The organism is Pseudomonas sp. GW823-FHT02C02 (assembly GCF_058797635.1).
In genome coordinates this window covers 56,033-113,703 of record NZ_JBXAJV010000012.1, presented here as the reverse complement: position 1 = coordinate 113,703, position 57,671 = coordinate 56,033, and the positions used below count along the sequence as shown (strand labels likewise).

At 60.5% G+C, this 57,671-nt stretch carries 45 protein-coding genes (2 of these 45 running past the window's edge); 10 read left to right on the top strand and 35 right to left on the bottom strand.

All coding sequences use genetic code 11. The features are described from left to right. Positions 1 to 1,187 carry the 3' end of an NEL-type E3 ubiquitin ligase domain-containing protein gene (locus tag AC1ROI_RS21250; protein ID WP_102594495.1) on the top strand. It extends 4,099 nt beyond the left edge of the window, so the window shows 1,187 of its 5,286 coding nt (coding positions 4,100-5,286); its start codon lies off the left edge, out of view; it ends in the stop codon at positions 1,185 to 1,187. Between the two features lie 64 nt (positions 1,188 to 1,251). Here the strand turns inward: AC1ROI_RS21250 and ureC are convergent, their stop codons facing one another. The 11 genes from ureC to urtA all read right to left on the bottom strand — a co-directional run bounded on the left by ureC (position 1,252) and on the right by urtA (position 11,492). Continuing rightward, on the bottom strand, positions 1,252 to 2,952 hold the full coding sequence (gene ureC, locus AC1ROI_RS21245; RefSeq protein WP_102594496.1) for an urease subunit alpha: 1,701 nt from the start codon (positions 2,950 to 2,952) through the stop codon (positions 1,252 to 1,254). Between the two features lie 139 nt (positions 2,953 to 3,091). Continuing rightward, positions 3,092 to 3,397 (bottom strand): urease subunit beta, encoded by a 306-nt coding sequence (locus tag AC1ROI_RS21240; protein WP_008146494.1) that lies wholly within the window; start codon positions 3,395 to 3,397, stop codon positions 3,092 to 3,094. Further along, complete coding sequence (locus tag AC1ROI_RS21235) at positions 3,397 to 3,930, bottom strand: GNAT family N-acetyltransferase (protein ID WP_010464097.1); 534 nt, start codon at positions 3,928 to 3,930, stop codon at positions 3,397 to 3,399. Before AC1ROI_RS21235 ends, AC1ROI_RS21240 begins: the two co-directional genes overlap by 1 nt. Positions 3,931 to 3,936: 6 nt before the next feature. Then, positions 3,937 to 4,470 carry a GNAT family N-acetyltransferase gene (locus tag AC1ROI_RS21230; RefSeq protein WP_010464096.1) on the bottom strand — a complete coding sequence of 178 codons (534 nt, stop codon included), beginning with the start codon at positions 4,468 to 4,470 and terminating at the stop codon, positions 3,937 to 3,939. A 9-nt stretch (positions 4,471 to 4,479) separates the two neighbouring features. Next, positions 4,480 to 4,782, bottom strand: coding sequence for an urease subunit gamma (gene ureA, locus AC1ROI_RS21225; protein WP_007907366.1), 303 nt, complete (start codon positions 4,780 to 4,782; stop codon positions 4,480 to 4,482). Positions 4,783 to 4,940: 158 nt separating this feature from the next. Further along, positions 4,941 to 5,780: an urease accessory protein UreD gene (locus AC1ROI_RS21220; protein ID WP_010464093.1), complete on the bottom strand. Its 840-nt coding sequence runs from the start codon at positions 5,778 to 5,780 to the stop codon at positions 4,941 to 4,943. Between the two features lie 30 nt (positions 5,781 to 5,810). Next, entirely contained in the window at positions 5,811 to 6,509 is a 699-nt protein-coding gene (gene urtE, locus AC1ROI_RS21215; RefSeq protein ID WP_077748951.1) for an urea ABC transporter ATP-binding subunit UrtE, read from the bottom strand. A 106-nt stretch (positions 6,510 to 6,615) separates the two neighbouring features. Continuing rightward, positions 6,616 to 7,485 (bottom strand): urea ABC transporter ATP-binding protein UrtD, encoded by an 870-nt coding sequence (gene urtD, locus AC1ROI_RS21210; RefSeq protein WP_010464089.1) that lies wholly within the window; start codon positions 7,483 to 7,485, stop codon positions 6,616 to 6,618. Beyond that, positions 7,482 to 8,561, bottom strand: coding sequence for an urea ABC transporter permease subunit UrtC (gene urtC, locus AC1ROI_RS21205; protein WP_010464088.1), 1,080 nt, complete (start codon positions 8,559 to 8,561; stop codon positions 7,482 to 7,484). The genes urtD and urtC overlap by 4 nt, the downstream gene beginning before the upstream one ends. Further along, positions 8,561 to 10,063 carry an urea ABC transporter permease subunit UrtB gene (gene urtB, locus AC1ROI_RS21200; protein WP_102594498.1) on the bottom strand — a complete coding sequence of 501 codons (1,503 nt, stop codon included), beginning with the start codon at positions 10,061 to 10,063 and terminating at the stop codon, positions 8,561 to 8,563. The genes urtC and urtB overlap by 1 nt, the downstream gene beginning before the upstream one ends. A gap of 163 nt (positions 10,064 to 10,226) precedes the next feature. Then, on the bottom strand, positions 10,227 to 11,492 hold the full coding sequence (gene urtA, locus AC1ROI_RS21195; RefSeq protein ID WP_010463931.1) for an urea ABC transporter substrate-binding protein: 1,266 nt from the start codon (positions 11,490 to 11,492) through the stop codon (positions 10,227 to 10,229). Positions 11,493 to 11,784: 292 nt separating this feature from the next. Between urtA and AC1ROI_RS21190 the strand changes: the two genes are divergently transcribed. Then, positions 11,785 to 16,332 (top strand): DUF4329 domain-containing protein, encoded by a 4,548-nt coding sequence (locus AC1ROI_RS21190; RefSeq protein ID WP_172962162.1) that lies wholly within the window; start codon positions 11,785 to 11,787, stop codon positions 16,330 to 16,332. A 60-nt stretch (positions 16,333 to 16,392) separates the two neighbouring features. On the opposite strand, the gene AC1ROI_RS21185 is transcribed toward AC1ROI_RS21190, so the two are convergent. The 11 genes from AC1ROI_RS21185 to cbiE form a co-directional block, all read right to left on the bottom strand. Beyond that, positions 16,393 to 17,403, bottom strand: coding sequence for a FecCD family ABC transporter permease (locus AC1ROI_RS21185; protein ID WP_102594500.1), 1,011 nt, complete (start codon positions 17,401 to 17,403; stop codon positions 16,393 to 16,395). Beyond that, a complete protein-coding gene (locus AC1ROI_RS21180; protein ID WP_102594501.1) occupies positions 17,400 to 18,347 on the bottom strand; it encodes an ABC transporter substrate-binding protein in 948 nt (315 codons plus the stop codon). Before AC1ROI_RS21180 ends, AC1ROI_RS21185 begins: the two co-directional genes overlap by 4 nt. Continuing rightward, on the bottom strand, positions 18,344 to 19,132 hold the full coding sequence (locus AC1ROI_RS21175) for an ABC transporter ATP-binding protein (RefSeq protein WP_102594502.1): 789 nt from the start codon (positions 19,130 to 19,132) through the stop codon (positions 18,344 to 18,346). The genes AC1ROI_RS21180 and AC1ROI_RS21175 overlap by 4 nt, the downstream gene beginning before the upstream one ends. A 196-nt stretch (positions 19,133 to 19,328) precedes the next feature. Beyond that, the gene (locus AC1ROI_RS21170; RefSeq protein ID WP_102599743.1) at positions 19,329 to 20,708 is read right to left on the bottom strand and encodes a PepSY-associated TM helix domain-containing protein; all 1,380 of its coding nucleotides are present in this window, start codon (positions 20,706 to 20,708) and stop codon (positions 19,329 to 19,331) included. A gap of 130 nt (positions 20,709 to 20,838) precedes the next feature. After that, the gene (locus tag AC1ROI_RS21165; protein WP_102594504.1) at positions 20,839 to 22,956 is read right to left on the bottom strand and encodes a TonB-dependent copper receptor; all 2,118 of its coding nucleotides are present in this window, start codon (positions 22,954 to 22,956) and stop codon (positions 20,839 to 20,841) included. 84 nt (positions 22,957 to 23,040) lie between these two features. Then, positions 23,041 to 23,478, bottom strand: coding sequence for a DUF2946 domain-containing protein (locus tag AC1ROI_RS21160; RefSeq protein ID WP_102594505.1), 438 nt, complete (start codon positions 23,476 to 23,478; stop codon positions 23,041 to 23,043). Between the two features lie 21 nt (positions 23,479 to 23,499). Further along, a complete protein-coding gene (locus AC1ROI_RS21155; protein WP_010463921.1) occupies positions 23,500 to 23,979 on the bottom strand; it encodes a copper chaperone PCu(A)C in 480 nt (159 codons plus the stop codon). A gap of 48 nt (positions 23,980 to 24,027) precedes the next feature. Continuing rightward, positions 24,028 to 24,426 carry a DUF2946 domain-containing protein gene (locus tag AC1ROI_RS21150; protein ID WP_010463920.1) on the bottom strand — a complete coding sequence of 133 codons (399 nt, stop codon included), beginning with the start codon at positions 24,424 to 24,426 and terminating at the stop codon, positions 24,028 to 24,030. Between the two features lie 196 nt (positions 24,427 to 24,622). Beyond that, a complete protein-coding gene (locus AC1ROI_RS21145; protein ID WP_102594506.1) occupies positions 24,623 to 25,357 on the bottom strand; it encodes a cobalt-precorrin-6A reductase in 735 nt (244 codons plus the stop codon). After that, positions 25,354 to 26,451 (bottom strand): cobalt-precorrin-5B (C(1))-methyltransferase, encoded by a 1,098-nt coding sequence (locus AC1ROI_RS21140; RefSeq protein ID WP_102594507.1) that lies wholly within the window; start codon positions 26,449 to 26,451, stop codon positions 25,354 to 25,356. The genes AC1ROI_RS21145 and AC1ROI_RS21140 overlap by 4 nt, the downstream gene beginning before the upstream one ends. Then, positions 26,444 to 27,655 (bottom strand): precorrin-6y C5,15-methyltransferase (decarboxylating) subunit CbiE, encoded by a 1,212-nt coding sequence (cbiE, locus tag AC1ROI_RS21135; RefSeq protein WP_102594508.1) that lies wholly within the window; start codon positions 27,653 to 27,655, stop codon positions 26,444 to 26,446. Before cbiE ends, AC1ROI_RS21140 begins: the two co-directional genes overlap by 8 nt. Positions 27,656 to 27,896: 241 nt before the next feature. On the opposite strand from cbiE, the gene AC1ROI_RS21130 reads away from it, so the two are divergent. The 6 genes from AC1ROI_RS21130 (at position 27,897) to AC1ROI_RS21105 (ending at position 40,641) form a co-directional block, all read left to right on the top strand. After that, a complete protein-coding gene (locus tag AC1ROI_RS21130) occupies positions 27,897 to 28,568 on the top strand; it encodes a hypothetical protein (RefSeq protein WP_010463916.1) in 672 nt (223 codons plus the stop codon). A 163-nt stretch (positions 28,569 to 28,731) separates the two neighbouring features. After that, positions 28,732 to 30,039: a precorrin-3B synthase gene (gene cobG / locus AC1ROI_RS21125; protein WP_102594509.1), complete on the top strand. Its 1,308-nt coding sequence runs from the start codon at positions 28,732 to 28,734 to the stop codon at positions 30,037 to 30,039. Beyond that, positions 30,032 to 30,658 (top strand): precorrin-8X methylmutase, encoded by a 627-nt coding sequence (locus AC1ROI_RS21120; RefSeq protein WP_010463912.1) that lies wholly within the window; start codon positions 30,032 to 30,034, stop codon positions 30,656 to 30,658. Before cobG ends, AC1ROI_RS21120 begins: the two co-directional genes overlap by 8 nt. Next, positions 30,658 to 31,389, top strand: coding sequence for a precorrin-2 C(20)-methyltransferase (locus tag AC1ROI_RS21115; protein WP_010463910.1), 732 nt, complete (start codon positions 30,658 to 30,660; stop codon positions 31,387 to 31,389). Before AC1ROI_RS21120 ends, AC1ROI_RS21115 begins: the two co-directional genes overlap by 1 nt. Next, positions 31,389 to 33,092: a precorrin-3B C(17)-methyltransferase gene (gene cobJ / locus AC1ROI_RS21110; protein WP_102594510.1), complete on the top strand. Its 1,704-nt coding sequence runs from the start codon at positions 31,389 to 31,391 to the stop codon at positions 33,090 to 33,092. The genes AC1ROI_RS21115 and cobJ overlap by 1 nt, the downstream gene beginning before the upstream one ends. Before the next feature lie 508 nt (positions 33,093 to 33,600). Next, positions 33,601 to 40,641, top strand: coding sequence for a TcdA/TcdB pore-forming domain-containing protein (locus tag AC1ROI_RS21105; protein ID WP_158243828.1), 7,041 nt, complete (start codon positions 33,601 to 33,603; stop codon positions 40,639 to 40,641). A 75-nt stretch (positions 40,642 to 40,716) separates the two neighbouring features. Here the strand turns inward: AC1ROI_RS21105 and AC1ROI_RS21100 are convergent, their stop codons facing one another. Beyond that, on the bottom strand, positions 40,717 to 41,313 hold the full coding sequence (locus tag AC1ROI_RS21100) for a MarC family protein (protein WP_010463905.1): 597 nt from the start codon (positions 41,311 to 41,313) through the stop codon (positions 40,717 to 40,719). A 258-nt stretch (positions 41,314 to 41,571) separates the two neighbouring features. On the opposite strand from AC1ROI_RS21100, the gene AC1ROI_RS21095 reads away from it, so the two are divergent. Together AC1ROI_RS21095 and AC1ROI_RS21090 are read left to right on the top strand one after the other, a co-directional pair. Then, on the top strand, positions 41,572 to 42,363 hold the full coding sequence (locus tag AC1ROI_RS21095; RefSeq protein WP_010463903.1) for a hypothetical protein: 792 nt from the start codon (positions 41,572 to 41,574) through the stop codon (positions 42,361 to 42,363). A 57-nt stretch (positions 42,364 to 42,420) separates the two neighbouring features. Next, a complete protein-coding gene (locus AC1ROI_RS21090; protein WP_102594512.1) occupies positions 42,421 to 43,143 on the top strand; it encodes a hypothetical protein in 723 nt (240 codons plus the stop codon). 21 nt (positions 43,144 to 43,164) lie between these two features. Here AC1ROI_RS21090 and AC1ROI_RS21085 read toward each other — a convergent pair whose 3' ends face one another. The 12 genes from AC1ROI_RS21085 to AC1ROI_RS21030 all read right to left on the bottom strand — a co-directional run. Then, the gene (locus tag AC1ROI_RS21085) at positions 43,165 to 45,951 is read right to left on the bottom strand and encodes a hybrid sensor histidine kinase/response regulator (protein ID WP_102594513.1); all 2,787 of its coding nucleotides are present in this window, start codon (positions 45,949 to 45,951) and stop codon (positions 43,165 to 43,167) included. A 99-nt stretch (positions 45,952 to 46,050) separates the two neighbouring features. Continuing rightward, complete coding sequence (purD, locus tag AC1ROI_RS21080) at positions 46,051 to 47,346, bottom strand: phosphoribosylamine--glycine ligase (protein WP_077748970.1); 1,296 nt, start codon at positions 47,344 to 47,346, stop codon at positions 46,051 to 46,053. A 185-nt stretch (positions 47,347 to 47,531) separates the two neighbouring features. After that, positions 47,532 to 49,139 (bottom strand): bifunctional phosphoribosylaminoimidazolecarboxamide formyltransferase/IMP cyclohydrolase, encoded by a 1,608-nt coding sequence (gene purH / locus AC1ROI_RS21075; RefSeq protein WP_102595314.1) that lies wholly within the window; start codon positions 49,137 to 49,139, stop codon positions 47,532 to 47,534. An 80-nt stretch (positions 49,140 to 49,219) separates the two neighbouring features. Further along, the gene (fis, locus tag AC1ROI_RS21070) at positions 49,220 to 49,540 is read right to left on the bottom strand and encodes a DNA-binding transcriptional regulator Fis (RefSeq protein WP_007907419.1); all 321 of its coding nucleotides are present in this window, start codon (positions 49,538 to 49,540) and stop codon (positions 49,220 to 49,222) included. Beyond that, positions 49,537 to 50,547, bottom strand: coding sequence for a tRNA dihydrouridine synthase DusB (gene dusB / locus AC1ROI_RS21065; RefSeq protein WP_010463890.1), 1,011 nt, complete (start codon positions 50,545 to 50,547; stop codon positions 49,537 to 49,539). Before dusB ends, fis begins: the two co-directional genes overlap by 4 nt. Positions 50,548 to 50,732: 185 nt before the next feature. Then, complete coding sequence (locus AC1ROI_RS21060) at positions 50,733 to 51,950, bottom strand: DUF3426 domain-containing protein (RefSeq protein WP_102595313.1); 1,218 nt, start codon at positions 51,948 to 51,950, stop codon at positions 50,733 to 50,735. A 30-nt stretch (positions 51,951 to 51,980) separates the two neighbouring features. Next, the gene (gene prmA, locus AC1ROI_RS21055; protein WP_010463886.1) at positions 51,981 to 52,859 is read right to left on the bottom strand and encodes a 50S ribosomal protein L11 methyltransferase; all 879 of its coding nucleotides are present in this window, start codon (positions 52,857 to 52,859) and stop codon (positions 51,981 to 51,983) included. 262 nt (positions 52,860 to 53,121) lie between these two features. After that, on the bottom strand, positions 53,122 to 54,480 hold the full coding sequence (gene accC / locus AC1ROI_RS21050; RefSeq protein ID WP_010463885.1) for an acetyl-CoA carboxylase biotin carboxylase subunit: 1,359 nt from the start codon (positions 54,478 to 54,480) through the stop codon (positions 53,122 to 53,124). Positions 54,481 to 54,497: 17 nt separating this feature from the next. Further along, the gene (gene accB / locus AC1ROI_RS21045; protein WP_010463882.1) at positions 54,498 to 54,959 is read right to left on the bottom strand and encodes an acetyl-CoA carboxylase biotin carboxyl carrier protein; all 462 of its coding nucleotides are present in this window, start codon (positions 54,957 to 54,959) and stop codon (positions 54,498 to 54,500) included. 24 nt (positions 54,960 to 54,983) lie between these two features. Then, positions 54,984 to 55,439: a type II 3-dehydroquinate dehydratase gene (gene aroQ / locus AC1ROI_RS21040; protein WP_010463880.1), complete on the bottom strand. Its 456-nt coding sequence runs from the start codon at positions 55,437 to 55,439 to the stop codon at positions 54,984 to 54,986. Positions 55,440 to 55,570: 131 nt separating this feature from the next. Further along, positions 55,571 to 57,322, bottom strand: coding sequence for a protein-disulfide reductase DsbD (locus AC1ROI_RS21035; protein ID WP_010463878.1), 1,752 nt, complete (start codon positions 57,320 to 57,322; stop codon positions 55,571 to 55,573). 168 nt (positions 57,323 to 57,490) lie between these two features. After that, positions 57,491 to 57,671, bottom strand: the 3' portion of a protein-coding gene (locus AC1ROI_RS21030) for a methyl-accepting chemotaxis protein (protein WP_370655148.1). Its footprint extends 863 nt past the window's final position; 181 of the gene's 1,044 nt are visible here — the last part of the coding sequence; the start codon falls outside the window, past its right edge; its stop codon occupies positions 57,491 to 57,493.

Sequence of the window (57,671 nt, the reverse complement as noted above, 5' to 3'; positions counted from 1 at the left end):
CTGGCTCCGCTCAGGCGGAATTGCTGGCGCGCACCTTGCTGAGCCGAGAGCCGCAGTGGTTGGCCGAGGCCAATCTGCAAACGCTCAGGGACTACATCGAGTCCATCGGCATGGACCCCGATCGACCTTATCCTCCCCGTGGTGTGCGTGACAGTCTCGACTGGGAGGAGGGCATGACACGGCCGGAATGGGTGGCGAAGCAAGCGGTCTGGAACAGTGTCGAGGATGAGCGCGGATCGGTCGGTTTTTTCAACGAAATCCGCAAACTCACCGAGTCGGGGCACTTCAAGCACGACCTCGGGTTTCGGGTCGATATGACCGCCAAGGTCTGGCGCATGCTCGAGGCGATGTCGAAAAATACCGAGCTTCGGCAAAAACTCTTCACCATGAGTACGGTGCCCACAACGTGCGTCGATGCGGGCGCGCAGCTGTTCAATGCCATGGGCCTGGAGGTGCTGATTCATGAAGCCTATGAGTTGGCCAATCCTTCGCTCGTGGAGGGTGAACTGGTCACGCTGGCGCGAGGCAAGTCACGTCTGGATGAACTGAGCAGGATTGCCCGCAAAACCATTTCCGAACGCGAGGCGATGGGCGAGGAGTTCAGGCGTGTCAATGCCATGGGGGAGGTGATGGGCACGATCGATGAGGTGGAAGTTCACCTGGCGTTCATGACCGATCTTGCCGAACGGCTGGACTTGCCCTGGCAGTCTCGAAACATGCAGTTCCGAGGGATCGCGGGTGTCACCTCGGCGATGACCGACAATGCTTACCTGCGTGTGCTCGACCTTGAGGAAGGTGAGCTGCTCGGTGATTTGCTTGTCGAGCAGCCGTTCTGGTCATCCTATGTCGAGGGTGTCAACCGACGGGCTTTCAAAGTGTTCAGGCGCCGGATCGATGCCACGACAGACTTCTATATGGCCTTGGACCAGCGTGCGAACGACACAACGCTGACCCTTGAGCAAAAGGCTCGGCTGAAGGAAGCGCTCAGGGTGCTCGGCGCGGAACTGAACAAGCCGGAAAGCGACTTTGCACCGGGACGCATCATGACCGATGCGCAATACGCTGCTGAGTTGAAGACGATCGATGAAGAGCAAAAGGCGTTGCTCAAAACCTTCACCCAACAGGCGATCGACCGGGCAAAACTGCAAAGGGTAGAACTGCCCTTTGTCGTGCAGCCGGACAGTTGATTGCACCTGTTTTCCCCGGGGGCTGGTACGCCAGGCCCCCGGGATTGTCAGGCAGACAGAACGATCAGAACAGGAAATATCGCTGGGCCATCGGCAGCACATCGGCGGGCTCGCACCACAGCAGGACACCGTCAGCCTTGACTTGATAGGTCTGCGGGTCGACATCGATGGTCGGCAGGTAGTCGTTGTGGATCAAGTCGGTTTTCTGCACCTCGCGGCACGCTTTGACCACTGCGATTTTCTTCTTCAAACCCAAGGCCTCGGGAAGGCCTGCTTCTTGGGCTGCCTGGCTGATGAAGGTCAGGCTGGTGGCGTGCAACGAGCCGCCGTAGCTGGCAAACATCGGACGGTAATGCACCGGTTGCGGCGTCGGAATGGAAGCATTGGCATCGCCCATCAGGCTGGCCGCAATGGCCCCGCCCTTGAGGATCAAGGTCGGCTTGACGCCAAAAAACGCCGGACGCCAGAGCACCAGATCCGCCCATTTACCCACTTCCACCGAGCCCACCTCATGGCTGATGCCATGGGTGATCGCCGGGTTGATCGTGTACTTGGCGATGTAGCGTTTGGCGCGGAAGTTGTCGTTGCCTTCGCCATCCCCGGGAAGCGGGCCGCGCTGCTTTTTCATCTTGTCGGCGGTCTGCCAGGTGCGCGTGATGACTTCACCGACGCGGCCCATGGCCTGGCTGTCGGAGCTGATCATCGAGAACGCGCCGAGGTCATGCAGGATGTCTTCGGCGGCGATGGTTTCGCGGCGGATGCGGCTTTCGGCGAAGGCCACGTCTTCGGCAATGCTCGGGTCCAGGTGGTGGCAGACCATCAGCATGTCGAGGTGTTCGTCAATGGTGTTGCGGGTGAACGGCCGGGTCGGGTTGGTCGAGCTCGGCAGCACGTTGGCAAAGCCGCAGGCCTTGATGATGTCCGGGGCATGACCGCCCCCCGCGCCTTCGGTGTGATAGGTGTGGATGGTGCGACCCTTGAAGGCGGCGAGGGTGGTTTCGACAAAGCCCGACTCGTTGAGGGTGTCGGTGTGGATCGCCACCTGCACATCGTACTGGTCGGCGACGTTCAGGCAGTTGTCGATGCTCGCCGGGGTGGTGCCCCAGTCTTCGTGCAGCTTGAGGCCGATGGCGCCGGCCTTGACCTGCTCGATCAACGGCTCCGGCAGGCTTGCGTTGCCCTTGCCGGTAAAGCCAATGTTCATCGGGAATGCATCGGCAGCCTGGAGCATACGCGCCAGGTGCCACGGCCCGGACGTGCAGGTGGTGGCGTTGGTGCCGGTGGCCGGGCCGGTGCCGCCGCCGATCATGGTGGTGACGCCGCTCATCAATGCTTCTTCGATCTGTTGCGGGCAGATGAAATGGATGTGTGTGTCGATGCCGCCAGCGGTGAGGATCATGCCTTCACCGGCAATGACTTCGGTGCTGGCGCCGACCGCGATGGTCACGTCCGGCTGGATGTCCGGGTTGCCGGCCTTGCCGATGGCGGCGATGCGGCCGTCTTTGAGGCCGACGTCGGCTTTGACGATGCCCCAGTGGTCGATGATCAGCGCGTTGGTGATCAAGGTGTCGACCACTTCGGCGGCCAGTAATTGACTCTGCCCCTGGCCATCACGGATGACTTTGCCGCCACCGAATTTCACTTCTTCGCCGTAGGTGGTGAAGTCTTTTTCCACTTCGATCCACAGCTCGGTATCGGCCAGACGGACCTTGTCACCGACGGTGGGGCCGAACATGTCGGCGTAGGCCTGACGGGAAATCTTCATTCGTTCGCCTTGAGATTCAATTGAATTTGAAATCGTTCGCTGCGCTCACTCTCGCGAGCAGGCTCGCTCCCACAGGGGAGTGCGATCAACTGTGGGAGCGAGCCTGCTCGCGATGGGGTCGGTGCAGACACCGCATTCCTTAGAGGTCACCCATGATCCTGCCGGCAAACCCGAACACCCGGCGATGCCCGGCCAGGTCCACCAGCTCGACCTCGCGACTCTGCCCCGGCTCGAAGCGCACGGCGGTGCCGGCGGGGATGTTCAGGCGCATGCCGCGACTGGCGGCGCGGTCGAAGGTCAAGGCGTCGTTGGTTTCGAAGAAGTGGTAGTGCGAGCCGACCTGGATCGGCCGGTCGCCACTGTTGGCCACTTTCAGGCTGACAGTGCGACGGCCAACGTTGAGTTCGATGTCGCCGGGCTGGATCTGGTATTCACCGGGAATCATCAGTGGGCTCCCTGAAGAATCTTGTAGTAGAGGGCGGTCGGTTTGTACTGGCCGCTCGGGTCGCAGGCGTAATCAGGGATTTGACCTGCCTTGGTGTAACCCAGGGCCTTGTAGAAGTCTTCGGCGGGGGAGCCGGCTTCGGTGTCGAGGTAAAGCATGCCGCGTTTGTGCTGGAGCGCGGCCTGTTCCAGCGCGCTCATCAATTGTTGGCCCAGACCACGGCGGCGCGCATGTTCGCGCACCAGCAGTTTCTGCACTTCGGCACGGTTAAGGCCGTTGGCTTTCTGGCACAGGGTCAGTTGCACACTGGCCTGCACCTGCTCGTCCTTGACCACTACCCACAGCAGCACGTTGCCCTTGTTCAGGTTGTCCTGAACCTCATCGAAATAGGCGCGGGCCTGAGTGGCATCCAGATTGGCCATGAACCCGACACTGGCGCCATAGCCGACGGCGTCGAGCAGCAAATCAATCAAACCCTGACGATAGTGCGCAAAGCTTTCAACATTGACGCGGCGCAGTTGGGCAGCGTTCATCGGCAATTACTCCTTGTTGGCGGGCGGCGGCTCCGCGCCAGGATTGAGGGTCAGTTGCATGAAGGTCAGGTCCAGCCAGCGGCCGAACTTGGTGCCCACCTGCGGCATTTGCCCGGTGGTCACGAAACCGGCCCGTTCATGCAAACGGATGGAAGCGGCATTGCCGCTTTCGATGGCAGCGACCATGACATGTTTGTCGCAGTCTTTGGCGCGCTCGATCAGCACCGTCATCAATTGCGGGCCGAGACCGTTGCCACGCTGGTCGCTACGCACGTAGACCGAGTGCTCGACGGTGTGGCGGAAACCGTCGAACGGCCGCCAGTCACCAAATGAAGCGTAGCCCAGCACACTGTTATCGCCGTCGACGATCACCAGGATCGGATAACCCTGGGCTTGCCGGGCGCTGAACCATGCCTGACGGTTGCCCAGGTCCACGGCCTGTTCGTTCCAGATCGCTGTGGTGTTGAGCACGGCGTCGTTGTAGATGTCGCGGATCGCCGGCAGATCGGCGTGCAGCGCGTCGCGGATGTGATAGGTCATGACGCGTCCTCAGGCGATGGGTTGGTGAACGGTGACCAGTTTGGTGCCGTCGGGGAACGTCGCTTCGACCTGGATCTCCGGGATCATTTCCGGGATGCCTTCCATCACTTGTTCGCGGCTGAGCAGGGTGGTGCCGAAGTGCATCAGTTCGGCCACGGTCTGGCCGTCACGCGCGCCTTCGAGCAGCGCAGCGGAGATGTAGGCCATGGCTTCCGGGTAATTGAGTTTCACGCCGCGCGCCAAACGCCGCTCGGCCACGAGGCCTGCGGTGAAGATCAGCAGCTTGTCTTTTTCGCGTGGGGTCAGGTCCATCGTTTGGAATCCATCAGGGCAGTTAAAAAGGTCATTGGAACTGTGAGTACAAACCTTGTGGGAGCGAGCCTGCTCGCGAAGGCGGCGGGCCAATCAGCATCTATGTTGAATGACACTGCGCCTTCGCGAGCAGGCTCGCTCCCACTTTGGAAAGTGTTTCAGGTGCTCCATATTCTGGGTGGGACCGCTTCCCTGCCGAGCAACGCAGGCCGGAGCAACCGCCACAGATCAATCATCCAGCCCCGCGCCAACAGCGCCTCACTGGCCAGACACCGAGCCACCAGAAGCCCCGGCAATTGCGTCAGATCCCCGCGCACTTCATTGGGCAGCGAGCGACAGGTTTCCAGCAGTTCGCTATCGATCTCACCCGTGACCAGCAACGTCGCAAACACCGGCTGCCCATCCAGGCCAATCGGCGAGTCGAGCAGCCCGTCATCCCCGACAATGCGCTGGCGTTCGTGCCAGAGCAACTGGCCGTCGCGGCGGATGTCCAGTTGCGCCTGAAAATGCCCGAGGTCGAAGCGCTCGCCACTGGCCGGGCGACCCAGCGCCACGACGTCCCAGTAAAACAGCCGGGCGTCGCCCTCCAGATCAATCGAGGTGCCGAGTTCGGCCTGGGCGTCGCTGAAGATAATCGTCTCTTGCGGCAGCCATTCCAGTGTTGCACCGCACGCCACTTTCAACGTCAGCTGCTGATAGGCGGGCCCCGCCGCGCGATACCATTTGGCAGCGCCCGGGCTGGTGATTTGCGCCCAGGCATCCGGGCCTACGCTGGCCGAGATGTCCAGTCGATCACCGCCTGCGATGCCGCCCGGCGGATGAACGATGATGTGCTGGCACACTTGCGGCCCTTCGGCATACAGGTGCTTCTGCACCCGCAGCGGGCCTTTATGCCGGCGCTGGACCGGGCGCGTGCTGTCGCCGAACCGGGCGTAGCCCAATTCCAGCTCGGCATGCCAGCTCGGGGTAAACAGGGCAGTGGGGAGAGGTAAGTTCATGTCTTCTAGTTATCGTCAGGACGCTTCAGATTAGATCGTAACCAGACCGCGTACACCCTCGGCTTCCATATTTTCGCCGCGACCTTGCTGCACGATCTCGCCGCGGGACATCACCAGGTACTGGTCGGCCAGTTCGGCGGCGAAATCGTAGAACTGCTCGACCAGCAGAATCGCCATGTCGCCCCGGGCCGCGAGCTTCTTGATCACCACGCCGATCTCCTTGATCACCGACGGCTGGATGCCTTCGGTGGGCTCATCGAGAATCAACAGCCGTGGACGGCTGGCCAGTGCGCGGCCAATCGCCAATTGCTGCTGTTGGCCGCCGGACAAGTCACCGCCACGCCGTTGCTTCATTTGCAGCAATACCGGGAACAGCTCGTAGATGAAGGCCGGCACTTCCTTGGCTTCAGAACCAGGAAATCGCGAAAGGCCCATCAGCAGGTTTTCTTCCACGGTCAGGCGGCCGAAAATTTCGCGACCCTGAGGCACATAGGCGATCCCGGCATGCACCCGCTGGTGCGGCTTGAACGTGGTGATCGGTTTGCCTTCCCAGTTCACCGCGCCTTCCTTGGCCGGCAGCAAACCCATCAGGCATTTGAGCAGGGTGGTCTTGCCCACGCCGTTGCGCCCCAGCAGGCACGTCACTTCACCGACCTTCACGTCAAACGTCAGGCCCCGCAGGATGTGGCTACCACCGTAATACTGGTGCAGTTTGTCGACTTGCAGCATCTTCAAATTCCCCTCAAATCCCCTGTAGGAGCGAGGCTTGCCCGCGAAGGGGGCCTCGAGGCCGCCAAAAGCTTCGCGGGCAAGCCTCACTCCTACGGGAGCAAAATCATCTTCCGAGATAAACCTCGATTACACGCTCGTTTTCCTGCACCTGTTCCAGCGACCCTTCGGCCAGCACGCTGCCCTGGTGCAACACGGTGACGTGGTCGGCAATCGAGCCGACAAAACCCATGTCGTGCTCCACCACCATCAGCGAATGCTTGCCGGCCAGGCTTTTGAACAGTTCGGCGGTGAACTCGGTCTCGGCATCGGTCATGCCCGCCACCGGCTCGTCGAGCAGCAGCAGTTGCGGGTCTTGCATGAGCAGCATGCCGATCTCCAGAAACTGCTTCTGGCCGTGGGACAACAGACCCGCCGGGCGATTGACCGAGGCCGTCAGGCGAATGGTTTCCAGCACCTCGCTGATGCGATCTTTCTGTTCGCCACTGAGGCGAGCCCGCAGGCTGGCCCACACCGACTTGTCGGTTTTCTGCGCCAGCTCCAGGTTCTCGAACACGCTCAAGGCTTCGAACACCGTCGGCTTCTGGAACTTGCGGCCGATGCCGGCCTGGGCAATCTGCACTTCGCTCATCGACGTCAGGTCCAGGGTTTCACCGAACCAGGCTTTGCCGTGACTGGGGCGAGTCTTGCCGGTGATGACGTCCATCAGCGTGGTCTTGCCCGCGCCGTTGGGGCCGATGATGCAGCGCAATTCGCCGACGCCGATGTACAGGTTCAGAGCGTTGAGCGCCTTGAAGCCATCGAAGCTGACGCTGATATCTTCCAGGGTCAGGATCGTGCCGTGGCGTGTGTCCAGGCCAGGGCCGACACGTTGCCCGAGGCCGATGGCATCGCGGCTGCTGCCGGCATCCTTGTTGGGCTCCACAGGAAAAAATGCCGGTTCGAGCATGAATTCAGCCGTCGCAGTGACTCTCATTGCTCACCTCTCTTTTTCAGCAGACCGATCACGCCTTTGGGCAGGTACAAGGTCACGACGATGAACAGTGCGCCGAGGAAGAACAGCCAGTATTCGGGGAATGCCACGGTGAACCAGCTCTTCATGCCGTTGACCACGCCAGCGCCGAGCAAGGGGCCGATCAACGTGCCGCGTCCCCCCAGTGCAACCCAGACCGCCGCTTCAATGGAGTTGGTCGGCGACATTTCACTCGGGTTGATGATCCCGACTTGCGGCACGTACAGTGCGCCAGCCAGACCACACAGCACCGCACTCAAGACCCAGACAAACAGCTTGAAACCCCGCGGGTCGTAGCCGCAAAACATCAGGCGGTTTTCCGCATCGCGCAACGCGGTCAGCACCCGGCCGAACTTGCTCTGCGCCAGGCGCCAGCCAATAAACAGGCTCGCCACCAGCAACACCACCGTGGCGAAAAACAGCACCGCGCGCGTGCCCGGCTCGGTAATGCCAAAGCCGAGAATGGTGCGAAAGTTGGTGAAGCCGTTGTTGCCACCAAACCCGGTTTCGTTGCGGAAAAACAGCAGCATCCCGGCGAAGGTCAGGGCCTGGGTCATGATCGAGAAATACACGCCCTTGATCCGTGAACGGAAGGCGAAAAACCCGAAGACCAGCGCCAGCAACCCCGGCGCCAACACCACCAGGCACATCGACCAGAGGAAGCTGCTGGTGCCGGTCCAGTACCACGGCAGTTCGGTCCACGACAGGAAGGTCATGAACGCCGGCAAGCCATCGCCTGAGGCCTGGCGCATCAGGTACATGCCCATCGCATAGCCGCCGAGGGCGAAGAACAGGCCGTGGCCGAGGGACAACAGCCCCGCGTAACCCCAGACCAGATCGAGGGCGAGGGCGACGATGGCGTAGCAAAGGATTTTTCCCACCAGCGTCAGGGTGTAGGCCGAGACGTGGAACACACTGTCCGGCGACAACAGTGAGAGCAGCGGCAACGCCAGCAGCAGAACCAGAATCACCGCGCCAACAGCGATGGTGACTTTGGGGCCGGCCTTTTGGCTGGCCGTGAGCATCAGGGGCTGGTTCATCAGTCGATCACCCGTCCTTTCAGTGCGAAGAGGCCTTGCGGACGCTTCTGGATGAACAGAATGATCAGCGCGAGGATCAGGATCTTGCCGAGCACGGCGCCGATCTGCGGTTCGAGAATCTTGTTGGCGATGCCCAGGCCGAACGCGGCCAGGACACTACCGGCCAACTGACCGACACCGCCGAGCACCACCACCAGGAACGAGTCGATGATGTAGCTCTGGCCGAGGTCCGGGCCGACGTTGCCGATCTGGCTGAGCGCGACGCCGCCGAGTCCGGCAATGCCCGAGCCGAGGCCGAACGCGAGCATATCGACCCGCCCGGTCGGCACGCCGCAGCACGCGGCCATGTTGCGGTTCTGGGTGACGGCGCGCACGTTCAAACCCAGGCGCGTCTTGTTCAGGAGCAGCCAGGTCAGCACGACCACGAACAAGGCGAAGGCGATGATCACGATGCGGTTGTACGGCAGCACGAGGTTGGGCAGCACTTGAATCCCGCCCGAGAGCCAGGCCGGGTTGGCCACTTCGACGTTCTGCGCGCCGAACACCAAACGCACCAGCTGAATCAGCATGAGGCTGATGCCCCAGGTCGCGAGCAGGGTTTCCAGCGGGCGGCCGTAGAGGTGACGAATCACCGTGCGCTCCAGCGCCATGCCGATTGCGGCAGTGACGAAAAACGCCACCGGCAACGCGATCAGCGGGTAGAACTCGATGGCTTGCGGGGCAAAGCGCTGGAACATCAGCTGCACCACGTAGGTCGAGTACGCGCCGAGCATCAGCATTTCGCCGTGGGCCATGTTGATCACGCCGAGCAGACCGAAGGTGATCGCCAGCCCGAGGGCGGCGAGCAGCAGGATCGAGCCCAGGGACATGCCGCTGAACGCTTGCCCGAGGATTTCGCCGATCAGCAGTTTGCGTTTGACCTGGGCCAGGCTGGTTTCGGCAGCGGTGCGCACGCTGGCGTCTGTTTCAATGCCCGGCTCCAGCAGGCTTTCGAGGCGGGTGCGGGCCAGCGGATCGCCGGTTTCGCCGAGCAGGCGCACCGCCGCGAGGCGCACGGCCGGGTCGGTGTCGACCAGTTGCAGGTTGGCCAGCGCCAGGCTCAGGGCTGCGTGGACGGTTTCATCTTTTTCGCCGGCCAGTTGTTGGTCGAGGAATTTCAGCTGGGCCGGTTTGGCACTTTTCTGCAATTGCTGCGCGGCGGCCAGACGGATTTTGGCGTCGGCGGCGAGCAATTGGTGGCTGGCCAGCGCGGTGTCGATCAGACCCCGCAGACGATTGTTCAGGCGCAGGGTTTTGGCTTGGCCGTCGACGGTCAACTCGCCTTGTTGCAGGGCGTTGATTAGTTCGATGCGGGCAGGATCGGGCTGCGCAGCCCAGGACTCCAGAAGCTTGGCTTGCTGCACGGGATTGGCGGCGACGAAGTCTTCGGCGTCGCCGGAATGCGCGGCCATCGGCAGTAAGAGCGCGAGTGCAAAGATCAAGCGGTAAAGGGCGGTGGGCATATGTAAGGCCTTGCGCGGGCTAAATGTAGGAGTGAGCCTGCTCGCGATAGCGGTCTATCAATCAACAGGTCTGTTGTCTGTCCCACCGCTATCGCGAGCAGGCTCACTCCTACAGGGATTTGTGTCGGTCCTGAATGAAGTGCTCAGGCCGACATCCAGTGACTCAGTTGCTCTTCACCGCATAATCCGGCTTCTTGTCGTTACCCGAAATGAACGGGCTCCAAGGCTGGGCACGGATCGGCCCTTCGGTCTGCCACACGACGTTGAACTGACCGTCGGCCTGTATTTCGCCGATCATCACGGGCTTGTGCAGGTGGTGGTTGGTCTTGTCCATGGTCAGCGTGTAACCCGACGGCGCGGCAAAGGTCTGGCCGGCGAGCGCTTCGCGGACTTTGTCGACGTCGGTGGATTTGGCTTTCTCAGCCGCTTGCGCCCACATGTGGATGCCCACGTAAGTGGCTTCCATCGGATCGTTGGTCACCGCTTTGTCGGCGCCCGGCAGGTTGTGTTTCTTCGCGTAGGCTTTCCAGTCGGCCACGAATTTCTTGTTCGCCGGGTTCTCGACCGACTCGAAGTAGTTCCAGGCCGCGAGGTTGCCCACCAGCGGTTTGGTGTCGATGCCGCGCAGTTCTTCTTCGCCGACCGAGAACGCTACAACCGGAACGTCAGTCGCTTTCAGGCCCTGGTTGGCCAGTTCTTTATAGAACGGCACGTTGGAGTCGCCGTTGACGGTGGAAATGACCGCTGTCTTGCCACCGGCCGAGAATTTCTTGATGTTGGCCACGATGGTCTGGTAATCGCTGTGGCCGAACGGGGTGTAGACCTCTTCGATATCCTTGTCCGCTACGCCTTTGGAGTGCAGGAACGAGCGCAGAATCTTGTTGGTGGTGCGCGGGTAAACGTAGTCGGTGCCCAGCAGGAAGTAACGCTTGGCGCTGCCGCCTTCTTCGCTCATCAGGTACTCCACCGCCGGGATCGCCTGTTGGTTCGGCGCGGCACCGGTGTAGAACACGTTCGGCGACATCTCTTCGCCTTCGTATTGCACCGGATAGAAGAGCAGGCCGTTGAGTTCTTCGAACACCGGCAACACCGATTTACGCGACACCGACGTCCAGCAACCGAACACCACGGCGACCTTGTCCTGGGTCAGCAACTGACGCCCCTTTTCCGCGAACAGCGGCCAGTTCGACGCGGGGTCCACGACCACCGGTTCCAGCATCTTGCCGTTCACGCCGCCCTTGGCGTTGATCTCGTCGATGGTCATCAACGCCATGTCTTTGAGCGAGGTTTCGGAGATCGCCATGGTCCCGGACAACGAGTGCAGAATACCGACCTTGATGGTCTCGGCGGCCTGGACGGTCCAGGTCATGCCCATCGCGGCAATGCTTGCCGTGAGTGTGAAAGCCTTGATCAAGCTACGACGCTTCATTGTGCGATCTCCATGAACATTAGAATTTTTTCTGGGTTGGCAGATGCGGACTACTGAAGGGTCTTTAGCAAGGGCTGTGCCTGTTCGGAAAAGGCAGGGAAATATTGAAATAGAGCCCTCGGTGAACGTGATGACGCACCAGACTGGGGCTTGATGAAGGCGCGGGTGCACCGCCGTGCGCAGCATTGGTGCCGGGTGCGGCAAAGCAAAAAAACCGGTAGCGATATATATGTACCACCTGCCGCGCTCCGGGATCTTGATCATTGTGGCTTCTCAGTTAAGTGAGCAGCGCATGAACGGCATCTCTATCAGTACACCTTCAGCACCCCGACGCGCAGCAACCTTTCCTGCCCTGGGGCCGACCTTCATCAGCGCGGATGACGCGGCCTACTGGGCTCACCGGCAGATCGGCGCGCGCCATGACAAGACTTACGGCGGTGTGATCTTGCAGCGTGGCGACGGAAAATTTCAGCCCACATTGCCGGTGGCGGGAAGGATGAGGCATTTCGATTTCGACTTCCTGTCATCTTCAGAAAACTCCCAAGAGCTGTTTGCCCCACCCGGCTACAGGGGCGCGGCGTATTACTTGTCCCACGCGGCCAGTCACGCTGACGTCCAGCGTATTCATCCGCGCTGGACGACTGAGCAGATCACGTTGAGCCTCGGATTTTTTTCCAGAGCACATCTCCTGAGTCACATGCAGGACCCGGGCGCCTATGGCCAGCGTCATTATTTGTCGGGGCCGGATGGCTCGTTGATCAAGTACGAGTCCACTCAGCCGGCAGAAGAGGAAGAACTCATTGAGCTGGGCGTCAAGGCTTTCGGGCCGTTCTCCGACGTTGAGCAACTGATTCAGAAAGTCGCCCAGACCGGCACCCTGAGCGTACTGGTAGCCAATGCACCGTGGGGAGGCGTGCGAGGAAACGTGCCGACGAACTGGACGCTCGGTACGGCTGCGGTGAGAAGTTCGACGTCGGTACAGCCGTTTTTTTGTGCGGTGTTCGACCAGGTGGACAAGGCCATCGAAGCGGCCGCCGCCACGGTAAGCGCATCCACCGGCAGCGTTTATCTGGGGTTTGTCGTGACCTCTGCCGGCAGCGCGCAGTACATGGCGACCTATCCGGTGCTTTCCAGCGATCCGGCAGCCGAACTGTTCAAGTCCTTCCCGATGAATGCCGATCGCACGCTGGAGCGCCTGCTCGATTTCGACCTGAACGGCGTCTACTTCATGCCGCAGGGTGATGCGTCTCAGAGCGCCGGCGAGCCCTGGCTTTATGAGCGCTTTTTTTCACCGCAGGAGTTGGCTACGGGCATCAGGTTTTCGCTGGAGGATGTCCACCGGCAGGAGTACCCGGACTACCTCAAGGTGTACGCCCGGACCCGGGACGGCGCCGTGTTGCAATACCGACCTTCGGCGCACCTGCGTGAAGTACCGCTGGAGGACAGCGCGGATCTCAACGTGCGACTGAAGACCGGTACGCTCAAGCCTGCGGATTACATCGGACAGGTGGCAGCGGCTGGCGAGCTGACGGTGCTGAAGGACAGCGCGCTTTGGGATGTTGTCGGGATCGTGGGGCCTGACTGGCAACCCTATGCCCGGTCGAGGCGCTTGAGTCCCGCTTTCCTCAGGGCGGACGATGCCGCCCGTTTTGCTCATGAATATATTGGCAGCCGGCGTGAACAGGGCTTCGTCGGGATGGTTTTGCAGGATCGAAACCAACGTTTCGTCGCCACCGAGCCGGTGTTTGCCGCAAAACGGTTTGCACTGGACAGGCTCTGCCCCCTCGACGCTACCGGGGCACCGATCGTGTTGGTCGAGGGTCACTCTTTTCATGGGCTGTACGCCTCGCGTTGGCAAGCGGATGCCGGAGCCATTGTGCGTACTGACTTGCAAGAGCAACTGATCCACGCACAAATGTTCACCACCGAAGACATTCGCTCGGTGTTCGACAAGCGTGCGCATGTTGTTGATTTCTACCTGTCCGGCTCAGCCGACGCCCTGTTGGTTTACAGCCCCGATGTATCGAAAGTGGCGGCTCGCAACCGCCTGCAACAGCGGGCGGCTGTACTCGCCGATGGCAAAACGCTGATAGACCAGGAGCTGGCAGCCGGCACACTTGAGCCCGGTGCAGTGGTCGACGAACTGGCTGGCACCGGCAGATTACGCGTGGTGGTCGGCAGCGACGTGTGGGGGCCGCGGGGAACGGTGCTGGGTGATCAGTCAAATAACGAGGCCGCCCGCACAGACATTGCCGCTCCCGTGCTGGGGACGATTTTTACCAGCGCCGAAGACGCCGTGTTGAACGCCCGCCATCGTGCCCGGCATGACTACCGCGCAGCCGCGGCGGGTTGGGGATTCATCCTCAAGCACAAGGCGCGCGAGGAGTACGTGGCGACCGAAACGGTTACGCCCAGGGGCCTGGGGGCGCTGAACCAGGCAAGCGACTTTGGCGCTCCCGTATTGATCGACGAGTTCAGGACCCTCGGGCTTTATTACGCGGCAAGCTGGATGCCTAAAGGGTTATCGACCACGGAGGCCTGGTTTGCCCGGCATTTTGCGTCCATCAGCGATTTGGCTGCAGCGATCTACGACGACAAGGGCACGCAACGCCTGACGCATTTTCAGGACCTGAACATTTTTATCGCAACACTGGATGGGGCATTGTTGCGTTACCAGTACTCGGCCTCCTCAACACAACTCGACAATCAGGGTGTGCAGCAACTGACGTCAGCATTGGGCAAGGACACACGACCCTATGCCAACGTCATTCAAATGCTCGCCAAGGCCGGAGACCTGAAGGTGCTGCGCACCAGTGAGCTGTGGGACGAGCCGGGGAGTGTCGGACCTGACTGGACACCTTTCGTGCAGATCCAGCGGCGAGCCCTCAGTCCGGTCTTTGTGTCGCAGGACGATGCCGCGGGCTATGCGCTGGCGCAGTTGGGCTCACGGCGTGAGCGGGTCCACGGCGGCCTGGTGCTGCGTCGCGCCGATGGCTTGTTTGTCGCAACGTTGCCGGTGGCCGTGGAGGTCGAGAACTTCCCTGCCAACTGGATTCGTCTGGATGAATTGGTTGAACAGGGTTTGTTTCTGACCGGGAGTACGGTCGTCGCCCGGTACCATTCCAGAATCCCGGTCGAACCGATTTTCGCGCTGTCGAACCGCGAGCGGGACGTGTACCAGGCGATGTTTTCCACGGATTTTCTGGCGGACATTCTGACCGGTTCCGGGGGTTCCCCGTCTCTGTCGCCCGGCAAGGAATACCTGCTGGGGCTCGACGGCAGCCTGATCAGCTACACCCTCAGTGCAAGCGCCAGCGAAAAGCAACTCGCCCGGGCATTGGCGCCACCCAGCCAATTGCAGCGCCGGCATACCCCGATAGAACTGCAGATGCGCAACGGCACGCTAACACCGAGCGAGTATGTCAATCAGGTTGCAAGGGCCGGCCGGTTGCAAGTGATTCGGGGGAGCCGACTGTGGGGCGAGGCCAGGCAACTGTCGCACTGGAGTGCTTATCCGGGGATTATCTCGTCGGACGTGCATCGATTTGCCATTACCGAGCCGGCGCTCAGCCCGGTCTTCACGCAGGTAGACGATGCCATGCGCCATGTCCATCGCACGGTAGGCGCCCGTGCCAGCCTGATGTTCGGCTTTGTGCTCAAGGGACTGAACGGTGAACGGTACGTGACGACGCTGCCGATCGACGGGCGGCAAGGGCATCTCACGGTCGAGCGGGTATTTCCCCAAGGGTTGCTACCGTTGGGGTATCGAGTCGAGGGCATTTATTTGTGTCCGTCGACAAGCCCGGGACGATTGCCCCATGACGTGACGCAGAGCTTCATCTCGCCTCGAGACCTGTCCTACGGGCTGGGCGCTGTCGGTGTGCGCACGGCTGAAGGATCCACGTACCTCAACGTCTACATCTCCTGCGCCGACGGCGCCTTGTTGCGCTATGCCCCCAGGGCCAAGGCACCTGAGTGGACCCTGTTTCATGCCACGGTGGCCTACGAGAAAATCCTGCAATCAGGCCGGGAATCGCTGATTGACTACCTGCGCAAAGTCATCGCCAACGGTGAGTTGCAGGTCGTGGTGCGCAGCGCTTTCTGGTCGCCGCTCAGGGTTGATGCCCGGGGTGTCAAAACCGGCATCGAGCTGATCAAGTGGGAGCAGGACAACCGGTTTGCGCTCGGCCCCGTCTTCGCCCATGCCGATGATGCGGCTCGCTTGGCGCAGCGATTGATTGGCGAGTACGTCGGCCAACCGTATCTGGGTGGCGTGCTGATCCATCAGGCGTCTTCTTCGTTCGTGGCCGTCGAGCCGCATGAGGACGGCGTCAACAGTGGGGCTGCCAGTACGCTGTTTTACTCAGGGCCGGGTGGGCCCATTGCACCGGTCACGGTGCCGGGTGCGCAGCCTTTGCCGTTGCCGGTTTTTCCGCAGGACTACAAATGGGCGGCTGTTCATCAGTTCTACAAACGCTTCAACCTGTTCGTGAAGGACCCCACTGCGTCTGATCGATTACTGATGGATAACCTGGCCTTGGCCGACCTGTGGTTCTGCAGAGATGTTGTGAAAAAGAGCGGTGTCTCCGGGGGCTGTTGCTATTTCACCGGTCGTGGCGGGGCCCTGTTCAAATTCACCCCCAGCTTCTCGACACAGGAAACGGCCTTGTTCAACGAGGAGGCGAAGGACGGGGTCGCTGCGTACCTCGCCGCGCTCGCCAGTGTCGGATTGCTTGAGGTACTGGACACCGATGGTTACTGGCAACGTCGCGGGCGATTGAATGCGACCTGGCAGCCCCCTGTGCAACCGGCGACGAAGCCAGATCGTGACGAACTGTGAAGTGCAGCGTTCATTGATCTGAGCGCCGGATGAGCCGTGCCCCCCTCCGGTTGGCATGGCTCAGCGACGCTGCATGAGGCCGATGAAAAACAACCCGCCAATCGCCGCCGTGGCCACGCCAATCGGCAAGTCCTCGGGGGCGATCAGGGTGCGCGCGGCGACGTCGACCCATACCAGAAACACGCTGCCCAGCAATACACACGCCGGTAACAATCGCCGGTGCTCGGCCCCGACCAGTCGACGGGCAATGTGCGGCACCATCAGCCCGACAAACCCGATCGACCCGCTGATCGACACCAATACGCCGGTCATCAGCGACGCAATCAGAAACACCCGCAAGCGCACGGTACGCGCATTCAAACCAAGGGTGACGGCGGTCTGTTCGCCGGCCATCAGCGCATTCAACGGTCGGGCCATGCCTAGCAGCAAGACCAATCCCAGCAACACGCTGGCGGCCGGCACCGCAAGCAACTCCCAACGCGCCAACCCGAGCCCGCCGAGCATCCAGAACATCACCGCCGAACTCGCCCGGTGGTCGCCGAGGAACAGCAGCAAATTGGCAATCGCCATCATCACGAAAGACACCGCCACGCCGCACAGCAGTAGCCGGTCACTGTCCAGACGACCGTTGCGATTGGCGATCATCAGCACGGTCAACATGCTCAGCAGCGCGCCGATAAACGCCGCGATCGGCAAGGTCAGCAGGCCGACGATTTCACCGACGTGCAGCACCACAATCACCGCGCCAAGGGTCGCACCGGAAGTGACCCCGAGCAGGTGCGGGTCGGCCAATGGATTGCGCGTCACCGCTTGCAGCACCGCGCCGATCAGCGCCAGGCCAGCACCGACCAGCGCACCGAGCAGCATGCGCGGCACGCGGATCAGCCAGACAATGTGCTCCTGCCCTGCAGTCCAGCTCACTTCACCCACACCGAACACCTTGTGCAGCAAGATCCGCCCCACCACGTCCACCGGAACCCGCGCCGGACCGAAGCCCAGCGACACCACGCACGACACCAGCAACAGCGCGGCGAGCATCACCAGCAGCAAGACATAGCGACGATCCATCATTCGCCGTGGAAACCTTTGGCCAGGGTTTCAACCGCCAGCACGTTGTCGATGCCCGGCGTGGCCTGCACATACGGAATCACGATGAAACGCTGGTTCTTGATCGCGTCCACCGATTGCAGCGCCTTGTTGCTGAGCAGGAAGTGTTCTTTCTGTTCGGCGGTGACTTCGCCGTAGTCGACGATCACGATCACCTGAGGGTTGCGCTCGACCACGTCTTCCCAGTTGACGCGGGTCCAGCTCGCCTCGACGTCGTCCAGAATGTTGCGCCCGCCCGCGGCGTCGATCAGTGCCTGCGGCATGCCGAGGCGGCCGGACGTCATGGCGCGGTCTTCGCCACTGTCGTAAAGGAAGACCCGAGGTTTATCGGCGGGCAGACCCTTGCGCACCTCGGCGACTTGCGCCTGCATTTTGGCGATCAAGGCATTGGCGCGGTCCTGAACGTCGAAGATCTTGCCGAGGTTGCGCAGGTCGTTGTAGGTGTCTTCCAGGCTGGCCGGTGGACGCTTCATGACAAAGGCGCAGGACTCGGTCAGCTCGTAGACATTGATGCCCAGCGGTTGCAACGTTTGAGGCGTGAGGTCGCCACCCACGCGCATGCCGTAATCCCAACCGGCGAAGAAGAAGTCGACGTTGGCATTGAGCAGGGTTTCCACCGACGGGTATTTGGCTGCCAGCTCGGGCAAGCCGTCGAGGATGGTCTGCATTTCGGGCGTGACTGACTTCCAGCCGGACACGCCGCTGTAGCCGGCCATGCGCGGTTTGAGGCCAAGGGCGAGCATCATCTGGGTCATGTTGATGTCATGGCTGACCGCGTGTTTCGGCGCCTGCGTGAAGGTCACTTCGCGGTTGCAGCTCTGGATCGTCAACGGGTAGTTCGTGGCCTCGGCCAACGCGTGGGCACTGCCCAGCAACAGCGTGAAGCAAAGCAGGGAACGCAAAGTCATGGTTGGGTTATCCAGGTAATTCGTGGGTAGCCGTGCAAGGGGTGTTCATCGATCAGCGCTTCGACGCCGAACACGTCGCGCAGCAGCGGGGCGCTCAGGACTTCTTTCGGCGTGCCGCTGGCGACGATGCGACCGTGATGGATCACGTACAAACGATCGCAGAAAGCGGCCGCCAGATTGAGGTCGTGGATGCTGGCCAGGGTGCCGATTTTCAGGCGTTTGACCAGTTGCAACAGTTCCAGTTGATAGCGTGGGTCGAGGTGGTTGGTCGGCTCGTCGAGGATCAGCGATTGCGGTTGCTGAGCCAGGGCGCGGGCGAGGATCACACGTTGTTTTTCACCGCCGGAGAGGGTGGCGAAGGCGTGGTCTTCGAAGCCTCTGAGGCCGACAGACTCCAATGCTTGAGTTGCCAGATTGCGGTCTTCAATCGTGTCGCCACCAAACAGGCCTTTGTGCGGTGTGCGGCCCATGGCGACCACTTCGTCGACGGTCAGACCGAAGGCATCGGGGAACTCCTGCAACACCACGGCGATGCGTTGGGCGCACCAGCGCGAGGATTGCTTCCAGACGTTATGGTGGTCGAGCCGGACCTCGCCGCTCTCGGGCTTGCTGAAGCGATAAGCGCAGCGCAGCAGGCTGGTCTTGCCGCTGCCGTTGGGGCCGATCAACCCGACGAACTCACCGGCGGCCACCTGCAGGGACGCCTCACGCAGCTGGAACTGGTGATGGCAGTGGCCGTGGCCCAGGGGTGTCCAAGCGAGGTTTGAGAGGTTAAGCGAGGTCATGCAGTTGCTCTGAGAGAGTGGGTGATGCTGATGACGCCATTACGGGCAAGCGCGCTCCCACAGGGATCGCGCAAATCCTGGGGAGCGAGCCTGCTGATCAAAACACTGTATTTGAGTTATACAGTAACACTAAAGATGATGCCGAGCTAAGCGCGGCAAGTCTACAGATTCGTCTACATCGCGCATCTCGCCTGCTTCATGAAGAAGGTGAGGCCGATTCAGTTTGCCGGGTGAATCGCGAAAACAGCACGCGATCCAGCACCCACACCACCACCAGCGAAGCCCCCACCAACGGAAACGCCACGGCCAGAGCGAACATGATGACCATCGCGGTTTTCCATCTCGGCAGGTCGTGGCGCAGCGGTGGAACACCGAACTTGCCTTGTGGACGCCGTTTCCACCAGATCACCACGCCGCTGACCGCGCTGAGCAAAATCATCAGGCAGATCAGCAGAACGACGATCTGGTTGAACACGCCAAACATCTTGCCTTCGTGCAACATCACGCCGATCTCTGTGGCGCGGGCGACGGTCCCGTATTGCTCGTAGCGCACGTCGGCGAGGACATCGCCGGTGTACTGGTCGACATGCAAAGTGGCGTCATTGCGCGGGTCGTCCGCGAACACGGCGATGGTGAACACGCCGGTGTCGGTGGTCGGGAAGGTGATGCTGTAACCCGGCTCGACCTTGCGTTGCACGGCGATGTTCTGCACGTCTTGCAGGCTGATGGTCGGTGCGGCGGGGCCGGCTTTTGCGCCACCGTGGGCCATGTGTTCGGCGTGGTCACCGGACATCGGCATCGGCGTGTTTTCCATCGCCCACGGCACTGTCTGGCGAGTGGCAGTGTTGAGGCTGCGGGCCTCGACATCGGATTTGGGCACGTTGTCCCACATAGCCGCCGGAAACACGTTCCACACCTGCGCATATTTCTGGCCCCAGAACCCGGTCCAGGTCATGCCGCTGAGCAGCATCACCAGCAGCAACGATGCGCCCCAGAACCCGGTCACAGCATGCAAATCACGCCACAGCACCCGACCGCGACTGGTCAGGCGCGGCCACAAAATACCGGCCGCCTGGCCACGCGGCCACCACAGGAACACGCCGGAAACCACCAACACCACGCCCCAGCCAGCAGCCAGTTCGACCAATCGATCACCGACGGTGCCGATCATCAATTCACCATGAATCGCTCGCGCCACCGCTTGCAGATTCTTCTTGGCGTCTTGCTCGCCGAGGATGTCGCCCTGATAGGGATCGACGAATACGTTGAGTTCGCTACCGCCATTGATCACGACAAACTGAGCGCTGCGCTCGGCGTTGACCGGCGGCAGGTACTGTTTGATCGTGGCGTGTGGGTACGCCTGTTTCACCCGTTTGAGCAGGTCGTCGGCCGGGATGCTGTGATGCCCGGCCGGTACGTTCATCAGGCTGCCGTACATCATCGGATCGAGTTGCGGCTTGAACAGGTAGATGACGCCGGTCAAGGCCAGCATCACCATGAATGGCGCGACGAACAGACCGGCATAGAAATGCCAGCGCCAGGCCAGGTTGTAGAAATTTACTTTGGGCTGTTTCATCACGTGTGCTCCGCTTTGGCATGGTTCTTTTAGTTGTTTGTTTTGCGGTTGCTGCGCAACCGATCGCGAGCAGGCTCGCTCCCACAGGTTCTCCACTGTCCATGTGGGAGCGGGCTTGCCCGCGATACTCTTAGAAGCTCATGTCCACCTTGGTCCAGAGCGTTCGCCCCGGTTCTTTGATGGCCTGCGGGTCATTGGCCGGATAGCCAAAACCGGCGTTGCCGGCCAGGTTCAAATGCTCGGCGTAAGCCTTGCCGAACAGGTTGTCGACGCCACTGCTGACCTTCCAGTTTTTGTTGATACGGTAGGCGCCATTGAGCGAGAACACGCCAAAACCGGAGGTCTTGTCGAAGTCCTTGCCGACCACGTTGCCCTTGTTCTGGTCGATGCGGTTTTGCGCCGCGACCACTCGCCACAGGGCACCGGCACTCCAGTTGTCTTCGCTGTAGGTCAGGCCGAAACGCGCGTCCAGCGGCGGCATTTGCGGCAATGCGTTGCCATCGCTGCTGTTCTTGCCCCAGGCGTAGGCCAGGGTCGCGTCGGCCTTCCAGTTGCTGGTCAGCTGGTAGGCCGCGCCGAGTTCGCCGCCCATGATTCGCGCGTCGATGTTCTGCGCCTGGGAGGTGGTGCCCATCATGGTCGGGGTGTAGTTGAACAAGATGTAATCGCGCACCTGGCCGACATAACCCGAGGCCCAGGCTTCGAGGTCTTCGGTCTTGTATTGCAGGCCGAAATCGAGCTGGGTGGTTTTTTCAGGCTTGATCGAATCGAAGGCATTCACCGATCCGGCGGGGCCGGACTTGGGCGAAAACAGTTCCCAGTAATCGGGGAAACGCTGGGTGTGACCGAGGCCGGCGTAGAGGGTGGTCGGGCTGTCGGCGAGGTCATGCTCGTAGCGCAGGAAGCCGCTTGGCAATGTGTCGGCGCGGGTTTCGTCGGCGGTCGGGTTGGGGCGGGTCATCATCCCGGAACCGGTGGTCTGCCGGTAATCCTTGGCCGATGCACGGTCCAGGCGTGCACCAGTAATCAACCGGTCACGGTCAGCGGCGTACCAGGTCAGTTCGCTGAACACGCCATAGTTATGGAAGTCGGCGTCCTTGGTATACGGCAGGTCCTTGTAGGTATCGACGCCCATGCTGCCGCGTTGGCGATGCTCGTTGGTCTGCGCATCGATGCCGCTGATCAACTGCACATCGGCCCAGCGCCAAGTCGCCTTGATCCTCGCGCCGAGGGTGCGGCGGTCGACGTTGGAAGCCATTGGGCCGGCCATCATCCCGGTGCCCGATGGCGTGCGCAGCGTGTAGTTGTCCATCACGTGGTCGGCGTAGTTGTAGTAGATCTGCGCTTCGACCTTGTCCAGCACCTCGCCGATGTTCGATTTTTCGAACCGCAAGCCCAGGCTTTCACGCTTGAACTGCGAGCCGTCCATGCCGCGCCCGGCGTAACGCGCTTCACCATCGCCCTTGCCGGCGGTCAGCTCCAGCAGCGTGTCGGCGTCCGGCGTCCAGCCGAGCGCGACGTCACCGTTCCATTTGTCGTAGCGCGACGGCACGGTGTCGTTGTTGCCGTCCTTGTAGTCGTCGGCGTGCGCGGTGTTGCCGATCACGCGCACGTAGCCCAGCGGCCCGCCGGCAGCGGCGTCCACCACTTTGTCAAAACGGCCGTTGGAGCCGGCCAACACGCTGGCGTTCACGCGGGTACCGAGTTCGCCGAAGCTTTCCGGTTCACGCTCGAACAAGATCGTGCCCGCCGATGCGCCCGGTCCCCACAGTACGGTTTGCGGACCTTTGATGACGGTGAGTTTGTCGTAGGTTTCCGGCGAGATGTAGGAGGTGGGCGCGTCCATCCGGCCGGGGCAGGCGCCGAGCAATTGGCCGCCGTTGGTGAGGATGTTCAGTCGCGAACCGAACATGCCGCGCAGCACCGGATCACCGTTGGTGCCGCCGTTGCGTACCAGGGCGAAGCCGGGGATGGTTTTCAGGTAGTCGCCACCGTCGCTGGCCGGAACGGGTTGGCGCGGGTCCTTGGGGTTGGTGACGATGGTCAGCGGCGAACTCGGCGCAATGGCGGTGATCACCGTCGGGCTCAGTTCTTCACCGTGGCCCGCGTGTTCGTTGGCCAGCACCGTGGATGTCAGCAATGCGCTGCAAAGGACGGCGGTGGCGTGCCTGAAACGAATACTCGATTCGTTCGGGGCAAAAGAAGCTTGGGCAGGGCTCAAGCGTGTGTCAACAGCAAACCTGGACATGACAATTTCCATCGAGCAGTCGTAAACGACACGGCGGACAGCCTGTGGCTGTCTGCAAAACCGTGTGAAATCAGAGGTGCGTGTTTACGCGACGATGGGTGGGGCGCGGGTTCGGGCGCCGGGGAAGACGGTGTGCCGGGCATGGCCCAAGCGAGGGGAGGGAGTGGTGAAGGTGGTGGCTGTTGGTGTGTCGAACGCGACGAAGGTCTGGCCGCCGGTCAGCGCCGGGCAATTGAACAGCAAGCTGCAATAGCCGCATTTTTCCCAGAGCGCGTGGTGCGAGGCTTTGGGCGGGCAGTGCTCGGCGGCGGGTTGCGCGCCGTGGTTGGCGTGCTCCATGGCCGACATGTCCATGCTCATGTCCATCGACATCGACGAGGCGCGTTGATCCATCGGCATCGACTGAGAAATCAGCGGGCCGATAAAGATCATCAGCATGGCGAACAGGCTGATCCAGCTGCCGCGCGTCAGGCTTGACGACTGACGACGGTGTGCGGATGACCTGGCGCTAAGCGGGCGCATGGGTATGTTCAGCTCAGTGATTTACTGGGCGTGGGTGTGCATCTGCATGACTTCTGGTGGCTTCTTCTGCACCGCGACTTCGACCGTCACGTCACCGGATTTTTCGAAGTGCAGGGTCAGCGGGAAACGCTTGCCGTCGCTCAGCAGGCTGCGGTCTTTCAGATTCACCAGCATCACGTGATAGGCCATTGGCGCAAACGTGACGTTGCCACCGGCAGGAATCTCGACGCTCGGCACTTGCTGCATTTTCATCAGGTCGTTTTGCATGATGTGCTCATGCAATTGCGCTTCACCGGCAATCGGCGAGTCGACGCTGAGCAGACGGTCGGCGGCTTTTCCGGTGTTCTGAATAACAAAATAGGCCGCTACGGTTGGCGCGTTGGGCGGCAACTCCTGGGACCACGGGTGAGCGATCTGCAGTTCGCCGACCTTGTATTCGTGGGCATTGGCAAAGCAGGCAGGCAGCAGCAACGCAGCCAGAACGATGAGTTTGTTCAACATGGCAGTTCTCCAGAGCGATTCAAGACGCAGTTCAATTGCGAGAAGGAATCACACCAGAGGGGACGCGCGGGGGTTGAGGCTCGGCCATTGCTGGCGCGGGGTGGGGGTGTCGAGAGCGGTGGCAGGCACGCTTCGATTGGCTTCGAAACGAGCGAAATACAGTTGTGGCGCATGCCCCGGCAACGCCACCAACGGCGCGGAACCGGAACAGCACCAGCAATGTTGCATGTTGGAATGGTCGTCGTTCTGCGGGGCTTTTTGCTCAAGGTCGCCCAAGGAAATCGCCACCATCTTCGTGCCGCTGGACGTACAGAAACTGCCCCACAACAATTGCTCGGCGGGTGATTTCGCCGACTGCGCCATGGCTCCGGTCATCGGCATGGCGAGCATGTTGAACAGCACTGCGAAGCAGGCGATCCAGGCAATTGCTAGCCGTTGTCGGGACATGGGACAAAATCCGTTGGGTGGGCGATCAGTCGCGGCTATTTAGCCTGATCAGGGCCGATAAGTAAAAAAGCGGCGTGCGGTGTGGTGTCGCAGTGCACGTTCAAAAGAGTGTAGCGGCTATGATTCGAAATGCCGGATGAATTGCGGTCGGCATACAACCCTGTGGCGAGGGAGCAAGCTCCCTCGACACAATTACTTAGGCGTCCGGCAGATTGCATTCCGCCAGTGCAGCAAACAACTCACTCACCGATCCAAACTCCCGATCCACCCCCGGCAACACCGGCCGCTGCAACACAATCACCGGCACCCCACGCTCCCGCGCCACTTCCAGTTTCGGTTCGGTCGCGGTGCTGCCGCTGTTCTTGCTGATCAGCACATCAATCTGCCGACGTTCAAACAGCTCCCGTTCATCCTCGATCAGAAACGGCCCGCGCGCGCCGATGACTTCGCAGCGTTCGTTGCCCGGGTAATCGTCCAGTGCGCGCAAGGTCCAGAATTGCTCCGGCGGAATTTCGTGCAGGTGCTGCAACGGTTCGCGGCCGAGGGTGAACAGCGGTCGGCGGAAGGGTTTCAGGGCTTCGATCAGTTCGGTCCAATCGCTGACGTCGCGCCAGTCGTCCCCGGCCTGTGGCTGCCAGGCAGAGCGGCGTAACGCCCAGCATGCAATGCCGCTCAGCTGCGCGGCGGCCTTGGCGTTGTGGCTGATTTGTGCAGCGTAGGGGTGGGTCGCGTCCAGCAGCAGATCGATCCCTTCATCGCGAATGAACTGCGCCAGGCCTTCGGCACCGCCGTAGCCGCCAACGCGCACCAGGCAGGTCAGGTCCGTCGGCACGCGACCGACACCGGCCAGGCTATAGATGTGTTCCGGCCCTAGCGTGCGGGCGATGGCCAAGGCTTCGGTCACGCCGCCCAGCAGCAAAATACGCTTCATTGAAAAGCCCCTGCATGGCCGACAATTCCGCCCTGGCGATCGATGGCAAAGACTTCAACCTGAACCTGCGCCGGCACCACGCTGCGGGCGAAGTCCAACGCGTGCTGACACACCGCATCTCCAAGGGCGATGCCCGCCGCGCTGGCCATCGCCAAGGCTTGCTGGCTGGTATTGGCGTCGCGAATGCCTTGCTGCAGCGCCTTGTCGGCGCCCATTGTGGCGGCCCATTCGGCCAGTTGCGGCAGGTCGATGCTGGAATGCCGGCTGTGCAAATCCATGTGCCCGGCCGCCAGTTTGCTGATCTTGCCGAAGCCGCCGCACAGGCTGAGTTTATCCACCGGCACTTTGCGCAAGTGTTTGAGCACGGCGCCGACGAAGTCGCCCATTTCGATCAGGGCGATTTCCGGCAGGTCGTAGACGCGGCGCATGGTGTCCTCGCTGGCGTTGCCGGTACAGGCGGCGATGTGCAGGTAACCGTTGGTTTTGGCCACATCGATACCCTGGTGGATCGAGGCGATGTAAGCCGCACAGGAAAACGGCCGGACGATGCCGCTGGTGCCGAGGATCGACAACCCGCCCAGAATGCCCAGTCGTGGGTTCATGGTTTTCAAGGCCAGCGCCTCGCCGTCCTCGACGCTGACCGTGACCTCGAAACCGCCGCCATAGCCGAGTTCTTCGGCCAACAACGTCAGGTGCTCGGTGATCATTTTGCGTGGCACCGGGTTGATCGCGGGCTCGCCGACGCCCAGCACCAGCCCCGGCCGGGTGACCGTGCCGACGCCACGCCCGGCGCTGAAACGGATACCCGGCTCGCCGCGCAGTCGCACCTGGGAATACAGCAACGCGCCATGGGTCACGTCGGGGTCATCCCCGGCATCCTTGATCGTCCCGGCTTCGGCGCCGTCGTCGATCAGGCGGCAGAATTCCAGGCGCATCCGCACCTGCTTGCCCTTGGGCAGCACGATCTCCACGGCGTCAGCGCTCATCCCGCCCAATAACAAACGGGCCGCTGCCAGACTGGTCGCGGTGGCGCAACTGCCCGTGGTCAGGCCGCTGCGCAGCGGGGCGGGTTGTTCGGCGGTTTCGTCACGCATCGAGGGGCTTCGTCACGTCCAGCAAGGTAATCGGCAGCGCCTGACGCCAGGTGTCGAACTCCCCCAGCGGCTGGGCCTGGGCAACGTGAATGCGGGTCAGCTCGCCGCCGTGGCGTTCGCGCCAGGTCATCAGGGTGACTTCGCTTTGCAACGTGACGGCGTTGGCGATCAATCGGCCACCGGGTTTGAGTTGCGCCCAGCAGGTGTCGAGCACACCTTCACGGGTGACCCCGCCACCGATAAAAATCGCATCCGGGAGTTCGAGCCCGGCCAGGGCCTGCGGCGCACTGCCGCGAATCAATTGCAGACCGGGCACGCCGAGGGCATCGCGATTGTGTTCGATCAACAGCTGCCGACCTTCATCGGCTTCGATGGCCAGCGTGCGGCAACTGGGGTGGGCGCGCATCCATTCGATGCCGATCGAGCCGCTGCCGGCGCCGACATCCCACAGCAGTTCGCCGGGTACCGGGGCCAGGCGCGCAAGGGTGATCGCGCGGACGTCGCGTTTGGTCAGTTGACCGTCGTGCTGGAAGGCCGAGTCTGGTAGGCCGGCCAGTCGTGAGAGCCGCGGGGTGTCCGGCGCGGCGATGCATTCGATGGCGATCAGGTTCAGATCGGCGACCGCTGGATCGTTCCAGTCATTGGCCACCCCATCGATGCGCCGTTCGTTTGCGCCGCCCAAATGTTCCAGCACGCTGAGACGGCTCGGACCGAAACCGCGTTCACGCAACAATGCCGCAACGGCGGCCGGGCTTTGGCCATCGTTGCTCAGCACCAGCAAACGCACGCCGCTGAACAACTGCGCGTTCAGTGCGGCGAGGGGCCGGGCTACCAACGAAAGCGTCACCACCTCCTGCAAGGGCCAGCCCATTCGCGCCGCCGCGAGTGAACAGGAGGAGGGCGCGGGCAGGATCAGCATTTCAGCGTCAGACACTTGCCGGGCCAGGCTGGCGCCGACGCCGAAGAACATCGGATCACCGCTGGCCAGCACGCAGACCGGTTCGCCACGCAGCGCCAGAACGGGGTCAAGGGAAAACGGACTGGGCCACAACTGCCGCTCGCCACGAATGCACGCTGGCAACAAATTCAGTTGCCGCTGGCCGCCGAAGATTCGCGAGGCGCCCAACAGGGCGCGCCGGGCATTCTTGCCCAGGCCCTTGAAGCCGTCTTCACCGATTCCCACAACCGTTAGCCAGGGTGCCATGCCGTTCCTTAATCCAGGGTTCATGTTCAAGGGCGGCATGATAACGCGGCTTCTGTTATCTGGCGCTGCTCCATTGCCGGAGCAGGCGGCGTTTTTTTGAAAACTTATGTGGTTGAAAACTTGTTTGGTGTTGGGTTGGTTTTGTTATTTTTGTTTTTGGGTCAAGTTTAAAATTTGCTGTAAGGCATGCTTGATTTGTTTTCGAATAACTACTTTTCAAGTTAGATGGATAGTCGCCTTTATGGCGTTAATGGATATGGATATGACTGTGATAACGGATGATATGAAACATAATGCAGCCTTGGTGGGGGATATCTTGCTGACCGGTGTTCAAGGACAGTCGCGCGAGGATTATCGTTTCGCATTGAATTGTACTTATCTGGCACAGCGGCAAGCGGACAATACTTACAACAGCGCAATCCGGCCCGGACGCTGGATCGATTATTACGCCGATGTACTGTGGTCGCATGGCTGGAATCGTGATCATCCGCCGATTGAGCATGTTCAAACGCAGTTTTATGGAAGTGTGCGGCAGGTCTGGTCGAAGCTGGCTTCTCCTATTCTCAGCCGTGACCAGGTGGAAGGGGTGAATCTGGGACTTGCTGCACTGGAAAAAGACGTTGAACTGTTAAAGAAGGTCAAGGGGGTGAGTGGGAAGGCCTTCGACTTTAAGATAATGCCGATTAGCTACAACGCAAATGGGGATATGGAGTTAGTGGTCAGTAATATCAGGTTCATCAAGTCAAGCATGAATACCGAATACCTTTTTTGGGATATATCGCAAGTCATGAATCAGCTGGATGTCCTGGCTCGAAAGGTGGTGATCTCACGGCGGGTAATGGACGCTCGTCGATCCAGCGTGGAAGAGGCGCTGGCAGGCATTAAATTCAACTTCGAGGACTATGAACTGTAAACCGCCCAAGGGACGGGGGAGTTCGTTACGCTTTCGGATGGCCTGAAACACGAATTCCGACCGGCAGGCATTTTCATGCGCTCGGGCAAAGCAGGCATAATGGCGACCTTTCGCCCACCACGGCGCTGCCAGCCAGCCGGTCCATCCCTTGAACGAACGCCCGATGTCCACCGCTTTACGCCCCTCGGCCTGTCCGGGGTTGTTGCGTATCGTCCAGGCACTGGACGGCGGCATCTGCCGGATCAAGTTGAATGGCGGTTCGATCAGCGCGGCTCAGGCCGAAGCGGTGGCGAATGCAGCCGAGCATTTCGCCGGCGGGGTGATCGAGGCAACCAACCGCGCCAACCTGCAGATTCGCGGGATCGGCGGTGAGCACGCTGCCTTGATCGACAGCCTGATGGCGGCCGGACTCGGCCCGACCAGCGCGGCGGTCGATGACGTGCGCAATCTGATGCTCAGCCCCGGCGCAGGCATTGATCGGCAGATGCTGATCGATACGCGCCCGCTGGCTGAACAGATCCTCGCCACGCTGCAAAGCGATGAACGCTTTCACGACCTCAGCGCCAAGTTTGCGGTGCAACTGGATGGCGGCGAAGGGCTGGCAATGCTCGAACACTCGCATGATCTTTGGTTGTCCGCTGCTGAGCGCGACGGTGAGCGAGTGTTTGTGTTCGGCCTGGCGGGTTGCCTTGTCGACCTGCCCGCAGGCGCGGTGTCGCTGGAGCAGGGGCATGCGCTGGTAGTTGCGGTGCTGGAGTTGTTCCTGGAACTGGCGCGCCCCGAGCAGACCCGCATGCGGCACCTGCTCGCCGAATGTTCGCTCGAGGGGTTTCTCGCGCGTCTCGCCGAGCGAGTGCCGTTGATGCCCATCGAGGCGTGGCGGCGCGAGGCAAATCCAGATGCGTTGCATATCGGCGCTCATCCACAGCGTGATGCCGGTCGTGTCTACATCGGCGCAGTGCCGCCGCTGGGCCGCCTCAACCCAGCGATGCTCCGAGGCGCTGCACAACTGGCCCGCGAACAGGGCGACGGCACGCTGCGTTTCACGCCCTGGCAAAGCCTCTTGGTGCCCGGCGTCCATGGCAGCAAGGCGCCTCACGTTATCCACAGCCTTGAACACCTCGGCCTGCGCTGCTCGGCCGACGATGCCCTGGCGCATCTCATCGCCTGTACCGGCTCGACCGGCTGCGGCAAAGGCCTGGCTGACACCAAGGGCGATGCCCGGCAACTGGCGACGCTGTTGCAACGTCACGGCCAGACGCTGAACGTGCACCTGTCCGGCTGCCCGCGTTCCTGCGCGGCGGCGCACATCGCGCCGGTCACGTTGCTGGCGGTTTCTTCCGGTCATTACGACCTCTATTTTCGCGATGCAGCGCAGCCGGGTTTCGGCGCGCTGCACGCACGCAATCTTACTATTGAAGCGGTCGCGGCCTTGCTCGACGCCCGCTCACGGAGCCCCTTAGATGCTTGATTACATCCGCGACGGTCAGGAGATCTATCGCAACTCCTTCGCGATCATTCGTGCCGAGGCCAACCTCGAGCGAATCCCGGCCGATCTGGAAAAACTCGCGGTGCGGGTGATCCACGCCTGCGGCATGGTCGACGCCATCGACGGCCTGCAATTTTCGCAAGGCGCGGGCAAGGCCGGGCGTGAGGCGCTCGCCGCCGGTGCGCCGATCCTGTGCGACGCACGGATGGTCAGCGAAGGCGTGACCCGCACGCGGTTGCCGGCCAACAACGAAGTGATTTGCACCCTGCGCGATGAAAGCGTTCCGGAACTGGCCCGAGAGTTGGGCAACACCCGTTCCGCTGCCGCCCTGGAGCTGTGGCGTCCGCATTTGGAAGGCAGCGTGGTGGTGATCGGCAACGCCCCGACCGCGCTGTTCTATCTGTTGGAAATGCTCGATGCCGGCGCCCCCAAGCCGGCGCTGATCCTCGGCTTTCCGGTCGGCTTCGTCGGCGCTGCCGAATCCAAGGCGGCGCTGGCGGCCGACAGTCGCGGCGTGCCGTTTGTCATCATGCAAGGCCGGCTGGGCGGCAGCGCCATGGCCGCCGCCGCCGTCAATGCCCTCGCCACGGAGATTGAATGATGCAGCAGCCTGGACGCTTGATCGGCCTGGGCGTCGGCCCCGGTGACCCGGAGCTGATTACCGTCAAAGCCCTGCGCTTGCTGCGCGAGTCGCCCGTGGTGGCGTACTTCGTCGCCAAGGGTAAAAAGGGCAACGCCTTCGGCATCATCGAAGCGCATTTGCAGGACGCACAAACGCTGCTGCCGCTGGTGTATCCGGTGACCACTGAAGCGTTGCCGGCGCCGCTGTCTTATGAGCAAGTGATCAGCGATTTCTACGATGCGGCGGGCGAAGAACTCGCCGCGCATCTGGATGCCGGTCGAGACGTGGCGGTGATCTGCGAAGGTGATCCGTTCTTCTACGGCTCCTACATGTACTTGCACGATCGTCTGGCCGAACGATACGAAGCCGAAGTGGTGCCGGGTGTGTGCTCCATGCTCGGCGGCGCTTCGGTGCTGGGCGCGCCGTTGGTGTATCGCAATCAGAGCCTGTCTGTGCTCTCGGGCGTATTGCCGCACGAGGACCTCAAGCGTCGCCTGGCCGATGCCGATGCGGCGGTGATCATGAAGCTGGGACGCAACTTTCCCAAGGTCCGTCAGGTGCTCGAAGAACTGGGGCTGGCGGAGCGGGCGCTGTACGTCGAGCGCGCGACCATGGCCAATCAGAAGATCGTGCCGCTGGATCAGGTCGAGCCGATGTCCTCGCCGTACTTCTCGTTGATCATCGTTCCCGGCGAACGGTGGCAAGGTTGATGGCCCGTCCAGTTCCGGCGATTGTCATTCTTGGCAATGGCAGCCTCGCGACCGCACGCAAGATCCAGCAGGTCTACCCCGGCGCCTTGATTCATGGCCTGGCCGGACGGGTTGAAGGCGCGGACCGTGTCTATCACGAGTTTGGCGCGACCGTGCGTGAGTTCTATCAGCAGGACACGCCGATCATTGCCTTGTGTGCGGCCGGGATCGTGATCCGCACCCTGGCGCCGTTACTGCTGGAGAAGGGCGCCGAGCCACCCGTGCTGGCCGTGGCCGAAGACGGCAGTGCCGTGGTGCCGCTGCTGGGTGGCCTCGGTGGCGTGAACGTCATGGCGCGGGAGATTGCTGCCGGTCTTGAGGTGGCGGCGGCGATCACCACCAGCGGTGAACTGCGCTTCGGCACCTGCCTGCTCAATCCACCCAGCGGCTACGCCCTCGGCGATCTGGAACTGGGCAAACGTTTTGTCTCGGATCTGCTCGCCGGCCAAAGTGTGCGCATCGAAGGCACCGCGCCGTGGCTGGCGCAAGCGCAGCTGCCGGAAGATCCGCAGGCGCCGTTGTCGATTCATGTCGGCAGTGCCGAGCGCACGCCGGCGGCCAATGAATTGCTGATCTACCCGCGCAGTGTGCTGGTGGCGGTGAACGCCGAGGTGGCGGATCTGCCGAACGCGATTCGCGGGGCGCTGCATCAGGCAAACATCGCCGTGCAATCGCTGGCGTGCCTGCTGGCCAGCGATCTGCACATGGCCAACCCTGCGTTGCGCGACGCGGCGCTTGAGCTGGGTGTGCCGCTGCGGTTTGCCTCGGTCAGCGGCGGCGTCAGCGAGCTGGCCCGCGACACCGCGCCGAACGCTACCGTCGTGGCGGCGGATACCGGCATCGCGATCGCGGTGGCCAGTCAGCCACTGGAGGTTGCACAGATCGGGCGTGCGCGCGGTCGTCTGGCCGTGATCGGCCTGGGCCCTGGCGCCGCCGAACTGATGGTGCCGGCGGTGAAGGATGAACTGGCGCGCGCCAATGACGTGCTGGGTTATGAAACCTACGTGCGCATGGCCGGGCCATTTCGCGAGGATCAAGTGCTGCATTGCACCGACAACCGCGAAGAAATGCAGCGCGCTCGCCACGCCTTTGAACTGGCGGCCCAAGGGCGGTCGGTGGTGGTGGTTTCGTCGGGAGATCCGGGCGTATTCGCCATGGCGGCCGCCGTGCTCGAAGCGCTGCACGAGTCGAGTGAGCCGGGTTGGCACAACGTCGATCTGGAGATTCTTCCAGGCGTCTCCGCATCCCTGGCAACGGCCGCCCAGGCCGGCGCGCCATTGGGGCACGACTTCTGCGTGATGTCCCTGTCGGACAACCTCAAGCCTTGGGTAATCATCGAGAAGCGGCTGGACCTGGCGTCTCAGGCCGACCTGGCGCTGGCGTTCTACAACCCGATCTCGCGGTCGCGTCCTTGGCAACTGGGTCGGGCACTGGAGATTGTCGCGCAGCACCGCACCGCTGAAACGCCGGTGGTGTTGGGGCGGGACATTGGTCGTCCAGGCCAGACATTGCGTGTCACCACGCTGGGTGATCTGACCCCCGATCAGGTCGACATGCGCACCATGGTGCTGGTCGGCTCTTCCACCACCTGCGTGTTCCCGCGTGCCGAGGGTGGCCAGTGGGTGTATACGCCTCGTTGGTACGGCGACAAGCCAGCCGGGTAAGTCTTGGCGGCCAGCGGTGCTGGCCGCAGTTCCGCCCCCTTCCAGTGCGTAAGATTTTTCACCGCGCATCGACCGAAAGATTCCTTGATGCCCGCCGTACTTTAACTGGGCTCACCCGGAAAGTGCGTGCGATTGCCTCAGACAATTCAATATCCGCGTTTCATGTTCTGATACAACCGACGCAGGCCGTTTGATTCGCGGCTGTGCGCAGTGTGTTAGTAACCGTTTCCGACAAAGATAAAAGTTACACTTGTTTGTCCGGTTTAAGTGTAATTAATTAATTGCGCTGTTGTTGGATTGAGGTTGTTATTTTTATCGCATAGTATTTTTTGGGTGGGCAGCTTGGACAGTGTTTTGCCTGCTGTTTCAGTGGTTAGCGTATTAGCAATGCCAGTGCTTTCGGCGCTGGTTTTAAATATCAGTTCAGGTTCGCAAACATCGACGGATGGCGTGTGCGCGACGCTGTGGGCTACGTGTATTTCAAGTTTGTTATAAGGGCATGGATGTGATGAATCAATATCAGGGATCAAACACGGCGGGTAAGTCGTTTCTTCAGTATTTCAGACTCGATGATATTCAAGCACTCTCGAACGAGTTTCGCGCCGCGCCGGAATATGAAGCGCTGGTTGGCTATTACTCAGCGTGCGCAAAAGATCAGCCATGGGCTGACCAGATGGCGCCATTGTTATTGCTCAAAGAGACGCTCGACTCACTGATTGGCCAGCGCGCCGGACCGATTTCCGCCGCGTTGGCCGACCTCTCTGCGCGGCTTGAAAACTATACAAACCGGCTGGTCCAGACCGTGCGAATGTTGAATCCGGTTGCGCCCGAAGTGCCGAAAATAATGCACTTCGTTTGGGTCGGCGGGAGCGCGGTTGGCGCTATTCAGCGAGACTACATCAATATATGGAAGGCGGTCATGGTCAAGGAAGGCCATACGTTCAACCTCTGGTACGACAGTGATGCAGTACTGGCCTTCGAGATGAATCGAGTGATCCTGGAAAGTGCCAGGGCGCATGCCATGGAGTCAGGGGGAGCCACAATCGCCACGCCTGTGGAGCTGGCCCGGATGATCGAACATCGAGCCCGGGTGCTGAAAATGCAAATGTCGGCTCACCTCAGGCAGGAACGCTGGGCCGGAAAGGCGGATGAAGCGCGTATTGATCTGATGGTTCGCGCCTATGGCAAGGACGAGGCCACCCTCATTGCGTTCAGACAAAAATGCCTGGACAGCCACTTGGCCATGGTTGATGAACATCTGCGGTTACGCGACGTGCGTGAGGTCTTCAAAGAACACTCGTTATGGGATGTCTATGAGCGCGAAGTGGCAGGGCGAGGCAACTTTGCTGCGGCCAGCGATGTGGTTCGCCTGCAGGTCGAAGCACTGGAGGGCGGTCGCTACAGTGATGTGGATTACTTGCCGCAACTGAAAAACGTATTGGGCGGAGTCGATATTACGGCGTTCGATGAAAGTGCGCGAATTGGCGTATTACAGCTCCTGCTCAATAACAACGAATCGCTGATGCCTGGGCGCGACCCCAGTCGATACCCTGACCGCACAATGAGTATTCCTGAACAGCACAGGACAGCATTAAGCGAGTTTGCACTGCTGCGTCCGGGGCCCTCCGACATATTTTCTGCGCCGGGCAATAGTCAAACGCCCACGGACGGTATTCGCATGGCCGTCCAGATCAACAGTGAAATGAACTCTCATATCGTCGCGCATGCCGGCGCTGGCTCGACCCAGGCGATTATCGAGTTGATCAGGTTCAACTACGACTTCCTGTCAGAGTTTGAGTCTCGATTGAACGCGACGGCTGTGGACTGGAGCGACAGTGCAGCCGTACAAGATATTCTCGTGGCGATGGTGAATGAAAAGATTGCCGAGGTGCCTGGACTGTCGAAAACGCGCCGAGGGTATTTAGGCAAGCTGGTTAGCGCCATTGGCGCTTACTACAGTGACGGTATTCGTTATGAATCCCGTGGGACCATTGATTTGACCGGGCCTGGGGCCGCGATTACAGGACTTGAGGAGTATGTGGAAAAGCATCTCCTGTTTGATGGGAAAAACGAAATACGAGACCGATTGAAATTGTCGGATGGCTACAACGTGGCCACCGAAGAAGAGAAGGTTTCTGGCTGGACGATCAACGCTACACCGCAAGAATGGCTGCAAAAAGAACAAGCAAACTGGGCCGACGGCAAATTACAAACACGCTATCAGGGGACTTTTTCCGAGCTGTTGAAAGGGCGCACCATCAGCTTCGAAAAAGGCTGGCCGATCATGGAAGGGCGCCCGGTTTTGTTGACCGCCATCCTGCAGCGCTGGATGGATGAGTTGGGGGAGCCCTTCATCCGTGCGATGAACGAAAAGCTCAGCGGTGAGTTGAATTTCGCTAAACCTTTTTCCCTGGACTTTGATGACCGGCAAAGGATTCTGAACCAGTCTGTAGCCGAGCTACCGGTTTCCCATGGTTTCTATCCGATTGGCAATCTGAATGAAATGATCGTTCGCATCGGTCATGGGACTCTGCCGCTCGATCAGTTGAGTCCGGTACATCGGGTGGTGCTCGGTGGCCTTTTCGGCGCATCGACGCTGGACGAAACCGGTTTCGCCGACGCCTGGCAGCAGCTCGGCGCGCTCGCGGAAAGTACGGCCGACCGGGGTATATCCGAGCGGTACATGTCTATCGAGCAGGTGTTGCTTTCGCTCAAAAGTCCCGAGTTCGAAACGGCGTTTGCCGCCGTCAAAACGCCAGTTGACCCCTCCACGGAGAGCGCCCAGGTACTCAAGATTCTTTCATTCGAGAATTCGTTGACGCTTCGTCAGTGGGGCGAGAGCGTGGCTCGCATCAGGCACCAGACGGACTACGAGCTACGCCGATACATTCTCCAGCGCAGTGCCTCGGTGCGAAAAACGCTCCTGGAGGCGGGCGCGTCAATGGCCAAGTTAATGCCTCAGGGGTTGCTGGTCAGGGGCGATGGCGATCCCGGCAGGCGCTGTTATCCACTGGCGCTGCTGATGGCGGCGGCGACTCATCGGGGCCGCGATGCGGTCCAGGCACTGAGCGGCAGACTGGCCAATGCGCATTTCTCGCCCGGTGAAAGTGATACCCATGCATTTCTTCAGGCGCTCGACGAATTGCGCGCCATACCCCAGGCTGATTTTGGCGACAAGCTCGGCCCGTTGAGTTTCGATGGCATCTTTGAGGTGTTGGCGGCTAAACCTGCACCTTGCACGTTGATGCTCAATACCGAAAACCATTCAATGATGGTGGCCAGGACCGGGACGGCCGAACACAGTAGCTGGTCTTTCTACGATCCCAATTTCGGTGTCTTTGGTTTCGATCGGATAGACCACCTCAAGCTTGGGATGAAGGCCCTGTTCAACACGTCCGACCTGGCCAGGCAGTATGCGATCGAGTCGACGGATCGCTCGCCCTTCAATGTGATCGAGCTGGACGGCGATCGCCTCGCCAGCAAGCACTTACCCTCGGAACTGCCAGTGTCGAAGCTGTTGGGCAATGAATCCTTGAGCTCAGGAAAAAGCATCGCACCCTGGTCCCACCACGCCCAATTACGCTCACGCGCGCTGTCTGAAAATGCGCGATTGGGACGGGGTCTTTCTGAACGGGATGCCAGCGTCTGGGCGAGCAAAATCGATCAGGTGACAAACCGGGTGAGATCGGCGAACGGACTCGGGAGCGAGTACGTCCCTGTGTTCGCAACTCTGCAGGCTCAACCGGATGACGGTTACGCACTGTCGTTCATGGACATCAAAACGCAACAGATCCGCGTGGTGAAAACCAACGAACCGTTTCTCGGGCGAATCAAGTCGTTCCTGGACACGAGTATCGAGTACCTGGCCGGCAGCAACGATGGACATAAACCTGTTGATCCAACGGATGTTTCCGAGGGGAGCCGGCTGAGTTTTGCGTTTGGTTTCCAGGCGTTGATCACCGAACTTCGCAACCGCGATCAACTGGCGCAGCCTGGAACAGAATCGAACCTGGCCGTCGCCGTTCGCCTTCATGGCTACCTGGGCCATGCACAGTTAGTCCACGGTATCGGCCTCGACACGCTGCAAATGGCGAACCTGGTTCGACAGCTGGTGAACGCCGAGCGAGCGATAGCAGTCAGGACCGCTTCGGCGGGCGGGCGACTCCTGGCGCGAATCGCTGGCCCGGGGTTGGGGCAGGTATTGGGCGTGGTCAATATCGGTTTTGATATTTACGAGTTCTACAACGCCGAAAACCACGAGCAGCAAGCGCGTTTCGGCACTCAACTGCTGTTCGATGTCAGTGCGCTTGTGCTCGACGGCGTTGCGCTGGTAGTCGGCGGGACGGCGGGTGCGGTCGCAGGTTTTCTGTCGGTGCCATTGCTTGGCATCGGAATCGGCGTCACGGCGATTGCCGGCAATCTCGGGCAAATCATGGACAAGGCAGAGAAAGTTGCCGAATTGTTTACCCGGTTCAAAACGGCGTACAGCCCGCAGGCTTTCTCGGTCAAGCAAGGGGTCGTATCGATCATGCCCGAGTCGGTGGTGGACACGGTTGATCTTCGCGAAGGAGTCATCGTGTTCGGCAGCCAGGGGCTCTTTCGCTCGCTGGGTGGCTCGGGGCTCCCACGGCCCGATGGGAACAAACAGAACGCTATTGTCGTTCGAGAAAGCATGGGGCTGCCAAAACAGGTCGCGATTCCTGGCCCGCGTGTTCATGGTCGATTTAACGCTGTGCCGGCAGAATCGGCCTTGCTGCTTCCGGGTACTCCAAAGTGTTATTACGGTTACGAGTATCAACTGGGTTCCGATCCGCAGGTCTTTGAGTGGAGCAACCTGCTCCTGAACGTTGTCGGCGGCTCGAGCGTCCTGCCTCGTAAGATGTATCCGCAATATGACGTGTTGCGTGAACTTGAAGCCAGGGAGGAAGGTTTTTTCTTCACCCACGCCAGACCTTTCCCGCACATCCTGTACAAACTCAACCCTGTCTATGAGCCCACGACCATTACCGTGCGCGTTGGAAATGAAACCCGGGCGCTGTACGTTCCTGAATTACCGCGAGAGATGCGGGGCAAGGTTTCTTACCGCATCGACACGCTGAGGGGGGCTTACTCCCTCGCACTTAAACCAGGACTCGTGTCGGTCCATCTCAGCGCACTTCCCGGTGACGGAAGCGTGAGCTGGGTGTTGATCGCCGACTGGATCACGCCACAACACATCAGTGTCGGCGCGGCGGGGTTGAACATCGACGGTATCGAGCTGAGCATCGAGGCCGACATCGACGTATATGTTCGAACAAAAAACCTCGAAACCTACCGTGTTGACCGCGAACATCGGCAACTGTACCTGGCGTCACTTCAAGCGGCCGACGGACATTACTCGCAGGCGGAGCTTGACCGTTTGAAGGTGCTTCACCGGCAGCAGCGCATGGGCAATGCCTTAATTCCTGCGGGCAAGTTTCTGCTGCCTTTTGGCAATCCAGAAAAGCCGCAATACACCGCCGGTTGGTACGAAGTGGCAAAGGAACGGTTCGTTTATGGCCGTCAATTCCTGGGTCCGGTCAGCGAGAAACTTCAACTGGCGGCAGTGCAAGACGATCACGCTTACTTCTATCACCCGGATCAACCTCTGATATGGCGCGTCAATGCCGTCACAGGTTTGACCACTTGGCGCTACAGCGTTTTCAATCGTGGAAGTGAAGAGGCGCAGATCATTGGCTGCCTAGATCGGGGCGCTGGCGTTGTTCAAGTCACTCAGCGGGTACGCCTGAGCAAGACCCAGCGTTACCTGGTGATTTATCTGATTCACGGCGAGGAAATCTCGTTGGTCTCGGTATCGAGCGAACCGCCTGACTATTTCGATACCTTGAAGGACGTCATTGCCCTGTTACAGCAGGTTGATATTGCGGTTGTTGCTGAGGGCGCCGACGCCGAACGGCAAACGTCCTGGAGGCCTGCGTCCTTTGTGACGGTAACGTCCGGCGACCTCGACAAGCCGTCGCTGCCGAGATGGATCAACGGGCAGAGCCACCAACTCCTGACCCCGCACTTGCCCGTCAGCGAAACCACCTCGACGCTGCCCCAGATAAGCTTGCTGCCACCGAATGATCCTGATGCTGCAGCGTTCCTGTTTCACGACGCACACAGTCAAAACCTCTATCACCAACCCTTTACCGGCGATGAGGCACAACGGGTGCCATTGCCAGGCAGCGTCAAGCTCAGGATCAGCGACGGCGGGTACCTGGTCGTCAATGAGTCCGGGCTGATGTTTGACGTTCGTCAGGACGCGAGCTTTTTCCTTAGCGGCGTGACGGGGGATTGGCTGGATGCCCATCCACTGTGGATGAGCGATCTGGAGGCCCTTGGCAAGGAGCATGCGGTTTCGCTGATTTCGCTTTCCGGATTATCGGACGTCACCGGCCAGGTGCCTGTCTACGCGCGCTACCTGAACAACAAGCTGTTGGTAACCGACCTGATGGCTGAAAAAGGTTGCCGTCTGTTGTCCGTCACTCGTGATGGCAAGCACGCCTGGTTACTTGGCCTGAGCAGCGGCCACCTTTATCGTCAGGCGTTTATCGAGCCTGAGCAGCTGAGCCGCGCGTTCGGCAGTGGCAGGCGGCTGATCAATGCCGACGCGCTGCCACGACCAGAAAAGGTCTGGGGAGCCTGGGCATTTTCTGAAGTGCTGCCTTACGGCACCGGTTTGCGGGGCCGCACTCGGGACGGGGTCAATTTCGAACTGATTGAAGGTGAGCCGGCCCGAATCATCAGTGTCGAGAACGCCTGGTCTTATCGTTACAGGGAGTCGCCTGAAGCGCTGACAAAACGCCTGAACGATTTAGTGTCCGGTCAGGCTCATGCGCCTTTTTTGCCGATTGGCCACTCGACCAACCGCTACGCGTATTACGTACCCGAACTCAATCGTGTCTTTGAGGTTAACGGCAGAGCGGATGGGCAGTGGGCAAACTTCCTCGGGACGAAACAAGGGAGTGTTCCGCTGTTGTTTGATCCGGTGGACGGCGTGATCTTCAACCGCAATACAAAAGAGGTTGTGTGGGTGGCGGCGAACAAGGCCAGTCGAGAGGGGGATGTCATGACGCTGGAGATCGCGGGAGAGGTAAAAGACCTGCTGGCTCTGGTGCCCGACGGTGTCAGTTCATTGATTCTGGGAGGCGCTGAAACGGGGTCGATTTACCACGTGTCGGAGACCGCCTGGCAGCACCTCGATTGCATCGTGGTCGATTGCACTGACTGGCCGGACATTGACGCCATACCCTCGCGGCTGATTCTGGCGACCGGAGCGCAGGATGACTGGCGTGTCGATCGGGCAGACAACCATCTGCTGCTCACCGACCCCGACAACGGCAGCAGCCTGGTTTTTCGTTCGGCACAATCTGAAGAGTGGGCATTGGCCCAGTCGCTGAACCTGAGTGCACAAGTTCTTGGCAATACGCTTGAGGTCAGCGTCCATGAACTGTGGCAAACGGTGTTCGATCTTGGGGAAAGCAGCCTTGAGTTAAAAGTGCTCGTCGAGAAGTTGAGCTCGGTCTAAAAAACCGAGGGTGGAGATCCGGGTTCCGAACGTTTCGCAACGTTGTCAATTCACAACGTTGCGCTCCCTGGCTGGTCAGGGCACCAGGTAACCTTTTACGCCCGTGAAGATAATCTGTGCCGCCAGCGCGCACACAAACAATCCCATCAGCCGGCTGACAATCTGCAAGCCCTGGTCACCGAGAATCCGTTCGATGCGGCTGGACAAATAAAGGACCACGCCAACCGTAAAGCTGGCCAGGGCAATGCTGAGAATGGCCGTGAGTTTGTCGTCCCAATGTGGCTGGCTCACGCCCATAACTAACAAGGCACCGATGGTGCCGGGGCCGACCGTCAATGGAATCGTCAGCGGGACGATCGTCACGTCCTGCTGCACATTGTCGGTCTGCACCGCCGACTTGCCTTGGGCCATGCCCAGTGCCGAGATAAACAGCACGCTGCCGGCGCCGATGCGGAACGCGTCCACGGTGATGCCGAAGACACTGAAAATCACCCGTCCGAACAAGTACAGCAAGACGCTGGACACCAGCGTGGCGGTGGCCACTTTCCAGGCCAGTCGACGTTGTTCCTTGCGTGAATAACCGCGGGTCAGGCTGATGAAGCAGGACAACACGAAGAACGGGCTGTAGAGCACCAGCATCTTCAGGTAAACGCTGAATAACACGTGGAGCATGGTTTCGGCTCGCATCAGGAGTGAGGATGACGAGGAGTCTATCAGTCAGTTAATTGCTTGTGGGTGTGAGTTGTGACAGGCGCGTCAGTTAATTTTGCGGTTGGGCGCTTTTGTTAGTTGCTTAGGTGTTGTTGTAACTTATGTTTATTGAATGGATATGGTGTTACAGGTTTTAGTTTGTCGTTGTTCGTTTGTTTGGTTATTGTTTTATCGCAAGTTCATGAGGAACTTGCCTGGTATTTTTATAAGGAATTCATTGTGTATAATCAAGCTATTCGTGAAAGTTATGTTGCTGCCTGTATTGAAGCGATTGAAGCGTGTGATATCGACGAGCAGATCGTTATCCGCCCTCGTGGTCTTATGGTTGTGGGCGACGAGATCGAAGCACCGTCGAAAGGCTCCGTTGTGGGTGAAGGCACGTTGGGCTTTTCTGGCAAGCTCAGTGCTGAAAACAAGTCGGACGCTCAAAACGCCTTTCTCTTTGCATCCCGTGCAGCGAACAAACTATACCCTGAAGAACATCAGGGCAAAGAGTGGTACTTGAGGTTCCGGGAAGTCATGACCCTCGCAGGCTGGACGCCTGTCAGCAAGTACTACAGCGATCTGCACGTCAGCGGCACCAGCGTCCGCATGGACAAACTGGTGCTGGAGATTCTCGGTGCGGTGGTTGCCGGCGTTGCGTTGCCTGGTTCGACGACTGCGTTGATGCTCAAGGTGGCGGGTGATGCGATCGCGGCCCTGCAAAAGCGTGACACGGCTGCCCTGACTGTTTATGAGCGAAATCTGCTGGAAAATGGCGTCGGGGGAATCTCGGCAGGTGCGTGTGTCGAAGTCGAGGGTGAGGCAATCATGGCCGTGGGTGCAGTGCGTTTTCTTCGCAAGAACAGCTCCACCCAAGTAATGTTTACGGATGTGGATATCCGAAATGTGAACCTGTATCGCGGCGAAACGGTATTTGCCAAAAATACATTGGTCGCTGATGCAGTCCGTGAGTCCATCAAGAGCAAACTTGTCCCACATAAAGACCAGATCGTAGACATTGATATCTAACTGATCTAAATCGGCAGCCGGTTGTCGGCTGCCTTTTTTATTGTCGAGGGAGTTGATATGAGTTGCGAATATTCTGTGTTGATCGTTGGCGCTTGTGTCGTGATTATTCCGGCTGCGGATGGGTCGGCGCACTATAAGGATCTGGTCGATTCCGTGTTGCTGGCGCAATTGATTGCCAATAAGAAGATTGAAAAAGCCCCGGATGTCGACTGGTACAACGCTTATGTGGAATTTCTGGATGACTACTGGCTGCGACGTACAAGAGCGCGACAGGAATGGCTGATTACCCAGGACAGTGTCGAGTCTGTCAGCGACTGGGTCATTGCAGCGATTTCACAAGGTGCTGTGGATAAAGGAGGCGCTACGGCGGCAACAGTGCAGCGGCTGGCTAGGTTGTCCGGCAACGAGCCCGCAATGGGTTTGCTGCGCGATCACATGCAGAAAATATCCACGGACGAGTCGGGTGATGTTCTTGCGCCCGCAAAGGCTGTGCGTTTGCTGGTGGTTATAGCGCAGACGCCGACATCGCTCACAAGTGTGTACATCGAGCTTAAGACCCGCCAGATCATCAGTGCCAATCCGCTGGCCCAGCGACATCTGGCCGAGGATGTACAAGGCAGCGTTTGCATGCGCTACGCCAGTGCTGACTTGTCCGGAATCCTCTACGGCCCCGTGCGCGACGCCATTGCCTTGAAAATCAGGGACAGGTATCAGGACAACGTCGCGATGTTGACGCTGACCGATGATGCTTCGACCATGGAGAGCTGCGCAGCAGATTGAGTCATGCCGGCGTTGATTGCCCTACACGCCTGCCTGGAGCGTTGAGGCCGTGCGATTCTGCTGATCACGCTGGGCAACCCAATGCTCGATCAGATCGCGCAGTTGCGACAGCTCGACCGGTTTGGCCATGTGCCCGTCCATGCCGGCCTGGCGCGCGCGCTCTTTGTGCTCGGCGAGGATGTGCGCGGTCAACGCCACAACCGGGGTGCGAATCCGCTGGTTGCCGACTTCCCAGGCACGTAACTGCTGGGTGGCAGAGAAGCCATCGAGGATCGGCATTTCACAGTCCATCAGGACCAGGTCATAGCGCTGGGCTTTCATTGCCTGCAAGGCTTCTTCGCCATTGCTGGCGGTGTCAGGTTGCAGGTTGAGCTTGCCGAGCATGCCGCGAATCACCTTGGTCGAGATGTTGTTGTCTTCGGCCACCAGAATGCGGAAATCACTCGGAACCTTGACCGGAAGCGTCGGACCGGAGGGCTGGTACGGCGAGACGGTAGGGCCCTTGTTGCGCTGGTTCAGTTCATCCGCCAGGGTGGTCTTGAGGGTGTAGCCGGCCACCGGTTTGGCGAGGATGCGTTTGATCCCGGAGTTGCGCGCGATGATCTTGCTCGGCGCGTTGCTGATGCCAGTGAGCATGATCAGCAGAATGTCGTGGTTCAGGCTCGGGTCTTCCTTGATCTTGGCCGCCAGTTGCATGCCGGTCATGCCGGGCATGTTCTGGTCGAGCAGGACCACGTCGAAATAATCGCGCAGGTGAGCTTTGGTGCGCAGCAATGCCAGTGCCTCTTTACCGGACGGCACGGCACTGACGTTCAGGCCCCAGGCGCTGCATTGCTGCACCAGCACTTTGCGGCACGTGTCGTTATCGTCCACCACCAGCACACGCGCACCTTGCAGCGGGCCGTCGAGGTCGGAGGTCGGGTGCTCGAGACGATCAGGGTCCAGCGGCAGGGTCAGCCACAACGTGCTGCCTTGGTTGGCGCCAATCTTGATGCCGAATTCGCCCTGCATAAGGCGGATCAACTGACGGGCAATCACTAGCCCCAGGTTGCCGCCCAGGCTGGTTGCCGAGAGGAAATGTTTGCTGTGCAGCTCGGCGTGCATCAGTGCGTCGCGTTCTTCGGCCTCCATCGGCACGCCGCTGTCTTGCACGGCGATGCGCAGGCGCGGTTGGGCGCTGCGTTCGTCAAGCGCGACGACGATCAGGATCTCGCCCTCGTCGGTTTTCTTCAGGGCGTTTTCCAGCAGGCTCAGCAAGGTCTGGCGCAGACGCGTCGGGTCGCCGCTGATGACGCGTGGCACTTGCGGCTGGATGAAACTGATCAGCTCGACGTTCTGCTGTTCGGCCTTGGCGCGGAAGATGCTCAGGCAGTCTTCGATCAAGGCATTGAGATCGAATTGAACGTCGTCCAGTTCTATCTGCCCGGACTCGAGCTTGGAGATGTCGAGTATCTCGTTGATCAGGGTCAGCAGTTCGTTGCCGGCGCTGTGGATCGTCTGCACATAGTCACGCTGCTTGACCGACAACGGTGTGCCCAGCAGCAGTTCAGTCATGCCCAGTACGCCGTTCATCGGGGTACGGATTTCGTGGCTGATCTTCGCCAGGAACTCGGCCTTGGCGTTGATCTCGGCATTGCTGGCCGCCAGGTCGCGACTGACGCTGAAACGATCTTCGGTGATGCTGCGCTGACGTTCGCTCAGCGCAATGCTCATCAGCACGCCGCTGATGCAGATAAACCCCAGCAGCGTCATGATCAAGCCCTGCGGCGCGACGAGCGTCAGCCCCAGCAGGGCCGGCAACATGATCAGCGTGCCAATGTTGAACACGACCATCGCCGCGACGAACAGGCGCGCCGGGCGATAACCTTTTTGCCAGTGATAGGCACTGACGAACAACATGCTAAGACCTGCCAGGGCGACCAGGGCGTAGGTCATGATGTTCAGCGGCAGCGTATTGACGAACAGCAGCAGCAAGCCGCACATCACGATGAACAGAATGTCACCCAGCAGCAGTTTGTTCAGCGGGTGCGGGCCGAGTGGTGCAAAGAAACGATAGGCGAACATCAGGCCGCACGGCGCCGTCAGCAGCAGGGCGAGGTAGGCGCCGGGTGTCTGCACCGCGTGCCAGTTTGGCAGCCAGGGCCCCGCCAGATTCAGCAACAGCAGCAGGCTGAGCATCAACAGTGCTTCGCATGCGGCCAGCCAGAGACTGCTGCGCGAGCGCGTATAGGCGTAGCGGACGAGGCTGTGCAGGATCAGCATCCCGAGGCAACCGAACAGAAGGCCGTAAATCAGCATCTGGTTCTGATTGGCCGCGGTCATGATCGCCGATTGCAGGGTGATGTACGGTCGTAACTGGTGTTCGGACACCAGCCGCAGGTAGACGTCGAGGGGTTTGTCGCTTTGTGGCAGCGGCAGCATGAATTCGCTGCTGGGCAGGGGACGGTCAGCCTGGGGCTGCCCGGTGCCGGTGTTCAATTGATCGATCAGCGTGTCGCCGTCGAGCACGTACAGATTGAGGCGCGACAGGTCGGGGGCGAACACTCGCAGCAATTGCTCGTGCTTGCCGGGTGCGAGCCGGAAGCGCAGCCACAATGCACCTTCGGGCTCGGCCGCGGTGAGGCGGTCAAGTTCGATGGGGCTGAATTGATTGGTGTAGCGCGCGGAACGGATGTCGCTCAGCTGCAGGTCGCCCTGTTCGTCAAGCAATACCGCCCAGCCACTGCCTTGCGCGGCTTGGGCCGGGAGCATGCAGAGCAAGGTCAGCAGCGTGACAGTGAAACCTATGGCAATCCTGAGCCAGCGCACGGCGAAATCCCTTCGTAGGTTGATGCCAGATTATAACTATGCGCGGCGCCGGAACAGTCCGGCAAGGGCCTGAAGCACAAGCCCTGCCGAACGGATCGCTTATTCCTGATTTTCGCCACGTTCGCGGGCAATGGCACGGTAACCAATGTCCTTGCGATAGAAACAGCCTTCCCAATCAATCTTTGCCGCCAGTTTGTAAGCCTGTTGCTGGGCAGCATCAACGCTGGCGCCCATGGCGGTAGCGCAAAGCACACGACCACCGGCGGTCACCACTTGACCGTCCTTGAGCGCAGTGCCGGCGTGGAAGACTTTGCCTTCCAGTGCGGCGGCTGCATCCAGGCCGTTGATGGCGACGCCTTTAGCGTAGTCGCCAGGATAGCCGCCAGCCGCCAGCACGATGCCGACGCTCGGACGTGGATCCCATTGCGCTTCGACCTTGTCCAGGGCTTGCGCCAGGGCCGCTTCGACCAGCAACACCAGGCTCGACTGCAAACGCAGCATCACCGGTTGGGTCTCAGGATCACCGAAACGGCAGTTGAACTCGATAACTTTTGGGTTACCAGCCTTGTCGATCATCAGGCCGGCATACAGGAAACCGGTGTAGACGTTGCCTTCATCGGCCATGCCGCGCACGGTCGGCCAGATCACCAGGTCCATGACGCGCTTGTGGACTTCAGCGGTCACGACCGGGGCAGGGGAGTAGGCGCCCATGCCGCCGGTGTTCGGGCCGGTGTCGCCGTCGCCGACGCGTTTGTGGTCCTGGCTGGTGGCCATCGGCAGTACGTTCTTGCCGTCGACCATGACGATGAAGCTGGCTTCTTCGCCGTCCAGGAATTCTTCGATCACAACGCGCGAGCCGGCCTCGCCGAATGCGTTGCCCGCGAGCATGTCGCGCACGGCGTCTTCCGCTTCGGCCAGGGTCATGGCAACGATCACGCCTTTACCGGCGGCCAGGCCATCGGCCTTGATCACAATCGGCGCACCTTTTTCACGCAGATAGGCCAGGGCCGGCTCGATCTCGGTGAAGTTCTGGTAATCGGCGGTCGGGATCTTGTGGCGAGCCAGGAAATCCTTGGTAAAGGCTTTCGAACCTTCCAACTGGGCCGCACCGGCCGTCGGGCCGAAGCAATCCAGGCCACGGGAGCGGAACAGGTCGACGACGCCAGCGACCAGCGGCACTTCCGGGCCAACGATGGTGAGGGAAACGTTTTTCTCCGCGAAATCTGCAAGCTGCTCGAGGGCCAGCACGTCGATAGCGACGTTCTCGCACTTGGCTTCAATGGCGGTGCCGGCGTTGCCCGGGGCAACGAATACTTTCTGCACACGCGGATCCTGAGCCACTTTCCAGGCCAGGGCGTGTTCACGGCCACCGCTGCCAATGATCAAAACATTCATTTCAAAAACCTCGGATGACGCTAATTCTGTGGGGGCAGCCTGAGCTGCCTGGCTAACGGTACGCGGCATCCGCCACCACCGAACCTGTAGGAGCGAGGCTTGCCCGCGAAGGGCTCGCCTCGGTCTTGTTGATACACCGTGGCGAGCCCTTCGCGGGCAAGCCTCGCTCCTACAAGAGCGAAAAATCAGTGACGGAAGTGGCGCATGCCGGTGAAGACCATCGCGATGCCGGCTTCATCAGCAGCGGCAATCACTTCCGCATCACGCATCGAGCCACCCGGCTGGATCACCGCGGTGATGCCGACCTTGGCCGCGTTGTCCAGGCCGTCGCGGAACGGGAAGAACGCATCGGAGGCCATCACCGAGCCTGCCACCTGCAAACCGGCATGTTCAGCCTTGATCGCGGCGATACGGGCGGAGTTCACGCGGCTCATCTGGCCAGCGCCGACGCCGATGGTCTGACGGTTCTTGGCGTAGACAATGGCGTTGGATTTAACGTATTTGGCGACTTTCCAGGCGAAGATCAGGTCGTTGATTTCCTGCTCGGTCGGGGCACGCTTGGTCACGACTTTCAGGTCGTCGGCGCTGATCATGCCGATGTCGCGGCTCTGTACCAGCAAACCGCCGTTGACGCGTTTGTAGTCCCAGGCAGCGGCGCGATCAGTCGACCACTCGCCGCAGGCCAGCAGGCGCACATTGGCTTTGGCCGCCACGATGGCGCGGGCTTCTTCGCTGACGCTAGGGGCGATGATCACTTCGACGAACTGACGCTCGACGATGGCCTTGGCGGTTTCAGCATCCAGCTCGCGGTTGAAGGCGATGATGCCGCCGAACGCCGACTCGGTGTCGGTGGCGTAAGCCAGTTCGTAAGCCTGACGGATACCGCCTTCTGCGTCCGGGCTGACCGCAACGCCGCACGGATTGGCGTGCTTGACGATCACGCAAGCCGGCTTGACGAAGCTTTTCACGCATTCCAGCGCGGCGTCGGTGTCGGCCACGTTGTTGTACGACAGCTCTTTGCCCTGCAGTTGGGTCGCGGTGGCGATACCGACTTCGGCAGGCTTGGCTTCCACGTAGAACGCCGCGCTCTGGTGCGGGTTCTCGCCGTAGCGCATTTCCTGAGCCTTGACGAACTGGCTGTTGAAGGTGCGCGGGAACTCGCTGCGACCGGAGGTCGAGAGGGTGTCAGCGGCCTGGTTCACGGTGCCCATGTAGTTGGCGATCATGCCGTCGTAGGCCGCGGTGTGTTCGAAGGCCTTGAGCATCAGGTCGAAACGCTGAGCATAGGTCAGGCCGCCAGCCTTGAGGCCTTCAAGGACGCTGGCGTAGTCGCTGGCATTGACCACGATGGCCACGTCTTTATGGTTTTTTGCCGCCGAGCGGACCATGGTCGGGCCGCCGATGTCGATGTTCTCGATGGCGGTCGGCAGGTCGCAGCCTGGCTTGTTGATGGTGGCCTCGAACGGGTACAGGTTGACCGCGACCAGGTCGATCGGCTTGATGCCGTGCTCGTTCATGATGGCGTCGTCGATACCGCGACGACCGAGGATCCCGCCGTGGATTTTCGGGTGCAGGGTTTTCACCCGACCGTCCATCATTTCTGCGAAACCGGTGTAGTCCGCGACTTCCACTGCGGCAACACCGTTGTCGCGCAGCAGCTTGAACGTTCCGCCGGTGGAGAGAATCTCGACGCCCAGGGCTTCAAGCTCTTTGGCGAATTCGAGGATCCCGGTCTTGTCGGAAACGCTGATCAAGGCGCGGCGGATCGGCAGGCGGGTAGTCTGGTCGGTCATTTCAATTTCCATCAAAAGCAAAGGAGTCAGCAAAAAGGCGACCGTTTTTACGCGGGCGCCTTTCTGGTTTGATTGAATGCTTACAGCAAATCGTACTGCTTGAGTTTCTTGCGCAGCGTGCCTCGGTTCAACCCGAGCAGCTCGCTGGCCTTGGTCTGGTTGCCCTTGACGTAGTTCATCACGCACTCGAGCAGGGGCGCCTCGACTTCGGAGAGCACCAGGTTGTACACATCCGTGACGGCAGCGCCCTCAAGGTGGGCGAAATAATTGTGCAGCGCCTTCTCGACACTCCCGCGAAGGGTCTGACCTTCTTCGCTCGGCGTATTGAGGTGCTGTTTCAAATTCACGTTGTCGCTCACGGGTGTTGTTCCACTCACTAAAGTCTCGGTCATCATCGTCATGCGGCCACCCCTTCTCCGTCCCCTGTCAGGCTCTTGTAACGTTCGGCGAAGAAGCCCTGAACGTTGGCGCATTGTGCTTCCGTATCTTCCAAACGATTGAAGTGGGCGCGAAACTCCCTGGCGCCCGGCAAGGTTGCGAGATACCAGCCCACATGCTTTCGAGCGATACGGACGCCCATCACGTCTCCATAGAAGACGTGCAGTGCAGCCAGATGCTCTAGCAGAATGCGTTCCACCTCGATCAATTCCAGTGCCGGGAGTTTTTCGCCAGTACGCAGGAAATGATCGATCTCACGAAAAATCCACGGCCGCCCCTGGGCGGCCCGGCCTACCAGCAGGCCATCGGCACCGGTCGCATCGAGCACGTACCGGGCCTTCTCGGGTGAATCGATGTCGCCGTTGGCAAAGACCGGCATCGACACCGCCTGCTTGATCGCGGCAATGGTGTCGTACTCGGCTTCACCGGTGTACAGGTCGGCACGGGTGCGGCCATGAACCGCCAACGCCGTAATGCCCGCTTGCTCGGCGATCTTCGCCACCGTCAGACCGTTCTTGTTGTCCCGGTCCCAGCCGGTGCGGATCTTCAAGGTGACCGGCACATCAACCGCAGCCACGACGGCTTGCAGGATCTCGGTCACCAATGCTTCATCCTTCAACAGCGCGGAACCGGCGGCCTTGTTGCAGACCTTCTTCGCCGGACAGCCCATGTTGATGTCAATAATCTGTGCGCCCAGTTCGACGTTGGCCCGGGCCGCATCCGCCAGCATCTGTGCATCACCCCCGGCGATCTGGACCGAGCGGGGCTCGGGATCACCTTCGTGGATCATGCGCATCCGCGATTTGCGGGTGTTCCACAAGCTCATGTCGCTGGTGACCATTTCCGAGACTACAAGCCCTGCGCCCAGTCGCTTGCACAGCTGACGAAAGGGCTGGTCGGTGACGCCCGCCATGGGGGCGAGGATCAAGCCGTTGTGCAATGTATATGGACCGATGCGTACCGCCGACATAGGACTTCCCTGTTGTGGGGCCGGATCATGAGAGTTCGAAAAAGGGTTGGCATGATACCCGCTCTCGATGACTGGATAAAGGCTGAATTGAACAAAATCTGAACAGTAATTCTGTTATCGCCAGCGGTTTGGTATGAGCGGTCAAAGTCAGAAATATGCCGTCAATGCCGTAACACTGAAGCGTTTCACTCGGGCGAATGAAAGCTCAGGCTGTAATTCACCGCTTTGGAGCCTGGATCAAGGATATCCAGTGCGATGTGGATCGGCGTTTGCGGCGGCATCTCTGCCAGGCCTTCGAGGTCGCCGTTGAGGTACTCGCCGGGTTTGAAGCGCCGGCTGGCGATCAGGTGGCCGTTAAGGTCGGCGAAGCGCAGTTCCAGCAGCGGGAAGGGCTGGGAGAAGGGCGCGCGGTTGTAAATGATCGCATCGACCACCAGTGCACCGTTGAAGTCGGGGTGACTGCGGACCACCAGGTTGCTGCTTTTGATTTTCGCGATATCAACTTTCGATGGCACCGTGCAGCCGACTTGCGGGCACAGTTGCTGGAACCATGGACGGTATTGATCCTGGCGCGCCAGTTCGTCGAAGTGGTAAGCGATGTATTGGCCGGCGAGAGCACCGGCACCGATCAGGACCAGCAGCAGCCAGAAAAGCCGTCGGCCCCAGGGGGAGCGACGTTTTTGCCAATCCAGTTGCAGCGGATCGTCGGTCAGGTCCTGCAGGGCGTCGGCACGTTCGGTCGACTCGCTGCGTTCGTGTCGCTTGCGCAGAGGGGCGATCGGGGGCAGGTCGTCGTCAGGTGCATCGGTTGCCGACAGGCGATCATGGTGCAGGGGCGTGTCGAGCGGATCATTCAGGCGCAGTTGCGGCACCTGGGGTTCGTCGTCCAGATCAACCGGTTCCAGCGAGAACGACGGTTCGGTGCGCGAGTGCTTGCTCGGTACTGGCTGCGTTTCCCGTGGTTCGGCTTCGACCGCCTGGGCACGATCGGCCGCCGATTCGCTGAAGAGGCTGTCGGACCAGGGTTCATCGTCGTGCTCGACAGAGTCGCGGCGAGCACTGAGACCGTTTTCGCGGTGCTGGCCGAATTCCGTGGTGGGCTGGATTTCCCGCTGTTCGAGCCGGGCGAGTTCTTCGTCCAGGTCCAGGCTGTCCAGATCCATTTCGGCGGCGGACCATTGCTTTTGGCTGATGGCGCGCTGTACCGGCGGTTCGACAATGGCCGGGGCTACCGGTTGGACAGTTTCCTTGGCGCCCCGTTGCTCAAGCAGCTGCTTGGCGGCGTTGAACACCTGCAAGCACGAGCCGCAACGAACCACTCCACGGGCCACGCTCAATTGAGCATGGCTGACGCGGAAGCTGGTTTGGCAATGCGGGCACTGGGTGACGAAGCTGTCGGTCATGCGGCGATCCGGTTTATGCAGGCGTTCATTCTAGCGCCGACGGCCAGTGATGCGCACCCAGCCATCGCGATTGGCGATCGGGTCCAGATCGAAGTCCTGAGCGTAGGCTTTGGCGACTTCTTCGCCTTGCTCGGCGAGGATGCCCGACAACGCCAGACGACCGCCAGGCTTGACCAGGCTGGACAATTGCGGCGCCAGGGACACCAGCGGTCCGGCCAGAATGTTGGCCACCAGCACATCGGCTTGAACCTGTGGCAGATCTTCCGGCAGGTACAGCGGGAAGAGCGCGTCGGCAATATTGTTGCGCCCGGCGTTGTCGCGGGAAGCTTCCAGCGCCTGCACGTCGATGTCGGTGCCGACGGCTTCCTTGGCGCCCAGCAGCAGGGCGGCAATCGCCAAAATCCCCGAGCCGCAACCGAAGTCGAGGACGTGGCAGTCCTTGAGGTCCTGACCATCGAGCCATTCCAGGCACAGTGCAGTGGTCGGGTGGGTGCCGGTGCCGAACGCCAGGCCCGGGTCGAGCAGAATGTTCACAGCGTCGGGTTCAGGGGCAGCGTGCCAGCTTGGGACGATCCACAGGCGTTGACCGAAGCGCATTGGCTGGAAGTCGTCCATCCAGCTGCGTTCCCAGTCCTGGTCTTCGATGACTTCGCTGTGATGCTCGGGCAGCGGGCTGCCGGTCAGCAGCTCAAGATGAGCCAGCACACTGGCCGCTTCAGTGCCGCCTTCGAACAGGGCCAGCAGATGAGTGTGCGACCATAACGGCGTGGTGTTGAGTTCAGGTTCGAAGATCGGCTGATCTTCGGCGTCCATGAACGTCACCGACACGGCGCCCACTTCAAGGAAAGCGTCTTCGTAGGTTTCGGCTTGTTCTGGGCTGATGGCGAGACGGACTTGCAGCCAAGGCATGGCGGGCACCTTTGAAAAATATTGATTGCAGCCTAGCGGGCTGCGAGAAGCGCGCAAGTTTACGCGAGCGCGCGGCAGAAGACGACAAGGCCGACACTGGTATGCAGTTTGTAGGAGCGAGGCTTGCCCGCGAAGCGCGGTGACGCGGTGAGTCTGCAATACCTCGGCGTATGGTTCGCGGGCAAACCTCGCTCCTGCAGGAGTTGTAACCTCCAGAAACAACAAAGCCGCCCGAAGGCGGCTTTGTTGGACGGGCTAAAGCTTAATGCTTGTCGCCAGCCAGCTTGTGTTCCAGGTAGTGGATGTTGATACCACCTTTGCAGAAGCCTTCATCGCGGACCAGGTCGCGGTGCAGCGGGATGTTGGTCTTGATCCCGTCGACAACGATTTCGTCCAGCGCATTGCGCATGCGCGCCAACGCTTCGTCACGGGTTGCGCCGTAGGTGATCAGCTTGCCGATCAACGAATCGTAGTTCGGCGGAACGGCATAACCGCTGTACAGGTGCGAATCGACGCGAACGCCGTTGCCGCCTGGAGCGTGGAAATGCTTGACCGTGCCTGGGCTCGGCATGAAGGTTTTCGGGTCTTCGGCGTTGATCCGGCATTCCAGGGCATGGCCGCGGATAACCACGTCTTCCTGGGTGTACGACAGCTTGTTGCCAGCGGCGATGCTGAGCATCTCCTTGACGATGTCGATGCCAGTGACCATTTCCGAAACCGGGTGCTCAACCTGAACGCGGGTGTTCATTTCGATGAAATAGAACGCGCCGTTCTCGTACAGGAACTCGAAAGTACCCGCGCCACGGTAGTTGATGTCGATGCAAGCCTTGACGCAGCGTGCGAGGACTTCAGCCCGTGCCTTCTCATCGATGCCCGGTGCCGGCGCTTCTTCGAGAACCTTCTGGTGACGACGTTGCAGCGAGCAATCGCGGTCGCCCAGATGGATGGCGTGACCCTGGCCGTCGGAAAGCACCTGGACTTCCACGTGACGTGGGTTAGTCAGGAATTTTTCCAGATAGACCATCGGGTTACCGAACGCCGCGCCTGCTTCGGTGCGGGTCAGTTTGGCGAAGGAGATCAGGTCTTCTTCTTTATGCACAACGCGCATGCCGCGACCACCACCGCCGCCAGCGGCTTTGATGATCACCGGGTAACCGACTTCGCGACCGATGCGCAAAGCGGTTTCTTCGTCTTCAGGCAACGGGCCGTCGGACCCCGGAACGGTTGGAACGCCAGCAGCGATCATGGCGTGCTTGGCCGATACCTTGTCGCCCATCAGGCGAATGGTGTCGGCTTTCGGGCCAATGAACGCGAAGCCGGAGTTCTCGACCTGTTCAGCGAAATCAGCGTTTTCCGCAAGGAAACCGTAGCCTGGGTGAATGGCGGTGGCGCCGGTCACTTCGGCCGCGGCGATGATGGCCGGAATGTGCAGGTAAGAGTGGGCGGCCGAGGCCGGACCGATGCAGACGGATTCGTCTGCCAGGCCCAGGTGCATCAGCTCTTTGTCGGCCTTGGAGTAAACGGCGACAGTCTTGATGCCCATCTCTTTGCAGGCACGCAGGATCCGCAGGGCAATCTCACCGCGGTTGGCGATCAGAACTTTTTCCAACTTCGCAGTCATCAAAGTTTCTCCGCGTTTCAAACGATGGTGAACAGCGGTTGGTCGTACTCAACCGGCTGGCCGTCTTCGACGAGGATGGATTCGATCACACCGCTGGTTTCAGCTTCGATGTGGTTCATCATCTTCATGGCTTCGACGATGCACAGAGTGTCGCCTTTCTTCACGGTCTGGCCGACTTCAACGAAGGACGGCGAGCTTGGCGAAGATTTGCGATAGAAGGTGCCGACCATCGGCGAACGGGCAACGGTGCCGTTCAGCACTGGCGCGACGGGAGCCGCAGGCGCTGCAGCGGCAACCGGAGCAGCAGCCACTGGCGCAGGCGCCTGTGCATGCATCGGAGCCGGTGCGTAGAACTGCTGAGCCGGGGTCTTGCTATGACGGCTGATGCGTACGGACTCTTCGCCTTCCTTGATCTCGAGCTCGTCGATGCCGGACTCTTCCAGCAGTTCGATCAGTTTCTTAACTTTACGGATATCCATGAATCATCAACTCCCAAGGGTCGGTCAGGGGCGTATAGCTTGTTGTTCAAGCTGTTCCAGGGCGGCCTCCAGGGCCAGTCGATAACCGCTGGCGCCAAGGCCGCAGATCACTCCCACCGCTACGTCGGAGAAGTAAGAGTGATGGCGGAAAGGTTCGCGTTTGTGCACGTTAGACAAATGCACTTCGATGAATGGGATGCTCACCGCCAGCAGCGCGTCACGTAATGCGACACTTGTGTGCGTAAAAGCTGCTGGGTTGATCAGAATGAAGTCCACACCTTCGCCTTTTGCGGCGTGGATGCGGTCAATCAATTCGTACTCGGCGTTGCTTTGCAGGTACAGCAGATGATGGCCGGCTTCACGGGCACGGCGTTCCAGGTCCTGGTTGATCTGCGCCAGTGTCGTAGCGCCATAGGTGCCCGGTTCGCGGGTGCCGAGCAAGTTCAGGTTGGGTCCGTGCAGAACCAATAGCGTCGCCATCTGCTGTTCCTTGTTATCTGTGTGCAGTTGTCAGAACCCGGCGACTATGCCGCAAAGCCTTTGTGACTGTCCAGTTCTATGCAAAAGCCAGCACGATGGCCGATGTTTGCGCGAAATATGTGACCGGCCTGTTAAATCCGGTCATTTGCTTTCGCAACACGTTCGGCGAAGTCTGTCGCGCTGATCTCGCCGATCACTCGCACATCTGCGCGTTCGACACCGTCCTTGCCGAAAAACATCAGGGCCGGAGGGCCGAACAGTTTGTAGCGATCGAGCAGGGCACGTTGTTCGGCGTTGCTGGCAGTGATATCGAAACGCACGAGGCGATAGCCTTTCAGACGTTCGATGACGGTGGCGTCGTTGAGCACTTCGCGTTCGATGACTTTGCAGCTGATGCACCAGTCGGCGTACCAGTCGAGCAGCAGCGGGGTGTTGGCGGATTTGGCCTCGGCGAGGACGCGATCCAGGTCTGCCGGAGTGCTGATGGTTTGCCAGGCGCTGGTGTTTTGCGGCTGTTCGGTGCCGGCAATGATGCGCGGTTGGCCAATCGGGTTGAACGGGTCGGTCTGCCCGCTGAACGCCCCGAACCAACAGGCCAGTGCGTAAAACAGCAGAAACATCCCGAGCAGTTGGCCGAGGCGTTTTCGTGGCGGTTTGTAGACGAATTCCAGCGCGCCCATGAACAAGCCGACGCCACCGGCCAGCAAACCGATCAGCAGCAAGGTGATTTGCCCCGGCAATACGCGACTGACCAGCCCGATTGCCAATCCCAGCAACAACACGCCAATGGCATTTTTTACATAGACCAGCCACGGCCCGCTTTTCGGCAGCCAGGCTGCGCCGCCGGTGGCCACGAGTAACAACGGCGCCCCCATGCCGAGGCCGAGCATGAACAGTTTCAAGCCTCCCCCCAGTGCATCGCCGCTGGCGCTGATATAAAGCAATGCACCGGCCAGCGGCGCCGATACGCAAGGCGACACCAGCAGGCTGGACACCACGCCCAGGACCGCGGCGCCCCATAACGAACCGCCTTCGGTACGCCCGGCGATCCGGTCCAGGCGACTGCTGATGGCATGTGGCAGCTTGAGTTCGAACACGCCAAACATCGCGAGGGCAAACACCGCAAAAAACATCGCGAACGGCACCAGCACCCACGCCGATTGCAGACGCGCCTGAAGGTTGAGCTGGGCGCCGAACATTCCCATCAACGCACCCAGCAGGGCGAAGCAGGCGGCCATGGGCAGTACATACGCGAGCGACAGATTGAAACCGCGCAACCCACCGATCTGGCCGCGCAACACCACGCCGGAGAGGATCGGCAGCATCGGCAGTACGCACGGGGTGAAGGTCAGGCCCAGACCCGCAAGGAAGAACAAGGCGAGCTCGCGCCAGCTCCAGCTCTGGGCCGTGGCGGGCGTCGTTGCGCCAATGCCATCTATGTTCAGTCGTTCGGTTTCGGGCGGATAACACAGGCCTTTGTCGGCGCAGCCCTGATAGGTCACGGCCAGCGTGAAGGCGCGGGGATCGGTGCGCGGCACTTCGACGTCGAGCACGCCGTGATAGACCTCGACGTCGCCAAAGTACTCATCGTGCTTTTGTTCGCCCTTGGGCAATTGCGCCGCGCCAAGGCCAACTTCGGCCGGTTCGGCGCGAAACTGAAAGCGGTGTCGATAGAGGTAGTAACCCTCTGTGGCGACAAAACGCAGCTTGATCGATTGCGGCGTGCTGTCGACCAGGCTCAGCTGAAATGCCTCGCGCACCGGCAGGAAGTCGGCACTGTTGTTGATCGAGCCCAGGGTGGAACTGGGTCGACTCTCCAGCAACCCGGCGGCGTTTGCCGGCAGGGCGAGCACTAAAAGCAGCAGGCAGAGCAAACGGCGCATGACAATCTCGCGTATCGGAATTGGGGGCATGATAGCGGACAGTCGCGCGGATTGCCCCGCCCCTGTAGGCGCGAGGCTGTCCCGCGAAGGACGATGACGCGGTTTGCCTGAATGACCGCATCGAATGGTTCGCGGGCAAGCCTCGCTCCTGCGGGGCATGGCGGTCTATCAGACGCGGAAAGCTTGAACGGCGGTATGCAAGCGTGCGCCCAACACCAGCAGGTTCTCCCCTTGTACGCGCCCCTCGCCAATGCGCAACAAATTATCCCCACCCAGCTTGTGGATACGTTCGCTGTGATCACGGATCTCACTGACCGCACCACTCTGCTGCGCAGTGACATCGGCAATG

Excerpts from the sequence above, each read along its gene's own strand:
- ureC (WP_102594496.1), bottom strand. The coding sequence starts at position 2,952 with ATGAAGATTTCCCGTCAGGCCTACGCCGACATGTTCGGCCCCACCGTC.
- AC1ROI_RS21240 (WP_008146494.1), bottom strand. The coding sequence starts at position 3,397 with ATGATTCCCGGTGAATACCAGATCCAGCCCGGCGACATCGAACTCAAC.
- AC1ROI_RS21235 (WP_010464097.1), bottom strand. The coding sequence starts at position 3,930 with ATGAACGCTGCCCAACTGCGCCGCGTCAATGTTGAAAGCTTTGCGCAC.
- AC1ROI_RS21230 (WP_010464096.1), bottom strand. The coding sequence starts at position 4,470 with ATGACCTATCACATCCGCGACGCGCTGCACGCCGATCTGCCGGCGATC.
- ureA (WP_007907366.1), bottom strand. The coding sequence starts at position 4,782 with ATGGACCTGACCCCACGCGAAAAAGACAAGCTGCTGATCTTCACCGCA.
- AC1ROI_RS21220 (WP_010464093.1), bottom strand. The coding sequence starts at position 5,780 with ATGAACTTACCTCTCCCCACTGCCCTGTTTACCCCGAGCTGGCATGCC.
- urtE (WP_077748951.1), bottom strand. The coding sequence starts at position 6,509 with ATGCTGCAAGTCGACAAACTGCACCAGTATTACGGTGGTAGCCACATC.
- urtD (WP_010464089.1), bottom strand. The coding sequence starts at position 7,485 with ATGAGAGTCACTGCGACGGCTGAATTCATGCTCGAACCGGCATTTTTT.
- urtC (WP_010464088.1), bottom strand. The coding sequence starts at position 8,561 with ATGAACCAGCCCCTGATGCTCACGGCCAGCCAAAAGGCCGGCCCCAAA.
- urtB (WP_102594498.1), bottom strand. The coding sequence starts at position 10,063 with ATGCCCACCGCCCTTTACCGCTTGATCTTTGCACTCGCGCTCTTACTG.
- urtA (WP_010463931.1), bottom strand. The coding sequence starts at position 11,492 with ATGAAGCGTCGTAGCTTGATCAAGGCTTTCACACTCACGGCAAGCATT.
- AC1ROI_RS21190 (WP_172962162.1), top strand. The coding sequence starts at position 11,785 with ATGAACGGCATCTCTATCAGTACACCTTCAGCACCCCGACGCGCAGCA.
- AC1ROI_RS21185 (WP_102594500.1), bottom strand. The coding sequence starts at position 17,403 with ATGATGGATCGTCGCTATGTCTTGCTGCTGGTGATGCTCGCCGCGCTG.
- AC1ROI_RS21180 (WP_102594501.1), bottom strand. The coding sequence starts at position 18,347 with ATGACTTTGCGTTCCCTGCTTTGCTTCACGCTGTTGCTGGGCAGTGCC.
- AC1ROI_RS21175 (WP_102594502.1), bottom strand. The coding sequence starts at position 19,132 with ATGACCTCGCTTAACCTCTCAAACCTCGCTTGGACACCCCTGGGCCAC.
- AC1ROI_RS21170 (WP_102599743.1), bottom strand. The coding sequence starts at position 20,708 with ATGAAACAGCCCAAAGTAAATTTCTACAACCTGGCCTGGCGCTGGCAT.
- AC1ROI_RS21165 (WP_102594504.1), bottom strand. The coding sequence starts at position 22,956 with ATGTCCAGGTTTGCTGTTGACACACGCTTGAGCCCTGCCCAAGCTTCT.
- AC1ROI_RS21160 (WP_102594505.1), bottom strand. The coding sequence starts at position 23,478 with ATGCGCCCGCTTAGCGCCAGGTCATCCGCACACCGTCGTCAGTCGTCA.
- AC1ROI_RS21155 (WP_010463921.1), bottom strand. The coding sequence starts at position 23,979 with ATGTTGAACAAACTCATCGTTCTGGCTGCGTTGCTGCTGCCTGCCTGC.
- AC1ROI_RS21150 (WP_010463920.1), bottom strand. The coding sequence starts at position 24,426 with ATGTCCCGACAACGGCTAGCAATTGCCTGGATCGCCTGCTTCGCAGTG.
- AC1ROI_RS21145 (WP_102594506.1), bottom strand. The coding sequence starts at position 25,357 with ATGAAGCGTATTTTGCTGCTGGGCGGCGTGACCGAAGCCTTGGCCATC.
- AC1ROI_RS21140 (WP_102594507.1), bottom strand. The coding sequence starts at position 26,451 with ATGCGTGACGAAACCGCCGAACAACCCGCCCCGCTGCGCAGCGGCCTG.
- cbiE (WP_102594508.1), bottom strand. The coding sequence starts at position 27,655 with ATGGCACCCTGGCTAACGGTTGTGGGAATCGGTGAAGACGGCTTCAAG.
- AC1ROI_RS21130 (WP_010463916.1), top strand. The coding sequence starts at position 27,897 with ATGGCGTTAATGGATATGGATATGACTGTGATAACGGATGATATGAAA.
- cobG (WP_102594509.1), top strand. The coding sequence starts at position 28,732 with ATGTCCACCGCTTTACGCCCCTCGGCCTGTCCGGGGTTGTTGCGTATC.
- AC1ROI_RS21120 (WP_010463912.1), top strand. The coding sequence starts at position 30,032 with ATGCTTGATTACATCCGCGACGGTCAGGAGATCTATCGCAACTCCTTC.
- AC1ROI_RS21115 (WP_010463910.1), top strand. The coding sequence starts at position 30,658 with ATGCAGCAGCCTGGACGCTTGATCGGCCTGGGCGTCGGCCCCGGTGAC.
- cobJ (WP_102594510.1), top strand. The coding sequence starts at position 31,389 with ATGGCCCGTCCAGTTCCGGCGATTGTCATTCTTGGCAATGGCAGCCTC.
- AC1ROI_RS21105 (WP_158243828.1), top strand. The coding sequence starts at position 33,601 with ATGAATCAATATCAGGGATCAAACACGGCGGGTAAGTCGTTTCTTCAG.
- AC1ROI_RS21100 (WP_010463905.1), bottom strand. The coding sequence starts at position 41,313 with ATGCTCCACGTGTTATTCAGCGTTTACCTGAAGATGCTGGTGCTCTAC.
- AC1ROI_RS21090 (WP_102594512.1), top strand. The coding sequence starts at position 42,421 with ATGAGTTGCGAATATTCTGTGTTGATCGTTGGCGCTTGTGTCGTGATT.
- purD (WP_077748970.1), bottom strand. The coding sequence starts at position 47,346 with ATGAATGTTTTGATCATTGGCAGCGGTGGCCGTGAACACGCCCTGGCC.
- purH (WP_102595314.1), bottom strand. The coding sequence starts at position 49,139 with ATGACCGACCAGACTACCCGCCTGCCGATCCGCCGCGCCTTGATCAGC.
- fis (WP_007907419.1), bottom strand. The coding sequence starts at position 49,540 with ATGACGATGATGACCGAGACTTTAGTGAGTGGAACAACACCCGTGAGC.
- dusB (WP_010463890.1), bottom strand. The coding sequence starts at position 50,547 with ATGTCGGCGGTACGCATCGGTCCATATACATTGCACAACGGCTTGATC.
- AC1ROI_RS21060 (WP_102595313.1), bottom strand. The coding sequence starts at position 51,950 with ATGACCGACAGCTTCGTCACCCAGTGCCCGCATTGCCAAACCAGCTTC.
- prmA (WP_010463886.1), bottom strand. The coding sequence starts at position 52,859 with ATGCCTTGGCTGCAAGTCCGTCTCGCCATCAGCCCAGAACAAGCCGAA.
- accC (WP_010463885.1), bottom strand. The coding sequence starts at position 54,480 with ATGACTGCGAAGTTGGAAAAAGTTCTGATCGCCAACCGCGGTGAGATT.
- accB (WP_010463882.1), bottom strand. The coding sequence starts at position 54,959 with ATGGATATCCGTAAAGTTAAGAAACTGATCGAACTGCTGGAAGAGTCC.
- aroQ (WP_010463880.1), bottom strand. The coding sequence starts at position 55,439 with ATGGCGACGCTATTGGTTCTGCACGGACCCAACCTGAACTTGCTCGGC.
- AC1ROI_RS21035 (WP_010463878.1), bottom strand. The coding sequence starts at position 57,322 with ATGCGCCGTTTGCTCTGCCTGCTGCTTTTAGTGCTCGCCCTGCCGGCA.